This window comes from Ligilactobacillus salitolerans, assembly GCF_003864415.1.
Classification (GTDB): Bacteria; Bacillota; Bacilli; order Lactobacillales; family Lactobacillaceae; genus Ligilactobacillus; species Ligilactobacillus salitolerans.
Window position 1 is genome coordinate 1 of the sequence record NZ_BFFP01000011.1, and the last position, 57,671, is coordinate 57,671.

The 57,671-nt window shown below is 45.3% G+C and carries 55 protein-coding genes (1 of these 55 running past the window's edge); 32 read left to right on the plus strand and 23 right to left on the minus strand.

All coding sequences use genetic code 11. The annotated features are described in order from the left end of the window. Positions 1-124: 124 nt before the first annotated feature. The 3 genes from LFYK43_RS04305 to trpX are packed head-to-tail and all read right to left on the minus strand — an operon-like array spanning position 125 to position 2,797. A complete protein-coding gene (locus LFYK43_RS04305; protein WP_124975797.1) occupies positions 125-904 on the minus strand; it encodes an ABC transporter ATP-binding protein in 780 nt (259 codons plus the stop codon). Further along, positions 894-1,796: an ABC transporter permease gene (locus LFYK43_RS04310; RefSeq protein ID WP_124975799.1), complete on the minus strand. Its 903-nt coding sequence runs from the start codon at positions 1,794-1,796 to the stop codon at positions 894-896. Before LFYK43_RS04310 ends, LFYK43_RS04305 begins: the two co-directional genes overlap by 11 nt. Next, on the minus strand, positions 1,793-2,797 hold the full coding sequence (gene trpX, locus LFYK43_RS04315) for a tryptophan ABC transporter substrate-binding protein (RefSeq protein WP_124975801.1): 1,005 nt from the start codon (positions 2,795-2,797) through the stop codon (positions 1,793-1,795). Before trpX ends, LFYK43_RS04310 begins: the two co-directional genes overlap by 4 nt. A gap of 465 nt (positions 2,798-3,262) precedes the next feature. Between trpX and LFYK43_RS04320 the strand changes: the two genes are divergently transcribed. Together LFYK43_RS04320 and LFYK43_RS04325 are read left to right on the plus strand one after the other, a co-directional pair. After that, positions 3,263-4,204: an aldo/keto reductase gene (locus tag LFYK43_RS04320; RefSeq protein WP_124975803.1), complete on the plus strand. Its 942-nt coding sequence runs from the start codon at positions 3,263-3,265 to the stop codon at positions 4,202-4,204. Between the two features lie 161 nt (positions 4,205-4,365). Further along, on the plus strand, positions 4,366-4,644 hold the full coding sequence (locus LFYK43_RS04325; protein WP_124975806.1) for a hypothetical protein: 279 nt from the start codon (positions 4,366-4,368) through the stop codon (positions 4,642-4,644). Between the two features lie 74 nt (positions 4,645-4,718). Here the strand turns inward: LFYK43_RS04325 and LFYK43_RS04330 are convergent, their stop codons facing one another. Then, positions 4,719-5,522 carry an AraC family transcriptional regulator gene (locus tag LFYK43_RS04330; RefSeq protein ID WP_124975808.1) on the minus strand — a complete coding sequence of 268 codons (804 nt, stop codon included), beginning with the start codon at positions 5,520-5,522 and terminating at the stop codon, positions 4,719-4,721. 182 nt (positions 5,523-5,704) lie between these two features. Here LFYK43_RS04330 and LFYK43_RS04335 point away from each other — a divergent pair, with 182 nt between their 5' ends. The 5 genes from LFYK43_RS04335 (at position 5,705) to LFYK43_RS04355 (ending at position 12,217) form a co-directional block, all read left to right on the plus strand. After that, the gene (locus LFYK43_RS04335; RefSeq protein ID WP_124975810.1) at positions 5,705-7,594 is read left to right on the plus strand and encodes a glycoside hydrolase family 2 TIM barrel-domain containing protein; all 1,890 of its coding nucleotides are present in this window, start codon (positions 5,705-5,707) and stop codon (positions 7,592-7,594) included. Continuing rightward, positions 7,584-8,546 carry a beta-galactosidase small subunit gene (locus LFYK43_RS04340; RefSeq protein ID WP_124975901.1) on the plus strand — a complete coding sequence of 321 codons (963 nt, stop codon included), beginning with the start codon at positions 7,584-7,586 and terminating at the stop codon, positions 8,544-8,546. Before LFYK43_RS04335 ends, LFYK43_RS04340 begins: the two co-directional genes overlap by 11 nt. 55 nt (positions 8,547-8,601) lie before the next feature. Further along, positions 8,602-10,527, plus strand: a complete 1,926-nt coding sequence (locus LFYK43_RS04345; RefSeq protein ID WP_124975812.1) for a sugar MFS transporter — start codon at positions 8,602-8,604, stop codon at positions 10,525-10,527. Positions 10,528-10,540: 13 nt separating this feature from the next. After that, positions 10,541-11,149, plus strand: coding sequence for a sugar O-acetyltransferase (locus LFYK43_RS04350; RefSeq protein ID WP_124975814.1), 609 nt, complete (start codon positions 10,541-10,543; stop codon positions 11,147-11,149). A gap of 207 nt (positions 11,150-11,356) precedes the next feature. Further along, positions 11,357-12,217, plus strand: a complete 861-nt coding sequence (locus tag LFYK43_RS04355) for an alpha/beta fold hydrolase (RefSeq protein WP_124975816.1) — start codon at positions 11,357-11,359, stop codon at positions 12,215-12,217. A gap of 194 nt (positions 12,218-12,411) precedes the next feature. On the opposite strand, the gene LFYK43_RS04360 is transcribed toward LFYK43_RS04355, so the two are convergent. Next, a complete protein-coding gene (locus tag LFYK43_RS04360; protein ID WP_124975818.1) occupies positions 12,412-13,050 on the minus strand; it encodes an SdpI family protein in 639 nt (212 codons plus the stop codon). Positions 13,051-13,391: 341 nt separating this feature from the next. Continuing rightward, on the minus strand, positions 13,392-13,841 hold the full coding sequence (locus tag LFYK43_RS04365; protein WP_124975820.1) for a universal stress protein: 450 nt from the start codon (positions 13,839-13,841) through the stop codon (positions 13,392-13,394). A 398-nt stretch (positions 13,842-14,239) separates the two neighbouring features. Here LFYK43_RS04365 and LFYK43_RS04370 point away from each other — a divergent pair, with 398 nt between their 5' ends. From LFYK43_RS04370 to LFYK43_RS04380, 3 genes are read left to right on the plus strand one after another with little or no spacing between them, the layout of a single operon-like run. Continuing rightward, positions 14,240-15,778: a UDP-N-acetylmuramoyl-L-alanyl-D-glutamate--2,6-diaminopimelate ligase gene (locus tag LFYK43_RS04370; RefSeq protein WP_124975822.1), complete on the plus strand. Its 1,539-nt coding sequence runs from the start codon at positions 14,240-14,242 to the stop codon at positions 15,776-15,778. A gap of 2 nt (positions 15,779-15,780) precedes the next feature. Then, a complete protein-coding gene (locus LFYK43_RS04375) occupies positions 15,781-17,040 on the plus strand; it encodes a carboxylate--amine ligase (protein WP_124975824.1) in 1,260 nt (419 codons plus the stop codon). A gap of 5 nt (positions 17,041-17,045) precedes the next feature. Next, on the plus strand, positions 17,046-17,765 hold the full coding sequence (locus LFYK43_RS04380) for an aspartate/glutamate racemase family protein (protein WP_124975826.1): 720 nt from the start codon (positions 17,046-17,048) through the stop codon (positions 17,763-17,765). Positions 17,766-18,453: 688 nt separating this feature from the next. Here LFYK43_RS04380 and LFYK43_RS04385 read toward each other — a convergent pair. Both LFYK43_RS04385 and thiD read right to left on the minus strand, forming a co-directional pair. Further along, on the minus strand, positions 18,454-20,523 hold the full coding sequence (locus LFYK43_RS04385) for a peptidoglycan D,D-transpeptidase FtsI family protein (RefSeq protein WP_124975828.1): 2,070 nt from the start codon (positions 20,521-20,523) through the stop codon (positions 18,454-18,456). A gap of 228 nt (positions 20,524-20,751) precedes the next feature. Next, entirely contained in the window at positions 20,752-21,561 is an 810-nt protein-coding gene (thiD, locus tag LFYK43_RS04390) for a bifunctional hydroxymethylpyrimidine kinase/phosphomethylpyrimidine kinase (RefSeq protein ID WP_124975830.1), read from the minus strand. Between the two features lie 220 nt (positions 21,562-21,781). On the opposite strand from thiD, the gene LFYK43_RS04395 reads away from it, so the two are divergent. Next, on the plus strand, positions 21,782-23,047 hold the full coding sequence (locus LFYK43_RS04395; RefSeq protein WP_124975832.1) for a methionine gamma-lyase family protein: 1,266 nt from the start codon (positions 21,782-21,784) through the stop codon (positions 23,045-23,047). A gap of 56 nt (positions 23,048-23,103) precedes the next feature. On the opposite strand, the gene LFYK43_RS04400 is transcribed toward LFYK43_RS04395, so the two are convergent. Beyond that, positions 23,104-23,346 carry a hypothetical protein gene (locus LFYK43_RS04400; protein ID WP_158609181.1) on the minus strand — a complete coding sequence of 81 codons (243 nt, stop codon included), beginning with the start codon at positions 23,344-23,346 and terminating at the stop codon, positions 23,104-23,106. Positions 23,347-23,885: 539 nt separating this feature from the next. Between LFYK43_RS04400 and LFYK43_RS04405 the strand changes: the two genes are divergently transcribed. Then, on the plus strand, positions 23,886-25,019 hold the full coding sequence (locus LFYK43_RS04405; protein WP_124975836.1) for a 5-methyltetrahydropteroyltriglutamate--homocysteine S-methyltransferase: 1,134 nt from the start codon (positions 23,886-23,888) through the stop codon (positions 25,017-25,019). Between the two features lie 53 nt (positions 25,020-25,072). Here LFYK43_RS04405 and LFYK43_RS04410 read toward each other — a convergent pair whose 3' ends face one another. After that, positions 25,073-26,410, minus strand: coding sequence for a dihydrolipoyl dehydrogenase family protein (locus LFYK43_RS04410; RefSeq protein ID WP_124975838.1), 1,338 nt, complete (start codon positions 26,408-26,410; stop codon positions 25,073-25,075). 243 nt (positions 26,411-26,653) lie between these two features. Here LFYK43_RS04410 and LFYK43_RS04415 point away from each other — a divergent pair, with 243 nt between their 5' ends. The 3 genes from LFYK43_RS04415 to LFYK43_RS04425 all read left to right on the plus strand — a co-directional run bounded on the left by LFYK43_RS04415 (position 26,654) and on the right by LFYK43_RS04425 (position 28,983). After that, positions 26,654-27,397 (plus strand): deoxynucleoside kinase, encoded by a 744-nt coding sequence (locus LFYK43_RS04415; RefSeq protein WP_124975840.1) that lies wholly within the window; start codon positions 26,654-26,656, stop codon positions 27,395-27,397. 114 nt (positions 27,398-27,511) lie between these two features. Beyond that, on the plus strand, positions 27,512-28,447 hold the full coding sequence (locus tag LFYK43_RS04420) for a CPBP family intramembrane glutamic endopeptidase (protein ID WP_124975842.1): 936 nt from the start codon (positions 27,512-27,514) through the stop codon (positions 28,445-28,447). 71 nt (positions 28,448-28,518) lie between these two features. Continuing rightward, on the plus strand, positions 28,519-28,983 hold the full coding sequence (locus LFYK43_RS04425) for a universal stress protein (RefSeq protein ID WP_124975844.1): 465 nt from the start codon (positions 28,519-28,521) through the stop codon (positions 28,981-28,983). Positions 28,984-29,239: 256 nt separating this feature from the next. Here the strand turns inward: LFYK43_RS04425 and LFYK43_RS04430 are convergent, their stop codons facing one another. The 4 genes from LFYK43_RS04430 to LFYK43_RS04445 form a co-directional block, all read right to left on the minus strand. Beyond that, positions 29,240-30,691, minus strand: coding sequence for an amino acid ABC transporter substrate-binding protein/permease (locus LFYK43_RS04430; protein WP_124975846.1), 1,452 nt, complete (start codon positions 30,689-30,691; stop codon positions 29,240-29,242). A 482-nt stretch (positions 30,692-31,173) separates the two neighbouring features. After that, positions 31,174-32,925: a thiamine pyrophosphate-dependent enzyme gene (locus tag LFYK43_RS04435; protein ID WP_124975848.1), complete on the minus strand. Its 1,752-nt coding sequence runs from the start codon at positions 32,923-32,925 to the stop codon at positions 31,174-31,176. A 208-nt stretch (positions 32,926-33,133) separates the two neighbouring features. Next, positions 33,134-33,430 carry a GNAT family N-acetyltransferase gene (locus LFYK43_RS04440; protein WP_124975850.1) on the minus strand — a complete coding sequence of 99 codons (297 nt, stop codon included), beginning with the start codon at positions 33,428-33,430 and terminating at the stop codon, positions 33,134-33,136. Between the two features lie 29 nt (positions 33,431-33,459). Beyond that, positions 33,460-33,822, minus strand: coding sequence for a DUF488 domain-containing protein (locus LFYK43_RS04445; RefSeq protein ID WP_229717950.1), 363 nt, complete (start codon positions 33,820-33,822; stop codon positions 33,460-33,462). A 469-nt stretch (positions 33,823-34,291) separates the two neighbouring features. On the opposite strand from LFYK43_RS04445, the gene LFYK43_RS04450 reads away from it, so the two are divergent. The 3 genes from LFYK43_RS04450 to msrA all read left to right on the plus strand — a co-directional run bounded on the left by LFYK43_RS04450 (position 34,292) and on the right by msrA (position 35,754). Beyond that, the gene (locus LFYK43_RS04450) at positions 34,292-34,771 is read left to right on the plus strand and encodes a glutathione peroxidase (RefSeq protein ID WP_124975854.1); all 480 of its coding nucleotides are present in this window, start codon (positions 34,292-34,294) and stop codon (positions 34,769-34,771) included. A gap of 60 nt (positions 34,772-34,831) precedes the next feature. Next, entirely contained in the window at positions 34,832-35,149 is a 318-nt protein-coding gene (gene trxA, locus LFYK43_RS04455) for a thioredoxin (protein ID WP_124975856.1), read from the plus strand. 89 nt (positions 35,150-35,238) lie between these two features. After that, positions 35,239-35,754: a peptide-methionine (S)-S-oxide reductase MsrA gene (gene msrA / locus LFYK43_RS04460; RefSeq protein WP_124975858.1), complete on the plus strand. Its 516-nt coding sequence runs from the start codon at positions 35,239-35,241 to the stop codon at positions 35,752-35,754. Positions 35,755-35,987: 233 nt separating this feature from the next. On the opposite strand, the gene LFYK43_RS04465 is transcribed toward msrA, so the two are convergent. From LFYK43_RS04465 to LFYK43_RS04490, 6 genes are all read right to left on the minus strand, one after another. Further along, on the minus strand, positions 35,988-36,224 hold the full coding sequence (locus LFYK43_RS04465) for a hypothetical protein (protein ID WP_124975860.1): 237 nt from the start codon (positions 36,222-36,224) through the stop codon (positions 35,988-35,990). A gap of 95 nt (positions 36,225-36,319) precedes the next feature. Next, positions 36,320-37,498 carry a GNAT family N-acetyltransferase gene (locus LFYK43_RS04470; protein ID WP_124975862.1) on the minus strand — a complete coding sequence of 393 codons (1,179 nt, stop codon included), beginning with the start codon at positions 37,496-37,498 and terminating at the stop codon, positions 36,320-36,322. Positions 37,499-37,560: 62 nt separating this feature from the next. Then, the gene (locus LFYK43_RS04475; protein WP_124975864.1) at positions 37,561-38,799 is read right to left on the minus strand and encodes a PTS sugar transporter subunit IIC; all 1,239 of its coding nucleotides are present in this window, start codon (positions 38,797-38,799) and stop codon (positions 37,561-37,563) included. A 140-nt stretch (positions 38,800-38,939) separates the two neighbouring features. Continuing rightward, positions 38,940-41,375, minus strand: a complete 2,436-nt coding sequence (locus LFYK43_RS04480; RefSeq protein ID WP_124975866.1) for a Xaa-Pro dipeptidyl-peptidase — start codon at positions 41,373-41,375, stop codon at positions 38,940-38,942. A gap of 145 nt (positions 41,376-41,520) precedes the next feature. After that, the gene (locus LFYK43_RS04485) at positions 41,521-41,862 is read right to left on the minus strand and encodes a hypothetical protein (RefSeq protein WP_124975868.1); all 342 of its coding nucleotides are present in this window, start codon (positions 41,860-41,862) and stop codon (positions 41,521-41,523) included. Between the two features lie 719 nt (positions 41,863-42,581). Then, complete coding sequence (locus LFYK43_RS04490; RefSeq protein ID WP_124975870.1) at positions 42,582-43,232, minus strand: NAD(P)H-binding protein; 651 nt, start codon at positions 43,230-43,232, stop codon at positions 42,582-42,584. A 169-nt stretch (positions 43,233-43,401) separates the two neighbouring features. Between LFYK43_RS04490 and LFYK43_RS04495 the strand changes: the two genes are divergently transcribed. The 5 genes from LFYK43_RS04495 to LFYK43_RS04510 all read left to right on the plus strand — a co-directional run bounded on the left by LFYK43_RS04495 (position 43,402) and on the right by LFYK43_RS04510 (position 47,794). Further along, positions 43,402-44,166: an NUDIX hydrolase gene (locus LFYK43_RS04495; protein ID WP_124975872.1), complete on the plus strand. Its 765-nt coding sequence runs from the start codon at positions 43,402-43,404 to the stop codon at positions 44,164-44,166. 141 nt (positions 44,167-44,307) lie between these two features. Next, positions 44,308-45,759: a nicotinate phosphoribosyltransferase gene (locus tag LFYK43_RS04500; RefSeq protein WP_124975874.1), complete on the plus strand. Its 1,452-nt coding sequence runs from the start codon at positions 44,308-44,310 to the stop codon at positions 45,757-45,759. 393 nt (positions 45,760-46,152) lie between these two features. After that, the gene (gene yidA / locus LFYK43_RS04505) at positions 46,153-46,974 is read left to right on the plus strand and encodes a sugar-phosphatase (protein ID WP_124975875.1); all 822 of its coding nucleotides are present in this window, start codon (positions 46,153-46,155) and stop codon (positions 46,972-46,974) included. Between the two features lie 102 nt (positions 46,975-47,076). Then, positions 47,077-47,226: a hypothetical protein gene (locus LFYK43_RS12495; protein ID WP_158609182.1), complete on the plus strand. Its 150-nt coding sequence runs from the start codon at positions 47,077-47,079 to the stop codon at positions 47,224-47,226. Positions 47,227-47,506: 280 nt separating this feature from the next. Further along, positions 47,507-47,794 (plus strand): hypothetical protein, encoded by a 288-nt coding sequence (locus LFYK43_RS04510; protein WP_124975877.1) that lies wholly within the window; start codon positions 47,507-47,509, stop codon positions 47,792-47,794. 44 nt (positions 47,795-47,838) lie between these two features. On the opposite strand, the gene sstT is transcribed toward LFYK43_RS04510, so the two are convergent. Further along, positions 47,839-49,098 (minus strand): serine/threonine transporter SstT, encoded by a 1,260-nt coding sequence (gene sstT, locus LFYK43_RS04515; protein ID WP_124975879.1) that lies wholly within the window; start codon positions 49,096-49,098, stop codon positions 47,839-47,841. Positions 49,099-49,385: 287 nt separating this feature from the next. Here sstT and LFYK43_RS04520 point away from each other — a divergent pair, with 287 nt between their 5' ends. The 7 genes from LFYK43_RS04520 to LFYK43_RS04550 all read left to right on the plus strand — a co-directional run bounded on the left by LFYK43_RS04520 (position 49,386) and on the right by LFYK43_RS04550 (position 54,837). Then, positions 49,386-49,883 carry a hypothetical protein gene (locus tag LFYK43_RS04520; protein WP_124975881.1) on the plus strand — a complete coding sequence of 166 codons (498 nt, stop codon included), beginning with the start codon at positions 49,386-49,388 and terminating at the stop codon, positions 49,881-49,883. A 19-nt stretch (positions 49,884-49,902) separates the two neighbouring features. Continuing rightward, positions 49,903-50,121 (plus strand): hypothetical protein, encoded by a 219-nt coding sequence (locus tag LFYK43_RS04525; protein ID WP_124975883.1) that lies wholly within the window; start codon positions 49,903-49,905, stop codon positions 50,119-50,121. Between the two features lie 253 nt (positions 50,122-50,374). Further along, complete coding sequence (locus tag LFYK43_RS04530; protein ID WP_124975885.1) at positions 50,375-50,692, plus strand: helix-turn-helix domain-containing protein; 318 nt, start codon at positions 50,375-50,377, stop codon at positions 50,690-50,692. Between the two features lie 9 nt (positions 50,693-50,701). After that, on the plus strand, positions 50,702-51,235 hold the full coding sequence (locus LFYK43_RS04535; protein WP_124975887.1) for a hypothetical protein: 534 nt from the start codon (positions 50,702-50,704) through the stop codon (positions 51,233-51,235). Between the two features lie 29 nt (positions 51,236-51,264). After that, a complete protein-coding gene (locus LFYK43_RS04540; protein WP_124975889.1) occupies positions 51,265-52,341 on the plus strand; it encodes a YdcF family protein in 1,077 nt (358 codons plus the stop codon). Between the two features lie 291 nt (positions 52,342-52,632). Further along, positions 52,633-53,787, plus strand: coding sequence for a cation:proton antiporter (locus tag LFYK43_RS04545; protein WP_124975903.1), 1,155 nt, complete (start codon positions 52,633-52,635; stop codon positions 53,785-53,787). Positions 53,788-53,835: 48 nt separating this feature from the next. Then, positions 53,836-54,837, plus strand: a complete 1,002-nt coding sequence (locus LFYK43_RS04550) for a nuclease-related domain-containing protein (RefSeq protein WP_124975891.1) — start codon at positions 53,836-53,838, stop codon at positions 54,835-54,837. A 572-nt stretch (positions 54,838-55,409) separates the two neighbouring features. Here LFYK43_RS04550 and LFYK43_RS04555 read toward each other — a convergent pair. Beyond that, positions 55,410-55,802: a DUF1694 domain-containing protein gene (locus LFYK43_RS04555; protein WP_124975893.1), complete on the minus strand. Its 393-nt coding sequence runs from the start codon at positions 55,800-55,802 to the stop codon at positions 55,410-55,412. A 118-nt stretch (positions 55,803-55,920) separates the two neighbouring features. Between LFYK43_RS04555 and LFYK43_RS04560 the strand changes: the two genes are divergently transcribed. Both LFYK43_RS04560 and LFYK43_RS04565 read left to right on the plus strand, forming a co-directional pair. Continuing rightward, complete coding sequence (locus LFYK43_RS04560) at positions 55,921-56,238, plus strand: hypothetical protein (RefSeq protein ID WP_124975895.1); 318 nt, start codon at positions 55,921-55,923, stop codon at positions 56,236-56,238. Positions 56,239-56,450: 212 nt separating this feature from the next. Next, the gene (locus tag LFYK43_RS04565) at positions 56,451-56,657 is read left to right on the plus strand and encodes a CsbD family protein (protein ID WP_124975897.1); all 207 of its coding nucleotides are present in this window, start codon (positions 56,451-56,453) and stop codon (positions 56,655-56,657) included. A gap of 64 nt (positions 56,658-56,721) precedes the next feature. Here LFYK43_RS04565 and LFYK43_RS04570 read toward each other — a convergent pair whose 3' ends face one another. Then, positions 56,722-57,671: the 3' portion of a homoserine dehydrogenase gene (locus tag LFYK43_RS04570; protein WP_124975899.1), read on the minus strand. It continues 328 nt past the right edge of the window; only the last 950 of its 1,278 coding nucleotides appear in the window; its start codon lies beyond the right edge, outside the window; the stop codon is at positions 56,722-56,724.

A 57,671-nucleotide genomic window follows, 5' to 3' on the forward strand; every position in this document is an offset into this window, starting at 1 on the left:
TGTCTCTTTTTTTATAATAATACAAAAAACAAAAAAACTGGTACAGATAGTAAAATTTCTCTATCAGTACCAGATATTATAGAACCGAAAAACTTGAGTATGGTTAGCATGATCGTTCTTCGAGTTAGTCGACAAACATTTGCATGACTTGTTCTTGAGTCAGCTTGTCTTTTTCTTCTCCTCTAACATCAAGTGTGATCTGGCCGGCGTGCAAGACGATCAGACGGTTGCCGTACCGCAAGGCATCTTCCATATGATGAGTGATCATCAGACAGGTTAAGTTTTGCTGGGTCACAGTTTCAGCAGTTAATTGCATTAAGGAAGCACTGGTCTTAGGATCTAGGGCGGCGGTGTGTTCATCTAGCAATAAGATATCCGGCCGGTTTAAGGTCGCCATCAAAAAGCTGAGTGTTTGCCGCTGACCGCCAGACAGGTTCTCTGTTGGAGTGTCCAAACGTTGTGCTAATCCGTTTCCCATCGAGTCAGCGAGTTGGGCAAAGCGTTCCTTATTGGCACGTAATTTACGAAAACGCAATCCCCGTTTTTGCCCGCGTTTAGCTGCCAAAAGCAAGTTTTCAGCCACGGTCATTCGTGGGGCGGTCCCCATTTTGGGATCTTGGAAAACCCGGCTGAGAAATTTAGTTCTTTTTTCTACGGATTCGTGACCGATGTCAGCACCGTTATGCAGGATCTGACCCTGGTCAGGGAAAATCGAGCCGGCGATGGTGTTAAACAGAGTGGATTTACCTGCCCCGTTGGAACCGATGACCGTGATGAAGTCGCCAGGATGGATCTTTAGGTTGAGTCCCCGCAAGATTTTGGCTTCATTCGGGGTTTTACGGTTCACAACAGTTGAAACATCCCGCAGTTCCAAGACTGGCTGAGTTGCTGTTTTAGTTGTCATTTAAGCCCACTCCTTTCTTCAAAGCACTGGTCAGGTTCAACGAAGTCCGCAAGTTTGGCAGCATCATGCAGAGTGCGAGGATGATGGCCGAAATCAGGTTCAAGTCATTAGTAGAGAACCCAAGCTGTAAGACCAGCAACAAGACAAAGCGGTAGATGATACTGCCCAAGGTCACAGCGATCAGGCGTTGGTTTAGCGTTAGTTCGCCAAAGACGACTTCACCGATGATGATCGAAGCTAATGCGACCACAATGATCCCGATCCCCATGTTTGCATCGGCATAGCCGTTACTCTGGGAGATCAGTGCTCCACAGAGTCCGACTAGGCCATTGGAGATGGTCAATCCCAGGATCGTCATCGCATCGGTGTTGATCCCCTGGGAACGAGCCATCATTTTATTGTCACCAGTAACGATAAAGGCTTGGCCTAATTCTGTTTCCAAGAACAAGGCAACGAGTGCGGTGACAACAATGATTGTCCCGCCGCCGATCAGAACACTGTCAAAGTATTTCGGCAAAGTTTGAAAGAAGGCGGCCGAGAAAAATGTTTTTTGCCCCAGCAAGGAAACATTGGAACCGCCCATGACCCGTAAATTAATGGACAGGCAAGCTGTCATGACTAAGATCCCAGCTAGCAGGATCGGGATCTTTCCTTTAGTGTAAAGCAAGCCGGTGATCAGTCCGCCCAAGGCGCCGGCTAAAACTCCGGCACAAGTCGCAAGCAAGGGTGAAGCACCGTGAGTGATCGCTGCCACAGTGACCGCGGCTCCCAAAGGAAATGTTCCTTCAACGGTCATGTCAGGAAAGTCTAAGATCCGGAAGTTTAAGAAGAGGGCAAGCCCTAAGATAGCCCATAATAATCCCTGTCCGATGCCTGATGTAATTAAACTCATTTGACCACCTTCCCATTTTTTTGTGCCTGTTCCATGATTTTCTCAGGAATCTGGAGATGCAGCTTTTTAACTTGTGCTTGATTGATCACGTATTTGCCTTTCACAACGAACTCAACCGGATAGTTGGCAGGTTTTTTGCCTTGCAAAACTTTGGCTGCCATATGACCGGCTAAGCGGCCTAAATCGTGCTGGTCGATCGCATATGCCGCGGTCCCGCCGTCTTTGACCATCGTGTCAGCGGCCGGGAAGACCGGCTTGTTAGCCTGGTTGGCGTTGTTGACCAAAGTCTTCATAGCCGAAGCAACTCCGTTGTCTTGCGGAGCATAGATCGCATCAACTTGTCCCGCCATTCGCTGACTGATCTGCTGCATATCATTGGTGTTAGAGATCGTGTACATCTTCGGCTCTAGAACGGCTTTTTCGACGAGCCTTTTAAACTTCCGGGCGTTGCTTTGGCCGCCAGCATCAGATGAGGTGTAAATGATCCCGATCTTCTTGGCGTGGGGCATGATCTCTTGGATCACCTTGAGTTGTTTGGACAAAGGCGAGTCGCCGGAAGAGCCGGTGACGTTTCCGCCAGGGTGTTTTTCTGACTTGACCAGACCGCTGCTGGCAGGGTCGGTGATCCCGGCTAGCATGACTGGTGTCGACTTGTCGGCGGCGTTGACTAAAGCCTGGGCCGCTGGGGTCGCGATCCCAAATAAGATGTCATCATGATCGGCTAACTGTTGGGCCATTGTTTTCAAATTGCTTTGGTCGCCCTGGGCATTTTGAAATTCAACTTTGATGTTCTTGCCGTTACGGTAGCCTTCTTCTTTCAGGCCGGTCAAAATTCCTTGGTGGATCTGGTCTAAAGCCGGATGGCTCATGATCTGCAAGATCCCGACTTTGATCACTTTTTGAGAGGCGAGGTTTTTATCGGCATTTTGAGCCGGCTGGGTAAAGAAAACGACTCCGAGAAAAATAATTAAGGCGCTGATAAACGCGGTGATTCGTTTCATATGGTGTTCACTCCTTGACTTGTCTGCAAATTTTTCCAAAAAAATAAGGGCAAACCAGCAGTTTCTGGTTTGCCCTAAAGCAATTTAACCGAAGCCTGCTGTGTTGAGACCATGCAGACTTCTACAAACGAAAAAGCAGTCGGCACGGATACAAACTGTTTGCCAGATCGTATCCGTTAGTGAGGATCACGACCTTACGTGCCGGCTTTGCCAAGCCATATTCAAAGTGTGGTTAATTGACTTTCGCATGCTTTTTCATCCCTTCGTTTAATAATTGACCTAAGTATAGAAAACCAGTCTGTCGATGTCAACCCCCAAATTACAGGCTTTCTCCAAAAAGGTTAGGCCGCTAGCAGATTTTTCATATGCAAGTGCAGCCAAAAACACTTGAGTTCACGGTAAAAATTGCTCTATACTTAGACTAACTACAACAGCTTTGTTTGGAAAAAAGGAGGAGCTCTAGAAATGAAAGACATTAAAATCGGTGGAACAGATTTCACAGGTTCAGCCATTGTTTTGGGGATCATGCGGATGGACGCTTTAAGCGTCGATGATGCAGCTAAATTGCTTGAAACTGCTCATAGTGTTGGGATCAACTATATTGATTCGGCAGATATCTACGGGGCAGGCAAGGCAGAAGAGGTCTTTGGACAAGCACTTAAACGTTCTTCTTTAAGTGCAGCAGATTTTAAGATTCAATCCAAGGGCGGGATTTATCGGAACCCTGAGCAAGGACAAAAAATTACCCGCTACGATTTTTCTAAGCAGCACATTTTAGATTCAGTTGATGGGATCTTGCAGCGGATGGGAGTTGACCACCTAGATAGTTTCTTGCTTCATCGTCCGGATGCCTTGATGGATCCAGCAGAGGTCGCTTCAGCTTTTGACCAGCTGCAAAGTGCAGGTAAAGTACGTCACTTTGGGGTCTCCAACATGAACCCGGGACAAGTCGAATTGCTGCAAGCATCACTCAGCCAGAAACTGCTGGTCAACCAGCTGCAGTTTGGTGTCATGCATACCGGTCCGGTTGACTTTGGGATCCATACTAATATGACAGATGCACGCAGCCTCGACCATGACGGCGGGATCTTGGAGTATTCCCAGCTGCACCACATGACGATCCAAGCTTGGTCGCCATTCCAATACGGTCAGATCGAAGGGACCTTCATTGACAAACCTGAATTTCCAGAAGTTAATGCAGCTTTGCAACAATTAGCTGATAAATACGGTGTTTCTAAAAATGCGATCGGTGCAGCTTGGATCTTGCGCCATCCGGCTAAGATCCAAGTGATTGCCGGTACCATGAACCCGGATCATTTAATTGATACAGCCGCAGGGACTGCTGTTGATTTGACGGCTCAGGAATGGTATGACGTTTATTTAGCCGCCGGCAATGATTTGCCTTAGTGAAACAACCCGACACATTGGTGGATGAGCTTTTCGATTCAGAATAGGTGATTGCCTTTCCTTGAACCTTTCTGTCAGCCATGCTACACTAAATTACGTAAGAAAGAGTAAATGGTTGTTTTCGAAAACGTGATTGTTTTCGGTGGAAGGGAGAGAAGACTATGAACACGTATGCACAGATCGTTAATGGCAGTCAGTCTTATTTTGGTTTCTTGAACTTCAATTTTCAAGATGGGCAGATGAAAATCAGTGTTGCTCGCGGTGTTAAACCGGCTACGAAATGGACGGTTGATTTGGATGAAATTAGTGAGTTAAGTACTGATGAATACCTAGGAGCTAAGCGGATCGTCTTTTTTGTGGGCAACACAGAATATATTTTCTTGGCCACTGGGGTCGGTGTGACGGAATTCTTGGAAGATAACTTGTACGAGCAAGCATAAAAATTAAATAACAAACAACTAATAAGCAGCACGTAATTTCCTGATTGAAGGGTAATTGCGTGCTGCTTTTTTATCTATTCATGACGATTTTTAAACCCATAGGGGGTCACTTTATTAGCCTGGCGAAAAATTTTGATAAAGTAGGAAACATCTTTAAAGCCGGTCAAGGCAGCGACATCTTGCACCTGTAATTCTGGAGCTTCGATCAATAACTCTTTTGCCTTGCGCAAACGAAAGTCAGTCAGGTATTGCTGCGGTGTTAAGCCGAAATATTCTTTGAAGATCTTAGTACCATATGAAACCGAAAAATTGGTGACTCTCTCTAAATCCTTGTTGGTGATGGTTTCAGAATAGTGGTGAGTGATGAATTCAGTGATTGGATAGATAACTTCCGTTTTAGAATACTGGCTGCTTTTAGTTGCTGTTTTATTGTTGAGCAGCATCAAGAATTGATAGATCAAACCTGATTGTTTCAATGTTGCCGTGTAATCATCAGTCAGAAATGAATCTGCATTGTCTGGGATAAAATTATTGAGGGAAGCAGACATTTCAGGTACCCAGACATATTGGGAGGCAAAGATAAAGTGAACTATTTCATCTGCCAAAGGTGCTCCAAATGTCAAAAAGGAAGTTTTCCATTCTTTAGTTCCAACTGGATAATATTTATGTGCTACACCCGGAGACAATAAGAAACCTGCACCTTTTTTGAGTTTAAAGGTTTCATGTCCAACTTCAATGATCCCTTGGCCTTCCTGTGTCTGCAGCCAGTGGAAAAAAGGGTAGCCGTTGGGGCGGGATATTTCTGGTTGCGTCCAATCATAACCAATTGTTTCAGCTGACAAAGGTAAATCTTGATTAATTCGTGTGATGATCCGCATAAATGACACTCCTATTTACGGGCAATTTTCAGGCTGATCTGTCTTTGATAGTTTCATTATGCCTCTCTTAATAGGCACAAGAAAAGGATAAACTGTCATATTTCTAAATCAAATTCTTATACTTTTGTGTATGCGCTTTAATTATACTAAAAGCGGAAGTAAATTTGAAAGGGGAAAATATTGTGAAAGCAGAACTTAAATGGCTGGATGATCCAACAGTTTTTCGTGTGGGACAGCTGCCAGCACATAGCGACCATGTTGCATATTTAAACGAAAACGAAGTACAGAAACAACAAAGCAGCTTGTACCAATCTTTGAATGGGGAGTGGAAGTTTCATTTTGCTAAGGATCCGACTGCCAGAGCAATTGGATTTTATCAAAAAGACTGCGATATTAGCGGTTTTGACTCCATTCAAGTCCCTGGGCATATTGAGTTGGCTGACTATAGCCGGCTCCACTATATCAATACATTTTATCCTTGGGAAGGTCAAGAATACCGCCGACCGCCATATACTTTAGGCAAAGGACAGCAGCCGGGAATTTTTAGTGCCGGTCAAGACAATAGCGTCGGCGCCTATGTCAGAAACTTCACGTTAGGACCGCAATTACACGGCAAAAAAATCAGAGTCCGCTTTGATGGAGTTGAGCAGGCAATGTATGTCTGGTTGAACGGCCATTTTGTGGGCTATGCCGAGGATAGCTTCACCCCGTCTGAATTTGATTTGACCCCTTACATTGAAAACGGATTGAATAAGTTGGCAGTCGAAGTTTTTAGGTATAGCACAGCCGCCTACCTTGAAGACCAAGATTTTTTCCGTTTTTCCGGTATCTTTCGTGCTGTGACTTTAATTGCTCAGCCTGCTGTTCACGTCGAAGATCTGGCAATTAAACCGGTCTTAAGCGCTGATTTCAAAAGCGGCAGTGTCAGTCTAGCTTTAAAACTTCAACAAGACCAACTGCCGGCTAAAGTTCAAATTAAGATCGCCGACCTGAGTGGCGAACAGTTAATTCACACTGAGCAAAAGGCGGTGTCTGAGTTAGAGTTTAAGGATCTTGAAATTCCCAATGTCCATTTATGGAGTACTAAGGATCCATATCTTTATCAGCTTGAAATTACAGTCATCCAGGCTGATAGCGAGCAAGTTTTGGAAGTCGTGCCTTATCAATTCGGTTTTAGGAAAATTGAAATCAAAAACAAGGTGATCTTGTTTAACGGCCAGCGTTTGGTGATCAACGGAGTCAACCGGCATGAATGGGATGCCCATACGGGTCGTGCCGTGACGCAAGCAGACATGCAGCAGGATATTGCAACGATGGAGAGTAATAATATCAACGCTGTCAGAACATGTCATTATCCGGACCAGACATTATGGTACAAGCTCTGTGATGAACACGGTCTTTATGTAATGGCAGAAAACAACCTGGAATCACATGGAACCTGGCAAAAGGAAGGAGGGATCGAGCCTTCCTACAATGTTCCCGGTTCCATGCCGGAATGGAAGGATGTCGTGATTGATCGAGCTCGCAGCAATTACGAGCTGCTCAAAAATCACCCGAGCATTATTTTCTGGTCGCTAGGAAATGAATCTTATGCCGGCGATAATATCGCAGCGATGCAAGCTTACTACAAGAGTGTGGACGACTCGCGGCTCGTCCACTATGAAGGTGTAGTCCATGAACGCAAATACGAAGACCGGATCTCGGATGTAGAAAGCCGAATGTATGCTTCTCCTGCAGATATTAGGGAATATTTGGAAAACGACCCGCAAAAACCATTCTTGTTATGTGAGTATATGCATAGTATGGGGAATTCTGTCGGCGGTTTAAAATCTTATATTGATCTTTTAGAGGAATTTGAGATGTATCAAGGCGGCTTCATCTGGGATTTTATCGATCAGGCTTTATTTGTCAAAGACGAGGTCAGTGGAAAAGAAGTTCTGCGTTACGGCGGGGATTTCGATGACAGAGTTTCTGATTATGAGTTTTCTGGGGATGGGCTGCTCTTCGCGGACCGGACACCTAAACCAGCTTTGCAGGAGGTTAAGTATTATTATGGCAACGATGAAAAATGAGCAGTTAAAAATAATTTTCGGCGATGGGACCTTGGGACTTGCTGGTGATGATTTCCATTATATTTTTAATTATTCACGCGGCGGACTTGAGTCTTTAGTAGCTGGCGGAAAGGAGTGGCTTTACCGGGAGCCGTTGCCGACTTTTTGGCGGGCGACTACTGATAATGACCGCGGAAATGGCTTTTCCAAAAAATCCGTGCAGTGGTTAGGTGCAGATCAGTTCATTGACCTAGAAAAAATTGCATTGAGTGTCGATGGGAAAAGGCTGGCACTGCCGCTAGCACCAGAAAATAACCAGTATTCTGACCATGAATTTGCGCGGGAAGTTAAGATTACATTTCACTATCAGACTTTAACGATCCCAGCAACAGAAGTGACAGTTGCTTATACCGTTGATGCAGCTGGCAAGATCTCGGTGACCGTCCATTATCAGGGCAGAAAGGATTTGCCGGAATTGCCGGTCTTTGGTTTACGATTGGTACTTCCGACTTTAGCTGCAGGTTATGAATATACTGGGCTTTCGGGTGAAACTTATCCGGACCGCATGGCGGGAGCTCACAAAGGGACCTATCAAGTTCAAGGCTTACCAGTCACGCCTTACCTTGTCCCGCAGGATTGTGGCGTACACATGCAGACCAAACAGGTCACGATTGCAAGAAAGACAGTTAAAAACAACGCTGACCAGTCGGATGAACTATTTTATTTAACCGTGAGATCCAATGGAACGCCCTTTGCCTTCAGTTGCCTGCCTTATACCGCTGAGGAATTAGAAAATGCTACGCACCAGGAAGAATTGCCGCTTCCAAGAAGGACGGTCTTGTCAATACTGGGAGCTGTGCGCGGAGTTGGCGGGATCGATAGCTGGGGCAGTGAGGTGGAACCGGCTTATCATATTTCCGCAGAAGAAGACCATGAATTTTCCTTTGATATTAGCGCATGTTCAGCAAAATAGAGCAGGTAAGAGAATGATTTGTTGTTAGTGAATTTTACGAGGGAGATGTTTTATTTTGGAAAAAATAAATAAAGCCCAAAAAAGAAGCTTTTGGTCGATTTTTAACTTTGGCGTTGGTAATATTGGCGGTTCGGCAGTCTATATGACCTTTGGCACGTACTTGATGGTTTATGTGACTTCCGCAATGTTTACCGGAGTTGCCAAATCCGAGTCCGCCAAGTTGATTTCGATGATTACAACTTTGATCTTTGTGATCCGGATCGTCGAAATTTTCATTGACCCAGTGATCGGCAGTATTGTTGATAATACTAATACTCGCTGGGGAAAATTTAAGCCGTGGCTGATTGGAGCAGGCTTAATTTCCAGCCTGTTGCTGATAGTTCTTTTTACTGGAATCTTTGGCTTATCCAGGGTCAATTCAACTTGGTTTGCGCTTTTATTTATTCCTACCTTCATCTTGTTCGATATTTTCTATTCTTTTCGAGATGTTGCATACTGGGGCATGATCCCTGCTTTAACGGAAGATAGTCACAAACGTTCAATTTACACGGCTGCCGGGAATTTCAGCGGCTTCGGGCAAAATCTTGTGACTGTGATCATCGTCCCTGTTGTGACATACTTTACTTTTTTATCAACTGGCAAGCACAATGAAGGACAGCCTGGCTGGACGGTATTTGCTGTGATGATCGCAGTCGTTGCCGTTATCTGCTCCTTTGCCGTTGGCTTCGGGACGCATGAAAAACAGAGCGTTTTGCGTCAAGGAGCGAAGAAAAAAGTCAGCCTCAAGGAAATGTTTTCTGCCTTGTTTCACAATGACCAGATGTTGTGGACGGCGATCCCATATTTAGTTTATGGTTTTGGAAATGCTGCTACAGCAGGATTAATGTTTTACATGTTCAAATATGTCATCGATCGTCCGGGTTTATTCTGGATCACTGGAGTCATTCCGATCGTGTCGGGCTTTATCACTAATCCTACCTATCCGCTCATCAACAAATGGTTTACCAGAAAGACAATTTATTCAGTCAGTATGGTTGCAATGATCATTGCTTATTTAATACTGATCTTCTCACCAGACAACTTATTTATGCTGATTACTGCAATGATCTTATATTACGGGCCCCAAGGTTATATTTTTATGGCTGTGCTTTTGACTTTAGAGGATTCAGTTGAATACGGCCAGTTGAAAAATGGTGTCAGAAATGAGACGGTTACGCTGTCGATCAGACCGATGTTAGACAAGCTTTCGAGTGCGCTTTCGAATGGGATCGTCGGTTGGGTTGCAGTTGCTGCCGGTATGACTGGTGGCGCAACTGCCGAATCGATCACACCGCATGGAATTGCGATCTTTAAATTGTGGGCTTTCTGGGCAGGGCTGCTTTTACACGTTCTTGCACTAGTCATCTATTTGTTTAAAGTTAAAATCTCAGAAAAACGGCATGCTGAGATCGTAGATGAACTGCAGCATAAAATCGCTGCTGAAGGCTTGGAAGAAACTGAGGATATTCGGCCCACGGAAAATGCTTCAATCGTTGCTGCTCCAACTAGTGGTAAAATAATCAATTTGGAGCAAGTTGTTGACGAGAAGGGCAACCAAGGCCTTCAAGGTCAAGGGTTAGCAATCGAGCCATTTGTAGGAGAGTTATATGCTCCATTTGACGGTGAGGTCTCGTTTGTTTTCACAACCAAGCATGTCTTTGGCCTTCGTTCAGCAGATGGCTTGGCACTATTGGTCCACGTTGGGCTTGGCACTGCAAATATGCATGGCGCTAGTTTTGTGCCCCACGTTGAATCTGGACAAAAATTCAAACAAGGACAATTGCTGCTCGATTTTAACCGAGATGAGATCAGGCGGCAAGGCTATAAAGATACAGTGGTCGTTTTGCTGGTTCAAGGAGACAGGCTGCAAGACGTGCAGTTGACAGATGATAAAGAAATCAAATTGGGTGATGAACTGTTGAGAGTTAATTTGAAAAAATAAAGGGGTATTCCTTATGGACAATTACAAAAGAAAGAAACAGTCGTTACCCTATCATTACGATGATCCTTCACTAATGGGCAGGCAACAAGATTACCTGGAACTGCTTTATGACTTTAACCAAACCAGACCGCACGAACAACAAAAAAAGAATGATTTACAGCAGCAGATGTCTGCTCAGATTGGCGAAAATTGCCATATTGAAACTCCACTGCATGCCAACTGGGGGTGTCATAACGTTCATTTTGGCAAAGGAATCTACGTTAATTTCAACCTTTGCTTGGTCGATGATGCCGATATTTATGTTGGCGACCATTGTATGCTGGGACCTAACGTTGTTATTGCGACCTCTGGGCACCCGCTCCTTCCAATCCTGCGTGAGCATAATTATGTCTACAATTTTCCGGTTCATATTGGCAGAAATGTCTGGATCGGTTCGAGTGTCCAGATCCTGCCGGGGGTCACAATTGGCGATAATTCAGTGATCGGTGCCGGCAGTGTTGTCACGCATGATATTAAGGCTAACATGGTTGCCTATGGTTCGCCGTGCGAAGAGGTGCGCCAGATCGGTGAAAAGGACCGCAAGTATTATTACAAGGACCATGAGTTAGATGTGTCTGAATAAAATCTCATTCACTGATCCTGAATGAAACAGTATAACATTTTTGGTTGGCAAAAATGTTATGACTGTGGAGTTGCGACAGCTAGTTTGATTCAAATAGCCCGTGATTTACCGATTAGGGTGAATTGCGGCTATTTTTGCAGGCAATCGTTTTGCAAATCGCCGGCGTTGAACTAAACTGGAAACAAATTTGGAAACTAGGTGATCAGAATGGATGAACAGTTCGTTACAACAGACGATGGGATCAAATGGCACATGTACGAGACTGGACCTGCTAACAAGACAACTATTGTACTTTTTGCCGGTTTTCCCGAGAGTGCTTATGCTTGGCGCAAGGTTTGGCCAATGCTGGCACAACACTATCATGTTTTAGCGATAGATTTACCGGGGCAGGGATACTCAAGCGTTCCTCAAGCAGGATATGACACAAAAACAACTGCAAAGCGGATCCACGGGCTGCTTGAACAATTAAACTTGCAGAAAATAGTTTACGTTGGGCATGACATTGGCAGCTGGGTCGGTTTTACCTATGCACATCTTTTTCCTGCTGACTTACTGGGTATGGTCCTAGTAGATGCAAATATCCCAGGAGTGACTCTTTCTCAGCAAATCGAATTAAATACAGAAAGCTGGCGCAGTTGGCATTTTTTGTTTAACGCATTGCCTGATTTGCCAGAAGAATTGTTAGCGGGAAAGGAGCAGGTCTTGCTCGAATGGTTCTTTTCTCATAAAGCGCAGAACTGGCGTGAGGCTTTTACGCAGGCGGATATTGACGAATATGATCATGAATATCAGCAGCTGGGAGTATTACGAGGAATGCTCGGATATTATCGTGCAGTTTTGCAGGATTTTGAGATTAATGCACAGTTATCTGGTCAGCAAGTGGATCTCCCCTTGCTGGCTGTGAGCGGAGAACTGGGTTCGTCACGAGATTTGAATGATAAATTAAAGTCAATGGGATATCAAGTGAAAGGTGCAGTGATCGCAGAGTCAGGGCATTACATTCCAGAGGAAAAACCGGCAAAATTGGTTGAACAGATCGGCAGATTCACTGAGAAGTTCAATAAATAATGGCCTAGGTGATAGCGACAATGAAAATGGCATGCAGCTAGCCATAAAAACTGCGGTGTCATTGAATTAGGGGTTCTGTAATATCTGGTACTGATAGAGAAATTTCACTATTTGTACCAGCTTTTTTCTTCTTTTGTTAATATAAAAAGACAGGGTGTTGACCCCTGTCTGGTCAAGCTATACCAAATTGTTGACTAAATACCTTTTTGAAAGAGCGTAAATGAGTACCCAATTGGAATAATAACTATGATGGCAATTACTGCGTAAATGAGCCAATCGACCTGGAGGAGTGCATTAACTAGAAAAACAGCTCCGCTCAGAATCAACAGCCACCCGGCTAAACGATTAGTCCTCCGCCAATTTTCTTTACTGTTCAGTGTCCAAGATATACGAATGCCAATTGTGTAATTTTGTTTAACAACAAGTAATAAAATCCCAATAACAACAAAAACTAAGCCCAACAAAGCATTAGTGGTCACCTCAGAATTTAAAAGCGAATACCCCATGGCAACGCCGTAAATGCCTAACATACTAATAAAAGTGATAAACGGGACTAGCCAATAAATAATTTTGAGCAGCCACGGAGAATTGTTGCGATTTTTGGGGTCAAAATGAACCATAAAAACAACAAATAATTGGATTGCTAAAAATATCAACGGCAGGATAAAAACAGTGAATCCTTTACCGTCCCACCCGTCAGCCCGTCCACTAGTCCCAAAATGAGTCGCAATGTTATTAGGCAGCTTATTCCACAAAAAAATACCAACCAGCATGGGTAACAGCGTAGACAAAGATGACCAGATCATCGTATTTCTATTTGTAATATTTTTCATAACTGACACGCTTCCTTAGCTCCATAGTTGTTAATTTTGTCGACCCTATTATACTCCCAAAAAGATTGAAGGTATTCTAATCAGACTGATATTGAGTAAAATTTTTATCACTAGCTTGATATAAGCATAGCAAGCGAATGTCTTGGTTTCCATTAATGCATAATCAGTCCAGTGTTGTCTCATAAACAGATCTTTAAAATTTTGCACTTTGCTGGTCTTATAGTTAGCAGCACTCTTTTTTAGTCTAGTGCGTTGTAGTGAGCAAAAGCAGCATACGATTTCCCGCTTGAAGGGCGATCGTATGCTGCTTTTTAGTTGGCATTTAAAAAGACACTTATGAACTATTCTTCTTTGGTTTCCTCTTCGTCATTATTGACGACTAAGATCTTAACGTTGCTCTTGCGGACAACATAACTGGTCGTTGAACCGATCAGCAACCGGTCGAAGGCATCCACCCCGGATTTGCCGATAACGATCAAATCGATATCATGTTTTTGAGGAAATTCTGTGGCAATGATCTGTTTTGGAATGCCGCGTTCAACAAAGGCTTCGACTTCAACGCCGCGATCTGCAGCCTGCTTTTTGCCACGCTCGACAATATCTTCTGCATTACTCTTGAGTCCACTTAAAATCATATCTGGTGAACCTGTAGTGAAAATCATATTGCTTTCGTTGACGACCGAGAGAATTGAAATGTGCGAGCCAAACTTTTCGGATAAGTTAATTGCTTCATCCAAGGCACGTTTGGAGTTGCCGCTTCCGTCTAAGGGGACCAAAATATTCTGATACATAAACCTCATCCTCCTATCTAAATCGTTAAGCAAATTCATTAGTTTAACTCAGTAACTAAGCTTTACCTGCTATTCCACCTATATTGTAACTATTTTCAAACAAATAGCATAGTAAAAGCCTCGAAATTTCGCAAAGAGAAATTATTTTCAAGAGTGTGAAGGCACCGCTGGATCAGTACACAAGCAAAGCCGAAATTATTGGGTGAATCAGCCTTCTTAAAGCACTCTTAGCAAAATCAAAGGTCATTCTATGGTACAATGGCAATAGCTGAAATTGCTGGCATAATCCAGCTTCACAGTCATTCGACAAGCAGTTCTTGAGTAGTACATATCGTCTGGCGAATTTTAAAGAAATTAAATTATTGAAACTAATCTGGTAAAAGGAGATTTTTCTAAGTATGGCACTTACGATGGTTCAAATTTTGACATTACTGTCAGAGCATAACTTATTAATTGAAAAGCATCCCGGAAAAATCACCCCGGAAAAATTTACACACGTGACTTATGATTCGCGCCAAGTTCAGCCTGAGACATTATTTTTTTGCAAGGGCAACTTTAAGCCCAGCTACCTGCAACAAGCCAAGGCCAAAGGAGCTGCAGCCTATGTCGCTGAGACAGCATACGCTGAAGGTGCAGAATTGACAGGGCTGATCGTGACTAACGTTCAGCAGGCGATGTCCTTACTGGGCGCGGCTTACTATGATTTTCCGCAAAATAAATTGTTTATTACAGGTATCACTGGAACAAAGGGCAAGACAACGACGGCTTATTTTGCTCACAGCATTGAAGACGCGGTTACCACGGGTAAAACAGCGCTGTTTTCGACGATCGATCGAATTGTGGGACCCAAGCCGGAGCAGCGGTTTAAGTCTGATCTGACGACCCCAGAATCTTTGGATCTTTTTCATGACATGGCAGCAGCTGTCGCTAACGGAATGACACATTTGGTGATGGAAGTTTCCTCGCAGGCGTTTAAGAAGGATCGGGTTTACGGGTTGAAATATGACTTGGGGATCTTCTTGAATATTTCGCCGGACCACATTGGGCGTAATGAACACCCGACATTTGCCGACTACTTATATTGCAAAGAGCAGCTTTTGCGGAATTCCAAGCAAGTGATCATCAACGCAGAAAGCCAACATTTTGCAGAAATTTATGCGGCAGCCAAGGGGTCTCTATTGGATGACCAGATTTACTTATACGCGCGCAAAAATTTGCTGATCTCATTTGAGACCCAAGTTGATTTTGAATTTGAAGAAACTAAACAGGACTTGAAGGAAAGTGCGATCGCAATTAACACTTACTCGCAAAAAGGCGAGCGCTTGGAATTAGATGGCGGCTATCAACTGGGCATCCCAGGTGATTATAACCAAGAAAATGCGGTCGCAGCTGTCATTGCTAGCGCTCTGGCTGGTGCGGATGCGGCGCAGATCAAAGAATATTTGCCAGCTGTCCGAGTACCTGGCCGGATGGAAGTTTTTCCGACTAAAGAGCACGGCACGATTTACGTTGATTATGCGCATAATTATGCCAGCCTCAAATCGCTGCTGAAATTCTTGCGTGAACAGACTCAAGATGAACGCTTGATCGTCTTGACCGGCAGCACTGGTGACAAAGGGATCTCAAGACGCAGCGGCTTAGGCCAGGCCATTTCGGAAGAAGCCGATGTGGCAATTTTGACGACAGATGATCCAGCCACGGAAGATCCGTTGCAGATCGCACAAGAAATTGCTGAACATATTGATCAAAAGCGCATCGAAGTTCAAATTATTTTAGACAGAAAAACAGCTGTTAAAAAAGCGATCATGATGAGTAAACCAAACGAGATCGTGGTCCTGGCCGGCAAAGGCCGCGATGCAACACAAAAAGTTAATGGAAAGCTGCTTTCCTATGAAACAGATGCTAAACTAGCAGCGGATATCAGCAAGGAGATTTAATGATGACAGAAAACAAAGTTGAATTTACACCAATATTATTGGGCAGCGACTTTAACGTTTATGGGATGGCACGCTCTTTTTATCAGAAATATCATCGTCCCGTTAAAGCCTATGCTGCGGCTCAGTTAGCCCCGACCCGTTTTACTAAGATCGTTGACTTAACGATCGTTGACGGCTTTGATAAAGATCCAGTCTGGATCGAAACCATGCAGAAATTAAAGGAAAAGTACCGTGACCATGAAGAACCGGTGATTTTGATCGGTTGCGGTGACGGTTATGCTGAACTGATTTCTGAACACAAGGATGAACTGACCGATGTTTTCGTCTGCCCTTATATTGATTTCAAACTGCTAAAGACCTTAAATAACAAGGAAGGTTTTTATGAGATCTGTGAAAAATATGATCTTCCATATCCAAAAACACAGATTATCACTAAAGAGCAGTGGGAAGCAGGGCCAACCGAAGTTCCACAGCCGTTTAATTATCCAGTTGCATTAAAGGCAGCAAATAGTGTCGAATGGCTCGATGTCCATTTTGAAGGACGGAAAAAGGCTTTCCGGATCCAAAGTCGGGAAGAGTTTGACCGGATCTTGCGTTTATCCTACGAAAACGGTTATGAATCAGATTTTATTCTCCAAGATTTCATTCCTGGTGATGACAGTAATATGCGTGTCTTGAATGCATATGTTGACCAGAATCACCAAGTTAAGATGATGTGTTTAGGCCATCCGTTACTGGAAGATCCTGCTCCGGCAGCGATCGGAAATTACGTGGCGATTTTGCCGGAATATAACGAAGAGATCTATGCGACGATCAAGAAGTTTTTGGAAGCTGTCCAATTTACAGGCTATGCCAACTTCGATATGAAATATGATGTGCGCGACCAGAAGTACAAGTTGTTCGAGATCAACTTGCGTCAAGGCCGCAGCAGCTTCTTTGTTACTCTAAACGGCTATAACTTGGCTGATTACGTGGTCCAAGACTATGTTACAGGACAACTCGCAAATCAGCCGGTCGTTTACGGGAATAATGATACGACGAAACATCATTTGTGGTTGGGTGTACCAGTTTCGATCTTTAAGAAATACGCCCGGAATAACTTGGATAAACAGGCAGCTTTGCAACTGATCAAGACCAAGCGGGTCGGGACGACCTATGAGTATGGGGAAGACATGAATCCGAAGCGCTGGGCTTTGATCAAATGGATGAACCATAACTACGTTAAAAATTTTGCAGAGTACTTTAAGCAAAATAAGGGGTAAGAGCGATGGAGCACTTCTTTACGATTATCGGCGGTATGGGGACATTGGCAACTGAAACCTATATCCACCAGCTGAATTTGCGGACTCCGGCGCATAGTGACCAGGAATACTTGAACTATATTTTGGTCAATCATGCGACTGTACCGGATCGGACAAATTATATTCTCGACCACAGCCAGCCCAGCCCGTTGCAGCCGCTTTTGGCGGACTTTCGGCAACAGGCCAGCTTGGGACCGGACTTTTTTACGCTGCCTTGTAATACTGCTCATTATTTTTACGAGCAGTTAAAACAAGTGACTGATATCCCGATCCTGCACATGCCGCGTGAAGCTGTTGCGTGGATCGGAGATAACCTCAAAGCGGTCAAGCGTGTTGGCCTGATCTCAACAGAAGGGACACGTGCCGACCATATCTATGATGACGAGATCATGGCCGCGGGCTATGATCTGATTTTGCCGGACGAAAAAATTCAAGAACAGACTAACCAGCTGATCTATGCTGGAGTGAAGGAAAAGAATCACGTAGATCGGCAGTTGTATCATGAAATTTTACGCCAGATGTTCGAGGAGAAGGGCTGTGAAGCGGTGGTTTTGGGTTGTACCGAACTGTCATTAGCCCAAGACCGCGAACCGTATTTAGAGCATCCTGTGGTTGACTCGCAGTCGATCTTAGTCGATAAAACTATCGACTTAGCTTTAAGAGCACGTGCTGGAGAAAAAATATAAACTAATAAAGTGAGCAAGGACAAGACGTTCTTGGCTTCAACAAAATACCGCCAAATTTTCGTTTTCTCCGTCAAGTGGTTGGTATTTAAATTTAGAATCTAAAGGTTGCAAGTTAATAAGGAACCAGACCGGATCAGTCTGGCTCCAAGTCGGTCAAAGAAGGCACCAAACCGGTTTAGTCTGGTTCCAAGTCAGTCAAAGAAGGCACCAAACTGGTTCAGTCTGGCTCCAAGTCGGTCAAAGAAGGCACCAGACTGGTTTAGTCTGGTTCCAAGTTGAACTAAATGGGAGCCGGTTGGCTGTATGTTTTCAAACTAACTACCAAGACACCATCAAAGTTGGTCTCCTCGACAATAAAAGATCTGAGTCTTCCAACTTAACTTTCAACCTTTAGTTAGAATAAATTGGTAGAGCTTAGTCAAGCTGCCTGTTCCTGAATGGAACGGGCAGCTTTTTTGAATGCTTGTTGGCTCTGCCGCTACTTTGCAGAGCTCCCTGTCTCTGTCATTACTTTTTACGTAACCTCGATCTAATCAATTGCAATTTAATCCGATAAAAGCTAGGAAAATAACCAGGAGAACATAGGAGTAAGGGCGTCTGGATAAATGAAATTTCCAAAACATATACAGATAATTTTGGTCAAAAAAAAACAGGGAGAATTCCCTGTTCCACTATGCTAGTCTAGTCGTTAATTTAGGCCGTCACTGGATTTAACATCCTTCCAAAAAGCCTGGTAGATCGATTTGACAGATTCCATGTTGAAACCTTCGTTAGTTGAACCAGAACCTGGGTAGGCAACAGCAATCACGATTTGCGGGTTAGTCGTTGGTGCATAGCTGGCCGCACTGAGTGTTGTTGTTGACGAGCCGTTGGTTGTAGTTTCGGCGGTACCAGACTTGGCAGCGACCGCCGGCTTGAGACTGGCCAAACGCGCGCCGGTCCGCCACTGGTTAGAGCCATGGACAACCTGCCATAGTCCTTGGTGGACAACTTTCCATTGGGCAGCGGTACCTTCGACAACGTTTAAGATCTTCGGTTGGAATTCATATTTAACAGCACCAAGCTTGTCGTCAGTACCATGCCCTCGGATCGACTGTAAGACATGAGGCTGCATCCGATAGCCGCCGTTAGCGATCGTTGACATATACTGGGCCACTTGGATTGTTGTGTAAGCATCGTAGTTACCAAAAGACAAGTTCAAAGCTTTCCCTATTTCAGCTTGGGAAGAACCGCCTTTAAAGCCGGGAGCTTCTCCAGGAATGTCGATCCCGGTTTTGACACCTAAACCATACTGGTTAAAGTTGGAACGCAACTTGTCAAAAATAGAAGTTGGCATGTTCAGAGCAGCACCAGAGGTGTAATTAAAACCGGCCTCTTTCATTGTCAGCTGCATCATGTAGGAGTTAGAAGAAACCTCCAGTGCATCAGCCGCAGACAAGGTCATATTATTGTTCCCTGTCTTGTTGAAAATCGAGGCTATTGTTGCGGTCCCGGCTAGTTTGATCGGTGTATCAGTCAAGGTGTTGTTCGTTGGGGTGATCACACCGCTGCGTAAGCCGCCCATGACCTGCGCACCTTTGACGACAGAACCCATAACCATTGTTTGGTTGATCGGACCTAAGGAGTCAGTCGTGATTTTGCCAGTCTTATTATCCCGATCAACTCCGGCTAAAGCGTAGATCCCGCCGGTTTGCGGATTCATTGCGACAGCATAGCCGCCGGTCATTAGCGGGTTGCCATTGGCGGAACCAGTTTTGACAGCATTCTCCACGATTTTTTGTACGTCATTTTGGAACTTAGAGTTGATCGTTAATTGGACGTTGTCGCCGACCTTACCACCATATTGTTTGACTCGTTTGGTGATTTTGCCGTTTTGGGTCTCAACGTTGATTGCTTTCTTGGTTCCCTTTAAAACATCCTCATACTGGGATTCGATATAGCTTGAACCCACACTGTCATCACGCTCATAGCCCTCTGCAAGCAGTTCATTGATCCGTTCGCTAGGCAAACCTTGTTTTTGCGAAGTCAATGTTCCGGCGACGTTTTTGATCGAGTTGCCATTCGGATAAGTCCGGGTCCAGTCAGTTGTGATCTTGATCCCAGGCAAATCCGACTGATGCTCGCCGACTTGCGACATTTCCTGGTCGCTGACGTTTTTGGTCTTAAGATAAATTGTCGAGAGTGCATAGGCATTGTTCATCTTGGTAAAGACAACAACGGCTTTCTTTTGTGCGGCAGTCATGCCGTCTGTCAAACCATGATCGTTAACATATTTGATTTCGAGTTGGGTCAGTTTTTTGACATCGGTGATCTTGGATGACCCGGGGATCTTCTTTTTAACAGCATCCTCATTTTTGGCTAAGTAGTAGTTGGCACGCATGGTCTTAGTCGTTGGTTCAGAATCAATGTCAACGTACTTGACTAAATCATTGGCGACTGAATACATCGTTTTCGGATAGACATTAAGCGGCTTGGAATAACTGATCGCCCGAGATGAGTTATTGGCTACTAAGGGCTTGCCGGCAGAATCGTAAATCATTCCGCGTTGAACATTCCTTGTTTCCGTTTTGATGTCGCCGCTGTCGATCTCGCTTTGAAAATGGTTGCCTTGGATGATCTGTAACTGAACCAGGCGGCCGATCAGCAGTGCAAACAAAAGAAACGCAACAAAAAAGAGCACATTCAACCGGTTGGGTATCCGGGATTTATTAATTTTTGGCGTTTCTTCATTTGAATTTGATGGCTTAAAAAATTTCACAGTACATACTCCCATCTGGTGTTTATCCAGCTAAAATGTCACTAGTTCTTTTATCTTAAAGGGTCTGGTTTAAAAAGCCAATAGTTTACGGGACATAATAAGAAAAAAGTAAAAATTATTATGGCAAATTTAGCGGCCGTTGAACTGACCTTTAACCGTCTAATTATATCATTTCACGCTCCATTAAAAAAGCTGACCCTTTTACTGGCCAGCTGAGAAAGTTATTAATTAAAATTTGAAATCGACTAAATGATTGACCGGGCCAAATTTATGACCGACATCTATTTGATTGGCAATTGCGGCCGTGACAAATTTTTTGGCAATTTTGAATGCGTCGGTCAGGGCTTTTCCCTGTGCGATCTGTGCGACGATGCATGACGAGAGGAGGTCGCCAGTACCGTTAATGTGCGTGGTATCGACATAAGCCTCGCTTAAAGAAAAGGAAGTTCCGTCTGCCAGCAAAGCTACATCGGTCACTTCTTCTTGCTTATCATCGGCATGTTGGCCTTTGACGTAAACATTTTTGGCGCCCATTTCTTGCAAAATATGCGCGGCCTTTAGGGCATCAGCTGGTGTTTTGATCTCAACACCAGTCAGCTTAACGGCTTCATAATAGTTGGGAGTTAGGACATCTGCGAGCGGGATCAGATCAGATTTTAGTGTCTCATAGGCCTGCTCTTCTAGGAGCATGTCGCCATGCTTGGTGATGATCACGGGATCCAGCACTAAGGGACCAAAATCGTATTTTTGGTAGTTTTTAGCAACCGTTTTGATCGTTTGCGCATCAGTCAGCATCCCGGTTTTGCAAGCCTTGATCTCAAAATCGTCTGCTAAAACCGAGAATTGTTTGTCAATAAAGGCGGTGGGCATGGGCTGGCTGGCGAAAATACCATATGAATTGCCAGCAACGGCGGCTGTTAAAACGCTCATACCGTAAACGCCGCAACGCTGGAAAGTATTCATATCTGCCTGCATCCCAGCACTGCCGTCACAATCGGAACCTGCGATCGTTAAAACTTGGGGAAATTGATTGACCATTTTATTTGCCTTCTTTTTTTAGTAGTGCTTCTAGGATAGCATACGTTTGCCCAACATAGTTAAAATCAGGTAAATCTTTTAGTTAAATTTTCATTTGCTGCCGCTAGATCAACCCCGCCTGAAGTTCAGTTGAACCGCTCGTGCAAAAAAGCTAAAATTGAAAAGGAAAGCATATTGCCCGAAACAATGTGTATTTGAGTCAGCAAAGGAAGGTAGAAGAATGAAGCATTCTTGGCAGGAACATTTACCACAAGAATTACAACAAAAAATTACGGAAGTTGAGGAGCAGATCGCGCCGCGTTTGCGTGAGATCGATGAACAAGTCTTATATAACCAGCAGCGGGTCTTGCAGTTATTTGCAGAAAACCACGTTTCAGAGGCAGACTTGGTGGGTTCGACTGGGTATGGCTATGATGATGCTGGGCGTGACAAATTAGAAAAGGTCTATGCGGGGTATTTCAAGACAGAGGATGCTTTGGTGCGTCCGCAACTAACTTCTGGTACCCATGCGATCACAACCGCACTTTTCTCCCAGCTCTATCAAGGCGACACCCTGTACTATATGACGGGCGAGCCTTATGACACGATCCAAGAGGTGATCGGGTTGGCAGGGGATAAGCCGGGTTCAATGATGAAACGCGGGATCAAGTTTAAGTCAACTGCACTGCTCGCTAATGGCGAGGTTGATTATGACCAGGTAGAAAAGGACCTTGCAGGTGATCCGACGATCAAAGTCGTAGCGATCCAGCGTTCTTTAGGCTACGCACCGCGCGCCAGTTTCACTTTGGATAAGATCAAAAAAATGGTGGCGACTGCCAAAAGACTGGCACCGCAGGCTGTGATCTTCATCGATAATTGCTACGGTGAATTTGCAGAAACCGAAGAAGCAACCTTTTTTGGCGCTGACTTAATGGCAGGTTCACTCTATAAAAATGCTGGGGCCGGGATCGCTAAATCAGGGGCTTATATTGTCGGACGCAAAGATTTGATCGAGGAATGCGGTTCTGAGATGATCGTCCCTGGCGCCGGCAAATACGCGGGAGCAACCTATGCTTATCTGCGCGATTTTTACCAAGGTTTCTTCATGGCACCGCATACGACAGGGGAAGCATTGAAAGGAATGGTTTTCACGGCTGCCTTGTTGGAAAAATTTGGGATGGATACGGCACCAAAATGGGATGATCCGCGGACGGACATCGTGCAAAAAATCACCTTTGGCAAACCAGAGCCGATGATCAGCTTCTGTGCGGCGATCCAGCATTATTCGCCAATGAATGCTTTCGTGGATCCGGAGCCAAGCTATCAGGAAGGCTATGAGGACCAGATCATCATGGCCTCCGGCAGTTTTATCGAGGGCTCGACCATCGAGCTTTCTTCGGACGGACCGTTGCGTGATCCATATACTTTGTATGTGCAGGGCGGTTTATCTTTCCAGCATGTCAAAATTGCGATTGCCAACGCCGTCAATGATACGTTTTTCAAATAGAAGAGGAAATCTGTGGGAAACTGCAGATTTTTTATTTTGCCGGATGGATTAGTTGTTCAAAATTTGGTGCCAGGCAAGTAGGCGTCACAAGCGAAGACGTTTGGAACAAAGATCAAGAAAGTTTGTTCCAAGGGGAAGAAGTTTGGAACAAAGATCAAGAAAGTTTGTTCCAAAGGGAAGAAGTTTGGAACAAAGATCAAGAAAGTTTGTTCCAAGGGGAAGACGTTTGGAACAAAGATCAAGAAAGTTTGTTCCAAAGGGAAGAGGTTTGGAACAAAGATCAAGAAAGTTTGTTCCAAAGAGAAAGGTTTGGAACAAAGATCGGGAAAGTTTGTTCCAAAGGGAAAAGGTTTGGAACAAAGATCGGGAAAGTTTGTTCCAAAAGAATTTTACAGGGAGTGCCCTTAAGTTAAAGTGCTGGTAGTTCCGGTCAGTTGTACGCGGCTCAAAAAAATTCCAGAACATTCTTGACAATGCATTAAAATTGCATTATGATACAAACAATTTAATGAATGTTTGCTAAGAAAAGATGAGTAATTAATTGGATACCTTGAACAGAGAGCCGCGACAGCTGAAAAGCGGCAGGTGGATATTAATGAAGATGGTCTTGGAGTGCAAACGAACAGTGAGCTTTACGCAAGCTGTTCGCGGGTCCGCCTGTTAGCGCGGAAGAGTATAGCTAGTATTGTGTACTCTGTGAGAGCATTATCTGTAAAGATAGCGCTAAAGACGGGTGGCACCGCGTGGATAAGTCGATTATTACACGTCCCTAGGAGATAACTAAGGTTATTTTTTAGGGACGTTTTTTGTATTCTAAATTAAAAAGGAGCGTTTATTTATGGCAAATCAAACAGCAACTAAATTACATTACGATATTGTAGGAAGTTTCCTGCGCCCAGCAGCGTTAAAACAAGCTCGCAGTGATCATGAGGCAGGTAAGATCGACTCGCAGCAGTTGCGTCAAGTAGAGAACGAAGAGATCCGTGATTTAGTCGAAAAAGAAATCAAGGCTGGCCTCAAAGTGGTGACTGATGGCGAATTTCGGCGTAGCTACTGGCACCTAGACACATTCTGGGGCTTTTCCGGTGTGAAGCATACGATCCCGGAACACGGCTACTTTTTCCATGACGAAGAGACCCGCGCGGATTCAGCCCAGGTTGTTGGTAAGATCGCCTTTGATCCTGAGCACCCGGACTTGAAAGCTTACCAATTCCTCTATGACTTGGTCAAAGACGAACCAGGAGTGATCGCTCGCCAAAGTATTCCTTCACCAGCCCAATTCTATGCAGAATTGGCTCGTGGTGCCGAAAATGAAGCAGCACTTAAGCAGATTTATCCAGATCAAGAAGAACTAGTTCATGATATTGGTGAGGCTTATCGCGATTTGATCCTTGCTCTTTATGACTTGGGCTGTCGTGATGTCAAACTGGATGATTGTACTTGGGGCATGGTCGTTGATTCCGACTTTTGGAAAGAAATGACTAACGGCGACTTCAACCGTGAGCAGCTATCCGATTTATACGTTTCTTTAAACAACGCTGCTTTGCATGACCTGCCGGAAGATCTGCGAGTTAGCACCCATGTCTGTCGTGGCAACTACCATTCAACTTGGGCAGCACAAGGCGGTTATGCTCCGGTGGCAGATTACTTGTTAGCACGTGAAAATGTTAATGCCTTCTACCTGGAATTTGACGATGATCGTTCTGGCGATTTCGCACCGTTAGCTAAAGTTCCTGCCGGCAAACAAGTTGTCTTAGGCTTAGTCACTAGTAAGAAACCTGAATTGGAGGCTAAGGAAACGCTGCTCAAGCGGATCAACGAAGCTGCTGAATACGTGCCTTTAGAGGACTTGGAACTCAGTACCCAGTGCGGTTTTGCTTCCACTGAAGAAGGCAACAAGCTGACCGAGCAGCAGCAATGGGATAAAATCAAGTTGGTAGTTGAAACTGCTCAAGAAGTCTGGGGCAAATAGGATCCACGAAAAAAAAAGTTCGCACCGGTAAAAAGCCAGTGCGAACTTATTTTTTATCGGATCTTGTGCCAGGCTGAAGCACCGACGGAAGGGAAAATATGAGCGAATTCCCACATTTCCGTCCCACTCGAGCCGTAAATTAACGCTGGCAAATAGGTGTTCACAGCATCTTCGGCCTTGTCGCTGACTTCAGTGACACCGACCAGCTGCTGGTTTTGGTTGAAGACTAAAGCACGGTCGCCCATCGTTTCCGAGTCGATCTGGCGGTACCAATCGTCGGGAATATGATTTTCGATGACCTTCAGTTTTGTGCCCTCGGTTTGGCTTGGGGATACACCGACCTGGGCGATCCGCGGCGAAGTATAAACTGTCGTCGGGATCGGCGGGTAGACTAATGGGTCTGTGGTTTGCCCGCTAAAAAGCCGGTAGAGGTAGTAGGATTCATAGGTGGCAGTTGGAGTCAGCTTAGGCTGAACTTTATCTACGACATCCCCAGCTGCATAAACGTTGGGGATAGAAGTTTGCAAATGGTCGTCAACTTGGATCCCATGCTTAGTGTATTTGACACCTAGTTCAGCTAAACCTAAATCTTCAACGTTCGGGACCCGACCCGTGGCATCTAAGACCCACTCGACCGTGGCACTTTGATCGTCGCCATAAAAAACACGATAACCGTTGCCAGCTCGTTTCAGTGCGCTGACCGCAGCATTCGGGATGAAAGTCACACCGCGCTTGGTCAGGTCAGCTGTGACTTGCTTGACATAAGGCTGGTAGAAATTGCGCAGCCCCTGGTCGCCGTGCATAAAGACTGTGACCTTGGCACCAACAGCATTTGCAATCGTGGCAAATTCATAACTGATGTAGCCGGCACCAAGGATCGCAATACTTTGCGGCATAGCTGTCAGGTCCATGAATTCACTGCTGTCATGGGCTAGTTCATCACCCGGGATCGCCAAGCGATTGGGACGCTGGCCGGTCGCCACAACAATTTTGGCTGCGGAATAAATGGTGCCGTCCGCGACCTGAACTCGTTGCGGATCAAGCAGCTTCGCGCGCTGTTTGATGATGGTGACACCTGCTGATTTCAGCTTGTTTTCAGTTGCTTGGGGCAGGTCTTTGATGATGGCTTGCTTGTGAGCAACGACTGCCGGCCAGTCGATTTGGACTTCGCCTTGCAGCTGGCCGTGTATCCGCTCGACCATGCGTTTGACCGCAACCGGCTCATCTAAAGCGATTTTTGCGTTGCAGCCGCGGTTGGTGCAAGTCCCGCCCAGTTTGTCATCGGTGACCAGCGCGACTTTTTTGCCGCTGGCAGCTAAGGGTCCCGCTCCGTCAAAGGCGGCATGGCCCCCGCCGATAAAAAGGACATCGTAATCATACTGTTCAGTCATTTTATTCCTCCTCGTTTTATTTGGCTTTAAAATCTCACAAAAAAAGCAAAATAGCAAGTAAAGCGTCATCGCTTCGAGAGTACATGTAGTAGTTTGACCCAGATAAAAGACCACAACTTGTGGATTTTGACTTTATTTTTAGAGCGAACCCGCGTATGATTGTTAAGGTAACACGAAAGAGAGAAATAAGATGAGGAGTCTTCCTTGTCTTTTGAGTTTAAGGGAAAGGATGCTTCAATCATTTTGATTACATTATCTGGGATCATCGGGTCGGGAAAGTCTAGCTTAACTGATATACTTTCAAAGGAACTCGGGACAAAAGCTTATTACGAACCAGTACAGGATAACCCTGTCTTGCCAATTTTTTATAAGGGAAACGAAATAGCCGCGCAAAAACGGGCTGCGGGCGATAAAGAAGCCACCAACCCTTATGCGTACTTACTACAGACTTTCTTCTTGAATCGGCGTTTTTCAATGATCAAAGCCGCAATGCAAGAAGATAACAATATTTTGGACCGTTCGATCTATGAAGACGAGATCTTTATGAAGATCAATACCGAAATGGGCAACGCCACTAAAGTTGAGTATGATATCTACCGCAGTTTGTTAGATAACATGATGGAAGAACTGCCATTTGCTTCGCATAAGAAATCACCAGACTTGATGATCACGATCAAGGTCTCTTACGAAACGATGCTCAAGCGGATCGAAAAACGCGGCCGTGATTATGAGCTGATCGAAAAAGATCCATCGCTGGTTGATTATTATAAGCGTTTATTGGCTTGCTACGATACGTGGATGGATGAATACAAGGCTTCACCGTTATTGATCATTGACGGCGACCAGTATGATTTTGTCGACAATATGGCAGACCGGGTCGCAGTCTTTGACCTGATTGAAAATCGCTTGCATGAATTAGGCAACTTGGACGACCTTCAATTTGATCGTTTGCAAGCCCAGCACCAAGATTTGTTAAAAGCAGAATAAATTTGTCTGACTGGCGGCTGTTTCGAGACCTCGAAGCGGGCGCCTTTTTTTACGAAAAATTACGAGTATGGTAGGATAGAAAGCAATTAGTATTTACAAGAGGGGCGTGGTGAAGTGCAATTTATTGGAAGTGATGAACAGCAGACTTATCGTCGTTTAGTGCGTAAAGTCTTGCTTGTCACCAGTGCTTATGCTCTTGTTTTTCAAGTCGTAGCAGTCCTTGCTTCGATGGTAATGATCATCCGAGATGATAGTTTAATGGCGGGCGATCGGTTGGAACAAAGCGGACTGCCTTATTTTTTTGCCGTGGCAGTCGGTCTATTTATTATTTATAGTGCTTCTTCACCGCGCTTACGCCAGACCTTCTTTAAGGCGGGTCCGGCTTCGATGAATTGGCTGGTCTTTAGCTTGGTGGTCAGCTTGTTGTTGCTTGCGCAGCTGATATTTACGGGGTATTCCAATGGTCTGGAGAGCTTGCTCAACCACTGGGGGTTGACTGCGATGGAGGAATTAAAATCCGCCAGCAACAGTAGTCAGACTTGGTCGATGTTTGTTTACGGCAATATCTTGGCTCCAGTGACAGAAGAGATCGTTTTTCGCGGTTATGTTTTGCGGACCTTACGCCCAGCCGGGACCAGTGTCGCCATTCTTTTTTCAGCGTTTCTTTTTGGACTATATCATTTAAATATCATGCAGTCCCCATTTGCCTTTTTAATGGGACTAGTCCTGGGCTTTGTTGCGGTCAATTATGGGATCACCTGGTCGATTCTCGTCCATGCTTTCAATAACCTGGTCTTAGGTGACGGCTTAGGAAAATTGGCGGACATTGTTGGCGGACACACAGCCGATGTTATTTCAACGGTGATCATCGTTGGCGGCGGTCTGGCTGGCTTGTGGGTTTTATGGGTCAAAAGAAATGTGTTCGAGGAGTGGTACTCTGAGCATCGCTTCAGAAAGCATGAGCTGAAATTAGTCTTCTTGAACTGGCTCAGTATTTTGATCACAGTAATTTCGTTGGCGGCGATGCTGATCAGTATCACACGAAAATAATGCAATAGCTTTCAGCGGCAAAAAAGAGTATGATAAAAAGATAATTTGTTTAGTCAGGGGTTGATGACATAATGCTAATTGATTATCGGCGGATCCTCGTGGCAGTCAATCACTCGGATGAGGCTCACCAGGCTTTAGCCAGAGCCGTTGCAATTGCCAAACGCAACCATGCCCGCTTAGACATTTTACGTGTGCTTGATATTAATTCTTTGCAATATAAGGCCGGCGGGCAAACTGCGATCGATGGCGAGGAAGTTTATGACATCGAACAGGAAGCAGAACAGGATCTAATAAAACTGCGAGAAAAACTGCTGCAAGAAGAGGGCTTAACTGAAGATCAAGTTTTTGTTCACTTGCGCTTCGGTAGTCCGCGGACGGTGATCGTTGCTGATTTTCCAGCGGAGTATCGGAACGATCTCTTGGTACTCGGGCAGACAGGAATGAATGCACTGCGCCGCGTGACTGCAGGCTCGGTCGCTTCCTATGTTACGCATGCTGCTTCATGTGATGTTTTGATTGTAAAAAATAAACAGTAAGGGTAGAAAAATTTTCTAACTTTGCTGTTTTTTTAGTCGGGTTCCTCAAACCAGTCACCTCCGCTTATCCAGCCTCGTCGGCACGACGCTAAAAAACGCATCATAATGCCGAAGCTCGATAATGCTCAGTGACTACCGGTTTGCTGCACCCTTTTTTGAATTTGGTTGAAAAAGTGAGTTCCCGCCCAAATTTTGAGCAAGCAAATAGGCTGGTGATGGCAGAAATTGCACATCATCAGCCTATTCAATTACTCTATTAGTTATTCATTTTCTTTTCCACGTATTTCGACAGCCAGGTCAGCAACGTGATGATGATCAGGTACATTAACGCAACGATGCCCCAGACTTTGAAGCCTTCCAGGTTCCGGGCGATAATGATCTTCCCAGTTTGTGTTAATTCCAGGATGCCGATGATCGACAGGATCGACGTATCCTTTAAGGTGATGATGAACTGGTTGATAAACGATGGGATCATGATCTTGATCCCCTGCGGCAAGATGACCTTACTCATCGCTTTACCAAATGGCAATCCTAGACTGCGGGCTGCTTCCATCTGTCCAGCATCAACGGCTTCGATCCCGCCTTTAACAAAGGCAGCGGTGTATGCACCTTCGTTGAGCATCAGCGTGATCGTCCCGGCGATAAAGGCAGGAATTTTGCTCCCGGTCAAACTCGGGATCCCATTATAAATGAACAGCGCTAGAACCAGCAGCGGTAAGCCACGGAAGATATAAATGACTGTAGTCGAGAAGCCGCGGGCAAATTTGTTTGGCAACACGCCTAACAAACCAATGATAACACCGAAGATCGTGGCTGCGATGATCCCAACGACTGTCAGATACAGCGTTTGGCCTAAACCTTTGAGCAAGACACCAGAGTTTTGCTTAAGCAAGCCAAAGACAGAATGTTCATTGCCTTTTTTAGTATTAGCTTCTTTTTGAGATTTGACGGTATCAGTACTGAGATAACGATCCGTGATCTTCTTATACTCGCCGTTTTTCTTCAAGGTTTTTAAACCGTGGTTGAATTTCTGGACCAGGTCTTTGTTATGTCCCTTAAGAACGGCGAAACCATAGTAGCCGCTATTGGCCGGTTTGGTCACAATTTTTAGCTTTGTCCCAGTCTTGATAGCATATTGCATGACGGGAATATCCTCGAAACATGCAACTGAGTTGCCATTCACGACATCGTTATACATGTTATCTGAATCATCAAATGTGACTGTTTTAAAGCCGTATTTCTTTTGCTGCGACTGTGCGTAGTCAGCAGCAGCAGTCCCAGTTTTCAAGGCGACCCGCTTGCCGCGCAGATCGCTTAAGCCTTTGATCTTACTGTTCTTGGCAACAGCCATGACCACGCCGGTCTTGTAGTAAGGATCTGAGAAATCGAATTTCTGCTTCCGTTCCGGAGTGATCGACATTCCGGCAATAACACCATCGATCTGGTTGGATTGCAAAGATTGGACGGCAGCATTAAAACCAAGTGCCTTGATATTGACCTTAAAGCCTTCTTCTTTGGCGATGGCTTTCATTAGGTCCATATCGATCCCAACGTATTTATTGTTTTTATTGGCAAATTCAAATGGCGGGTATGTAACATCCGTTCCGATCGTATATGTCTTTTCAGCATGGACTTTTGGTGAAAATGATAAAAACAAAAGCGTTGAGAATACTAGCGCGAAAAATGCCGCTAACCTTTTTTTGGACATCAGTTCCAGCTCCTTACTTATCTAAATTTAATAATAACATTTCTAGGATACCACTTTTAGCCTAAAAGTGGTATGGCTAATGTCATTAAATCTAACAAAAAGATGAGTATCGGTCACTGGCGCCAGAAAATTTTCTCATTCAAACAAGCTGAGCGTCAGACTTGCTTCACTTTTTAAAAACGCTTACAATAAGGGCGTAGAGAATGGACAGCTCATAATTTATCTCTGATAAGTTAGGCGGTTGTTTCATCTAGTAACCCACAGGAAAAGAGGTCTCGAGCTTGTGAAATTCTCTATTGGGTAATGGTCAGACTCGGCTGCAGCTTGACAAAGGTCTAGGTATCGTAAGAGAGCGAACCCTTTTCAACCACTGTCATAGTTGTTAGCTAGCATGCATCGGTTTTTAGTCTGCCATTACTCTTTGTTTTGACATAAAAAACGCCTCCTAACCGCTGATTGGTTAGGAGGCGTTCATCAATTAATTATTCAAAACTTTTCAAGATCTCGCTAAAGGCTGGCTGTTCATCTGCCGGCAGATCATAGGTCTCACGGTAATTTTTGACCATTTCTTCGCCAAAGACTGCGGTCTCCAATGGAACAAAACTGGTATCGATCGGGTCGATATCTTGGATCTTAGCGTCTAAGACGATCGGTAAATCGTTGCCGTTTGCTTGCAGTTCATTGATCTTAGCCATCGCTTCCTTCAATTCTTGCAGGTTCGTGACCGTGAAGCCGATCGCACCCATGTTGTCAGCAATTTTGCCCCAGTTTGCGCCGATCAGGTCGATCCCATAAGGAGCCTGGTTAGCCTGGATCTTTTCGTGACCAATGTAGCCAAAGGATTTGTTTTCCAAGACAACGTTGATGACTGGGAGATGATATTTGACCTCGGTCAAAAGATCGGGCATCACCATCGCATAGCCGCCATCACCGGAAATGCTCCAGACTTGACGGTCTGGGTATGATAATTTGCCGGCCAGACCTGCTGGTAAAGCGAAGCCCATCGTGCCATACCACGGTGACATTGCGTACTGCTGCTCCTTATTAAACGGCAGCTGACGCAAGGACCATTCGGTGTTGTTGCCGACATCAAGGCCAAAGACTGCGTCATCTGCTGCATTTTCCTTGATAGCTTGGATCACACCTTCTGCGCGCAAACCGTTCTGATCATCAGCTGCCAGTTTTTCCAGCCACTGCATCCATAAAGCGCGGTCCTTTTGGGCTGCCTTTAAAAAGGCGGTCGGCTCAGCCTGGTAGTTCACTTGAGCTAAGCTAGTCAGAAATTCACGTGCATCAGCCAGGGCTGTGATGTCTGCGTCGTATTGTTTGCCCAGATCAGCCAGGTTGTTATTGACCTGGATGATCGTCTTGTCAGCGGGCATGAAGCGGGCAAACGGATAGTTAGTTCCGACGAACAAAATCAAGTCGCTAGCTTGTGAAACTTCAAAGGAAGCCTTGGTCCCCATCCGTCCGCGGGCACCCATGTAGTTGGGATGATCGCTTGGGAAGACGTTAGCGGCCGGGGCAGTTGTCAGAACAGGCAAGCCAAATTTCTCCGCAACTTTGACTGCGGCTTCTTTGGCACCGCGAGCACCTTGACCGAGCCACATGATCGGGCGGTCAGCTTTTTTAATTGCAGCAACTACTGCGTCGACATCATCCGCAGCAGCTGGCAGTTTTGGTGCGATCGTCTTAACTGGTTTTGTTTTTGGCTGCGTATATTCGATTTCTTGGCCTGAAAGATCATCCGGCAAGATCACAACTGAAACTGATTTGGTGGCGTAAGCGGAGCGGATCGCTTCGTCCACGACCTTAGGGATCTGTTCAGCGTTAACAACTTGTTTATGGAATTGTGCAACATCAGCGAAAATTGGATCCTGATTCATTTCTTGGAAGAAGTTAGTGTTCATCACACCAGTGGCCGACTGTCCAACCAGGGCCAAAACAGGAGTGTGATCCATTTTTGCTTCGTACAGGCCGTTTAACATGTGGACTGAACCAGGGCCGGCGGAACCGAAGGCCACACCGATGGTGCCAGTTAATTTGGCATCAGCCGCTGCAGCAAGCGCACCGATCTCTTCATGCCGCACCTGAATGTATTTGATATTTTCTTTTTCTTGGTATAAGCCATCGACTGTATTATTGATCGAATCAGCGGTAATACCGTAAACGTGATCAACATCCCATTTCTCCAATACTTTTGCGATTGCTTGTCCTGCCATCATTTTAGTCATAGTAAATCTCTCCTTCTCTAGCAAACTTATTTTTTACTTAAAACTGGAAGTGATATCTCCCGTTGTCTAGCAACGGAACATTTTCTAGTTTATCACTTACTTTTAGTAAGTCAACTGTTTTAAACAATATTTTTCAATAAAGTTTGCAGACAGCAAAAAACCGCAAGTCTTCTAGGCTTGCGGTTGAAGTTGATTTTAAAGAGCTTAACTATTTGAGTACATCTGCATAATCTGACTGATGTTTGTCGAAATAATTGACAGCGTAAGGACAGACATTGATCAATTGATAGCTGTTTTGCCGGGCATGGGTGGCCATTTTTTGCATCAAAGAGCCGGCGATTCCTTGACCACGCAAAGATGGATCGACGACTGTTGAATCGATGGTGTAGGTCTGTGCGTTTTTATCTGGAGTGAAGTCAACCTCGGCGTCGACTTGACCAGAAACGGCATAATGGACAAAACGGTCTTTATTAGGCTGATAGTTTTCTTCTAAAGTAAAATCCATGGGAAGATCCTCCTTAAATTTGAGTAGAGTTATGCTACTTTTTCTTGGAGATAAGCGAGTAAGACGACTGCTTGGTTATGTTCTTCATCTTTGGCAGCGTAAAGCAAGGTTACATCGCCTTGAGCTAACTGAGTTTGGACCTGATCGATAAAAGCAGGTGTATCGGGATTTTCCGTAAGCTCCTGCAGGTAGCGCGAGCGAAATTCTTCAAACTTCGATGGGTCATGAGCGAACCATTTGCGCAATTCAGGGGAAGGGGCAATGGTTTTGGCCCAATCATCTAGCTGAGCTTGAGCTTTAGAAATTCCGCGCGGCCACAGCCGGTCGACTAAAATACGGTAACCGGACGGTGGATTTTGGCGGATAGAATAGATTCTTTGAATGCTAAGCAAAAGATCACCTCGACTAAAAACAGAGTGGAGCAGCGCGTTTAAAAGGCGAGCATTATCGGACTCCAAGTTTATGGTGCGGTTCTGGCACCATAAACTTGGAGTTGGATAAGCGGGGGCTTTTGCGCTGCGGAGCTCGACTAAAAAACAGAGTGGAGCAAGAAAGACACATACCATCAAAAGTAACCTCCAGATGAGCAGGATGTGGAGGTACATCGGTCAAAGTAACCTCCAGACGAGCAAGATGTGGAGGTACATCGGCCAAAGTAACCTCCAGATCTCGACTAAAAGATTACCCGATGTTCATGTTCATTGTAACCCAAGAACCAGCTGGACTAAAAGCAAACTGATTATTGAAATGCTATCTTTTTGTAAGCAAATCTGTTGAAGGCTGATTAAATTCGTGGTACTCTTGCTTAAGAAATTGGCAGTAGGGTCAAAAGCTGTCCAATTTAGAAGAGAGGGAATGCCTATGACGTCAATTTATGATTTTGAAAAAGAAGAGATTGGTGGTCAGAAGATCTCATTTGCTGACTATAAAGGGCAAGTCTTACTGCTAGTGAATACTGCCAGCAAATGCGGCTTAGCCCCGCAGCTTGAACAGTTGGAAAGCTTGTTCCAAAAATATCAGGATCAAGGTTTTCAGGTGCTCGGTCTTCCTTCTAACCAATTTCAACAAGAACTAGCTTCTGATCAGGAAGCACAGGAGTATTGCAAAGTTCATTTCGGAGTGACCTTTCCTATGACCAAAAGAGTCACGGTCAATGGAGAAGATGAAGATCCGCTCTACACTTACTTGAAACAACAAACTGACGGACAAGATATTGCTTGGAACTATACTAAGTTTCTGATAGATCGCACCGGGACAGTGATCGGACGCTATGGACCGAAAACTACCCCGGAAGAATTTGCCGATCAGATCACGAAGGCAGTGCAAAAAACCGCTCAATGAGTTATCATTTTAAGTAAGATAGATTGAACACGATATAAATAGATCCAGGAGGGATAATCGATGGCAGTTAAAGAAATTACTGATAAAGATTTTGAGGAAGTTACTGGTCAAGGTGTGACCTTAACTGATTTTTGGGCAACTTGGTGCGGTCCGTGCCGGATGCAGTCGCCTGTTGTAGAACAATTATCTGAGGAAATGGGTGATAAGGTCGGCTTCTCTAAGATGGATGTTGATCAAAACCCTGAGACACCAGCACATTTTGGGATCATGAGTATTCCAACTTTGCTAGTTAAAAAAGATGGTGAAGTCGTTGATACAGTTGTCGGCTATCATCCAAAGGATAAATTGAAAGAAATTTTGGAACAATATACTGACTAAGCGTAGAGCCTAGTTTAGAATAAGCTTTGGGGGCATGGAGGTGATCCGTGCTCTTTTCGTATAGAAATTGAATAACGGGAGTGTGGGAAATGGAGAAAACAGCAATTTTTGCAGGCGGATGTTTTTGGTGTATGGTCAAACCTTTCGATGAACAGCCGGGGATCAACAGTGTGATTTCAGGGTATACGGGCGGACATGTGCCGAATCCGACCTATGAGCAAGTCTGCAGTCATACAACGGGGCATACCGAGGCTGTTGAGATCCATTATGACCCAGAGATCGTTTCTTACAAGGACTTGGTCGAAGTTTATTGGCGGCAAACTGATCCAACGGATGCGATGGGGCAATTCCAGGATCGCGGCGACAATTATCGGCCGGTGATCTTCGTACAAAACGAGGAAGAAAGAGCAATTGCCGAGCAGTCCAAAAAAGACCTGGAAGAAAGCGGGCGCTTTGACGAGCCAATCGTGACTCAGATCGAAGACGCTCAGCCTTTTTATCCAGCAGAAGAGTACCATCAAGAATTTTACAAGAAAGATCCTCTGCGCTTCCAAATGGAGGAACAAGGCGGCCGCGAGAAGTTTACGCAAGAAAAATGGCAGTAAGATCAGATAAAACGGCAATTCCTTTTTTTAGAAATTTCACCCAAACAGTGTTAGGGTGAAGGTGGAAACAAAAGGAAGTGATCTGCATGGCAACATGGGCATTGTGGCTGTCGATCATTGCGATCCTGTTATCTGCTTATGCGATCTACGCCGTCAATAAACAGCGGTGATTTGTATTAAAAATACGTCCTGACAGTTATGAAAAACTGTGAGGACGTATTTTTTTGCAAAGTTCACTTCTTACTCCTGTGATTTTGAGCAGCACGTGAATGCCGCCAGGAGAGTATGCAGACGACAGCTGTTGAGCAAGCAGCGCTAATGACGATAAAATCCGCAACTACAAGCAAGACAATGAGCATGATGTTGGGACGATCAAACCATGCAAGAAAGCTCAGCCCAATGAAAAGCAGCAGTAAAAGCCAAACGATACCTGTGATCAAGAACAATTGATGTTTTTGTTTTATACCCACTTGCGCAGCCTCTTTTCAAATTGATTTTACTGAATATAGCGCAATAAAAAATAAAAAGCAAATGAGCAGATTCTGCCCATTTGCTAGTTCGTAATTTAGAAATAATCCACCATTTGCGGTGGTTCATTGACGATAATTTTGCTTAAGTCCGCAACGGTTTTAGCTGCGAGCTGCACTTGCCCGGTTTTGACCAGTAGTTGAGGTGAGCTTGTGCCAAACAAGATTTTAGTCAGCTGTTGGATCGTGAGACTTGCAGTCGAAGTACTCAAAAGTTCGGTGCGGTCGACTTGGACCTGGCCCTTAGCAGCTGAAATTTGCCACAGCCCCGTATTTTGCGGTAAATTTTGGTCAAAAACCGGCAGGGTGATCGGTGTAAATCCTTTTTGCCGGTAAGGGTAACGTTGTAAAAAGTCCTTCAAGTTGACGATCCGCGCCATCATGTAAGGCACGACTTGGCTGGTCAGACTGTAGGGGTCAGCCAGTAAGTCTCCGTGGTAAGTCGGATCTGGGCAGTCGAAATTGATTTGCAAGACGGAATTTTTGTGGTTGAAAATAAAACTTGTCAGTTCCTGCAAGGCACTGGTTGTTGTTGCTAAGATCTCTTTGACCGTTAAAAGGGTCTGTGATAGTTCATAGATCACGTAGCCTTGAAGTTGATCTTGCTGGTCATAAGCCAGGCCAATTTGCCAGTTGTTTTTGAGCGGCAAATAGTTCCACCACCAATCGTCCCGCACTAAGCCGCCTTTCAGACCGGCATCAGCTTGCTGAACATAAAATTCAGCGGCTTCTGTCACGCCGTCTTTAAGCGAGCGTCGGGTAACTTGAACTCCAGTTTTGCGGCGGTGCACCGGAACGTCCTTACTTGCCAGTGAATACTGCATGTGTGAGAAGACCTGCTCGTAACCGAATTTTCGGTAGTAGGCAAAGGAAAACGGTGCTAAATAAGAGAGCGTGACTTGGTTGTTCCACATCTCATCTAAGGCAGCTTGCAGCAGAGTTCCCGCTCCACCAGTACCGGCATGTTCTGGGGCGGTGGCAACATCTCCGATCCCGTTCATGGAAAAACGCTGACCGTAAAAATCAACTGTAAAAGGGATACTGTACAGACCGCTGCTAACGTGACCAGAACTCTTAATGCCATAAATCAAGGCGTGCTTGCAGCGCTCAAAGAAATATTTGCGACGGCGCGGCTCATCGGCAGTATTAAAAGCATATAAATAAAGTTGGTAAAATTGTTCTAAATCGCTGTGGGAAGTTAAACGATAGTCAGACAAGAAAAAACCTCCTAAAAATACAGGTTGCTATTGATAATCAGCATACCAGAATTTACACCAAATTACTCGGCGGGTTCGACTTCTTTTGCCAGCATTTGTTTTTCAGCAGCTTTGAAGAATGGATAGTACATCGCACCAGCAATCACCAGCTCACACGCTGACCAGACTGCGGCGCGCCAGTCCCAGCCGGTTGCCATTAGGGGACCAATGATTGGCGGCATCGTCCATGGGACCATCGCAGAAGGGGCAGAAACCCAGCCGATGGTGATCAAAATATGTGACAAAGTCGCTAAAACTAAGGGAACAAGGATGAAAGGGATCATTGTGATCGGGTTCATGACGATCGGAAACCCGAAAATAACTGGTTCATTGATCTCAAAGAGAGCACTAGGAAAGGCTACTCTTCCCAGGTCGCGGTAGGTTTTACTTTTGCTGAAAAGCATTAAGAGGACCAAAGTGATCGTTGCTCCAGTCCCGCCAACATTGACAAAAAGGCTGGAAAAGCCGGACGCTGTGACATACGGCAACGGCTGGTGGTTGGCATAAGCTGTTCCGTTGGCAGCTAGAAATTGTAAGAAGATCGGATCAGCGATACCTTCCAAGGTCATGTCGCCATGGATCCCGCAGACCCAGAGAATGCTGACCAGCAAGGTGTAGATCAAGATCCCCGGCAATGAGTTTAAGGCAAAGAGCAGCGGGTGGAAAATGGCTTGGATCACTTGGTTAACATCGATCCCTAATGGGATCCGAATGGTCCAAAATAAAATCAAGATGACAAATCCCGGCAGTAAAGCCACAAAGGAATTGGACACGGCACTAGGCACCCCGGATGGTAATTTGATAACAATATTCTTGTGGAGAAACCAGCGGAAAATTGAAACCGAAATGTTCGCGGTGATGATTGCCGTGAAGAGGCCCGAGGATGAGAAGTTATTGACGTCTAGTGTAAATTTGTTGTTGAAAGACAGGATCACGAAGGCCATCGTAGATAGACTCGCCCCGGAGATGGGATCGACCTTCAATTCTTTGGCCAGCTCGTAACCGATCCCCATGACTGCGATCAGTGAGATGATCCCAAAAGAACCATTGACGGCGACGTTGATCCAGTCGTTATATGGTTTGATCAATTTCAGCCAGGGGTCGATCGGAATATTGCCCAGGATCAAAAAGATACTCCCGCTGATGATTGCTGGCAGGGTGACCACCAGCCCGTTTCTGATGGCGACCAGGTATGTATTATTGCCAACTTTTGCCATCGGGGGGATCAGATACTTTTGCAGCCACTCCATAAATTTTTCCATAATTTACCTCCAAACATTTGTGAAAGGTCTAGTTAAATACAAGGAGATTATACCGCTTTCAATTTACGATTAGCAAGAATTTCTCTTTATTGGTCTATATCAAAAAAGTACTCCGGTCTAAGGAGTACTTAATGGTGGAGCTAATCTGCAAAATCATCCTCAGCTGCCAGGACCGGCAGGCTCAAACTTGATTTGGCCAAATCGATGGTGTAGGTGATCTCTTGGTTGCCGCGAATGGTGTAGTCCATGTCAGTCGCGTAGATCACGAGCCCCAGCTGGTGGCCGGCCAGCAGACGCCAAAAAGTCGGTTGGAAATCTAAGGTCAAGTTGTAAAATTCGCCCGGCTTTAATTCGTTGACACGGTACGCGTTCTCCCGATTCTGCATGTTCACGTGAGCATCAGTGAATTTTTTATAAGGAGAAACCTGTTTTTCAAAGGTGAATTCTTTTAGATCATCTTTTTGCCAGTTGTAACCGGTCAAAATTTTTTGTCTAGCTAAAATTTGCGGAGTCGCGGTCAGCCGTTTGGCTTTGCCATAATCGACTAAAGCAGCACTCAGCATGCCGACATCTAGACTGCTGGAAGTTCGCAGAGTCAGCTGCGGTCGGCCGTCAACGACGAGATCTTTTTTGAGCGGGGTAAAGACGAGCTGAATGGCATGCTGGTCCATGGCGGAATGTTCTCTCGTTAACAGTGCCTGCTGCCATTTGGAAGTGTCAGCAAGATAGGCTTGAAATAAGTCTGGTTCCAAATGATCGCTAAAGGACTTATTGCCGTTGATATTGGTCAAAAGGCGATCGTTTAAACGGTAATGCTTGACGGGCCCATCTCCCCAGTCCAAGTAGCTGTGCCAGGTTTCTTCTGCCGAGTTATCTTGCACTAAGACTTCTTGCAAAGCATCATTGGCATGGTTTTGAACACCATATAACTTATTGGACAGCCAGAGATTCACTTGGTCGGTATAATCAATTGAACGGAAGTTATTCAGGTACTCATGCTGGCCCTGGTGGAGGATCAATTTTTGCGTGATCGGTTCTTGCTTGAGGCGCTCGCGTAAATTCCAGACCTGGGATAATTTAACGTTCCAATCGTTCAAACCGTGCACAAGTAAAAGGTCGCACTTAATATTGACGTTATTCAGCAGATTTCTGGCATCCCAGAAGGTATTGTAATCTCCGTTTTTTCGGTCCTGACCGGCAGTTAAGCTCGCCAGGTGGTTTTCCCAGGTCTCCTTGATGCGGGCATGATCAGCAGCAGATTGTTCGCGGCTAAAGGTTAATTCCGCCAGCACATCCGCGTCTTCGCCCTGGAAGCCGCCAGGAGCAACGACCAGGCCGTTTTCACGGTAATAGTCATAGTAGCTGGACAGACCTGCTTCAACGACGGCTGTCTTCAGACCGGCGACCCCGCTGAGCGCGGCGGCAGTCGAGAGGGTTCCAAGGTAGGAACGGCCGGTCATGCCAACATTACCGTTACACCACCAGGCTTTGATCGCGATTTGGCTGGTCCGGTTGGTAAAGGCTTTACGGGTCCCGTGAAGCCATTCGATCACGGCAGTCGCTGAGAGAGTTTCGTCTCGAGTCCCAGTCGTTCTTAACCCATCAGAATCTTTGGTACCGACCCCTGCCGAATAGACGACTGCAAAGCCGCGAGCTAGAAAGTAGTCGTTGAGTTTGTAGGTCCAATGTTTGGCAAAAGTCTCTTCGCCAACGGTGGCAGTTCCTTTAACTTCCCGCGGGGCTGGTAATTTAGGCCCAATATTTTCAGCTTTAATATCTGCAGCTGACAAATCATTGGGTTGTTTGTGCTGCAAAGGCTGGTTGACATCGTGGGTCAAATTGTCAGCGGCCTGGTCGTTGGTCCCTTGTTCATAGGGGCTGGCGGTGAAAATCGTTGGGACTTTTAAGCCAGTCACGGTTTCAGCCGGACGAATGATCTCGGCTTTTAACAGATCGCGTTGGCCGTCATGGTCGCTGTCCAAAGAAGCTTCAACGTAGACTACTTCACGGATCAGGCGGCTGGTGTCAAAGACTGCTTGTGCTTTACCGTTAAAAAATAACGGGCGGGGCAGCTGCGGGTCGTCAGCGAATTGAGCATAATAACCTTTTCCAGCCAGTTCGTCGATCAAGGTCTGGCCAAATTTGGTGTGGGTGTTCAAAAGACGGTACCAGGCATCGAGCAATTGGGAACTCGAGAGTTGCTCACTTTGCGCCATAGTTGAGATTTTAAGAGCATCTAAGGCTTTTTCTGGCTGGTCGATCTCGAAATCTAAGCCGGCTTGAAAGCCTAACAGCTGCAAGGCAATGTTATGAAAAACTGTTTGACTGACTTCGCTTTGGCTCGTGGTGTATTCAACAGCATTCAGAGTTTGCGTGGCCATTAGATCGGCCATTTTTTGCAGGCGGACAGTTTGACTTTGCTTTTTTTCTAAGAAAAATTTCAGAAGCAAGGCATGGTAAAGTTTCGCCGGCTCGCTGATCTCTTGCATTTGAGCGGTTAAAAAACGGATAGCGGTCAGTTCCTGGACGATTTGTGCATGGGGTGTGTAGATATTAGCGTATTGATTGATTTGCAAGAAAAAACCTCCAGTTCAAAATGTAATTAGCCACATTGTACCTTTATTTAGGCAAAGAAACAGCCCGAAGATCCAAAAAGCGGAAATTCGGGCTGCATAGACTATTCGATCGTTTAATATCCAGGACCACTTGATGACCTAGCGACTATTCCTGGCGAAGCATAACAGAAATTTGTTTGGCAAGGTTGCGCCAAAAAAGGATCGAGTTGTTTTTGAAATCGGCAGAGAAGGTTTCAAAATCGGGACGTGGAGTCAGGGTACCGATTTGAGCCTTTAAAGGGCCAGCGACTAGCAGAACTTGATCTTTTGTTTGCCAGTGGACGTCATAGTAAGGTCCTTCGAGGGCTTCATTGATCAAGTCTTGAGCACCGTCTTTAGCGGTGGCAAGCAAGATATCCTGTTCGGTAATTTCAGGTTGACCGTTTTCATGTAAGAAAGCGAGTTTTTGAGCGACTTCAGCTAAGTCGTTGGGAATTAAATTAAACATAAGGACCTCCAAAAATAAGAGAGCGAAGCAACGTGCTTAAAAGGTGAGCATTATCGGACTCTAAGTTTATGGTGCGTTCTTGGCACCATGGGCTTGGAGTTGGATAAGCGGAAGCTTTTGCGTTGCGGAGCTCGACTAAAATAACAGAGCGCAGCGATTCGGGAGCTTCTGAGCATTAACGGAGACCGGTGCCATAGCGCGTTTTTAAGCGGAGGAAGCTGAATCGAGAAGCTCGACTAAAAAAACAGATTGGAAACAAGCGGGAGAAAGTGAGCACTAGCAAGCTGCGACATTAGAGTGCGGGTTAGGCACTATGATGTCACAGCAGGCTAGGTGGAGCTTTCTGCTTGGTGGAACTCGACTAAAAAAACAGAGCGGAGTATGAAAGACACGTGCCCAAAAGTAACCTCCAGATGAGCAAGATGTGGAGGCACATCGGTCAAAGTAACCTCCAGACGAGCAGGATGTGGAGGTACATCGTGCAAAGTAACCTCCAGATGAGAAGGATGTGGAGGTACATCGGCCAGAGTAACCTCCAGACGAGTAGGATGTGGAGGTACATCAGTCAAAGTAACCTCCACATCGGTTTTTGCCTCGAGGAGCACTGCTAAGGTTTTTTTTTAAAAATGTTTCACCCAATGATTATACCAAAAATTTAAAATTTCAGGCGCAAAAAAAGATCCCAAGCTGTATTTGAGCAGGGGATCTTGAAATTGCTATTAGCCGTTGGCAACGGTGAATCTTTCTTGTTTATGAGCTGGTTCAGTAATTTCTTTAACGATTGCTTGTGCCATTGTACCGGCTGTCGTTTCGGATTTGCCGTCAGCATCGCTGAGCAGTTCGTCTTTACCATATAGGATCTTGTCAGCTGCTGCACCTGGGACAAATGAGTTGCCTGGGGAGATCCCAACCCAATCGACATTGGTAACATCGCGTAAAAAGTTGAGTTCGGCCAGCTGGTTAACTGGAATGCCCACCCATGCTTCTGAGCCTGGAAGTTTCTTAATGTCTTCCACTACCAAGTGTTGGTCAGCGCCGGTATGGAGACTGCCTGCACCGAGGATGAAGAGTAAACGGGGCTGGTCTTTTTCACGGAATAAAGAAACGAGCTTGGCAGCCAGGTCAACGTGTAAGTAAGCTTTCTCGGGAGCTGTAGCGAAAGCATCTACGACTACGTCAAAGCCGGCTAAATCTTCTGCAGTCAACGCAAAGGCATCTTTTTCGATGAGCTGGATCGACTCGCCGAGTTCCTTTCTAGCTTTTTGGGCATTCCGTACGATTGCTGTTACATCTAAGCCGGAATTTTGTGCCTCTTTAAACGCTGCAGAACCAGCCATACCGGTTGCGCCAATAATACCTACTTTAGTCATTACAAAATCCTCCTTGTATTCCTTTTCTTTTATCTATACTTACATTTTATAAGCAAAAATTCAAAAATACAAGCACAAACAACTATTCTTAAAAAAGCAGCACTCAAGGTTATGTGCAAACCCTGTTAGTCAGTTATAATGGAAATAACAAATTATGGGGGTAGGACTAATGCAAGATGAAGAACGTTTGACACAAGTACAGATCAATATCGTCAATTTGATTTGGAGTTTTGACCGGGCAGAAAATCAGGTCAACCTTTTACTGGTCAAACGTGCTGAAGAACCCGCGCAGGGAATGTGGTCTTTGCCAGAGACTTTTTTGGGCGAAGACGAAAGTGCAGACCAAGGCGCTTTGCGTTTAGTCCGAGATAAGATCGGTTTGAAATTAGCTGCATTTCACACCGAACAATTAGAAACCTTTACCGCTCCCCGCCGGGTTCGTGCCGGTCAACGGGTCCTGTCTTTGGCCTACATGACTTTTTTGCCGGAAATGCCGCCGCTTGATCCTGGCTATGGAGCGAGTGACGCGCGCTGGTTTTCACTGCAAGTTCTGGAAGATGAGTATTGCTTTAGCAATGGTTCAGCTAAGTTTAGAGTAGCAGCTGCGCAAAATCAGCGTGACTATTACCAGGCGCTGGGCGAGTATGCCGCAACACGACCGGAGAGTTTAGCTTTTGATCACGAGTGGATCATTAAGATCGCCTGTTTGCGGATCAAGAATAAGCTGGATTATCAGCCCAACATCTTGCTGACCCTAGGGCAGACTTTTACCCTGAAAGAGGCACGCTGCGTTTATGCGCCATTTTTGAAGACCACGATGGAACACATTGACAACTCCAACTTTAAAAAGACACACGGCAAGCTTTTTGAAGAAACGGGGACAGTTGAGTCCAGACACCGGGGCCGCCCGGCAAATCTTTATCGACTGCGGTGAGCTGCTTGTCGGGTCGGCTTTCTTTTGGGTTGCAATTCTTGGGTAAGAAGAGTAGTATCAAAAAGATAAATTGATGAGGATGTTTTTTTACACTTTATTAAAAGTAAAAAATACTTTTAACTGTTCTAGGAGGAACGATCGATGATCGAGCAAGGGAACTTGGCGTTACTGACGGATTTATACGAATACACAATGGCGAACGGCTTTCAACATGAAATGGAAGAAGAGCGCGGCTCTTTTGATATTTTCTTTCGCAAATTGCCAGACAATGGCAGATTCGTGGTTTTAGCAGGGATCGGGACTGCGATCGAGGAACTGCAAAAATTCCATTTTGATGAAGAAGACCTGGATTATTTGCGTGGTTTAGAGATCTTTTCAGATAAATTTCTGGATTATTTACGCAACTTCAAATTTGCCTGCAAAGTTTCTGCGATCACGGAAGGTACACCGGTCTTCCCACGCGAACCAGTTGTTACGGTTGAAGGGCCGTTGATCCAAGCTCAGCTGTTTGAAACCCTATTGTTAAATATTATTAACCACCAGACGCTGATCGCTACCAAAGCCCGGCGGATCGTGGCGGCTGCTAAGGGCCGCACGGTCATGGAATTTGGCGCACGCCGCGCCCAAGGGCCAGCGAGTGCAGTTTATGGCGCTCGTGCAGCTGTGATTGGTGGTTGTACCAGCACATCGAACATGTTAGCTGGACAAAAATTTGGTATTCCGGTCGCCGGCACGATGGCCCACAGTTGGATCGAAGCTTTTGACGATGAACTTTCTGCCTTTGAAGCCTGGGGGCGGATCTACCCGAATAATTGTTCATTACTGGTTGATACCTATGATGTTTTAGGCTCAGGTGTACCGAATGCGATCAAAGTTTTTGACCAGCTTTCTAAGCAAGGTTATGAGAATTTTGGCATCCGGATCGATTCTGGCGACATCACCCAATTGTCCACGCAGGCCAGAGAAATGTTGGATCTTGCCGGTTATAACAAGGCAACGATCACTGCTTCTAATGCTTTGGATGAGGAAATCATCCAGTCACTGATGAGTGAGGGGGCTGCGATCGACAACTTTGGTGTCGGTGAAAATTTGATCACAAGTGCAAGTTCGCCAGTTTTGAGCGGGGTCTACAAGTTAGGTGCCGTGCAAAAAGCCGATGGACGCTGGGTACCAAAGGTCAAGGTCAGCGCAAGTATTGGTAAACTAACTTTGCCAGGGAGAAAGCAGGTCTACCGCCTGTATGATCCGCGGACAGGTTCTCCAATTGCTGACCTAGTTACGTTGCGTTCCGATGATATTCCTGAAAATATTGAAGAGATGAAGGTCCTGAGTGCTGATCCAGAAGCAACGAAGAGGTTCCAGACATTGAAGAACGTTACAGCAGTTACTTTGCAAAAAGAATTTTTGAATGAAAAAGGCGAGCTGCAAACTGAACTTCCAAATGTCTTTGAAGTACAAAAATACAGTAAGGCAAAATTAGCCGAGTTGCCATCGGCAAAGAAACGTTTACTCTACCCGGATGAGTATCCGGTTTATATCACAGAATCCCTGTATGATCAGCAACAGGAATTGATTGAAAATAATAGCCTTTAATCTGAATGTAACAGGCATCGTTGATTTTTTGCTGAAGATCAACGATGCCTGTTTGTGTTTCGTGATGCAAATAAGTTAAAATTAAAAGGAAAGTAAGTTAAAGTTTGTGGGCTGTTGGAGTAGTATCCAGATGAGACGGCTGTGGATATAAGTCGGGCAAAGTAGTATCCACATCCCAGCTATGCCAAAAGCGCATCATAGTGTCGATACCCGATAATGCTCGAGTCTTCCCGGTTTGCTGCGCCCTGTTATCTTAGTCGAGTTCCGTGAGGCAGAAGACTGCGCCTAACCAACTTCGACCAACCATGCTGAAAACCGCATTCTTGGCCGAAGTCCGTTAGTGCTCATCTTCTAAGCGCCTCACTCCGCTCTGTTTTCCTTGGAGGTTTTCTTATGTCTCTTAAAATGATCACTACCGATATCGACGGGACCTTAGTCAATAATAATAAAAAAATAACTGCGCGAACGATCGCTACCTTACGTGCCGCTCGTTCTCGTGGGATCTACGTTGTTCTTTGCACCGGTCGGCCGCTTGTTGGTATCCGTGAATACCTGCAAGAGCTGCACCTGGATGCCCTGGATGATTTTGTGATCACCTACAATGGTGCTCAGGTCTTGCGTGCTGCCAGTCAAGAAGTTGTTGTTTCTAATTTATTGACTGGTTCCGACTACTATCAACTTGAGCAGCTTACTCAGTCTTTAGGGGTCAAAAGTCAGGCAGTCACACCCGATGGCAATCTCTACGTGACTTCTGCCGATATCAGTCCAGTTTCCGTCATGGATTCCTACTTTACTAAAATGCCGCTGCATTATCGCCCGCAAGTTGAGCTTGACCATGCGCCGTCGCTTGCCAAATACATGTGGGCTGATCAGCCGGCAATTCTGGACGCTGCCAGTCTGAAACTGCCGCAGTCATTTAAGGATCGTTACTACTGTGTCCATAGCGAGGAGTGGTTCTTTGAATTTATGGCGCGCCAAGCAACCAAGGGACAGGCAATGCTGTCACTGGCTGAGAGGTTGGGGATCAAGCCTGCTGAGATCATGGCGATCGGGGATCAAGATAATGATTTGACGATGATCACCGCTGCCGGAATGGGAGTTGCGATGGGCAATGCCAATCAGCGGGTCAAACAAGCAGCTAAGTTTGTGACCTCAGATAATGAACATGATGGTTTAGCTGTAGCTGTAGAAAAGTTTAGCCGTTACTCAGAATAGAATAAGACTAATTTTAACCGGATTAGAACAAAAAGCGTTATGATTAAAACAGAGTTCGCAGATATTTGTGCGGGGGAGTATAGACAAAGGGGCGAATTAGCGATGTCACAACGTGAAGAAATGCGGGTCAGGACACATCAGATCATCAGTTATTTGGATCAGACCTATGGCGATAATTGGGCGCAAAACCCACAAGTAGCCGATGATCCCAAACTTAAAGCGCATTTGCAATGGATCAAGGCGTGCAAATGAAGAGTGAACGGCTGAGCGGCTGTTTGCTTTTTTTGTTTCAATAAAAAAGTTAAAAAATTTAATCAAATAAAGCTGCGGTTCGGCTCTTGTGAAGACAAAAATCGGCTAATTCAGGGGATAAAGTTGATGGATTCAATGCTAAAAATGGACGTGCACTACTCACTTCACGAAATTGAATTTGCTCATTTAGCAGTGTAATATTTAGATATAATTTGTTACATAGAGCGAAAAACTAAAGGAGCGAAGTGAATTAAGTCTTAATCACAGACAAGTTGAGCTTTTGAAGAAAGTTGATGCCGGCCAGATCTCAGTAAGCGAGGTCAAAAAAAACGAGGTCCTCAATGACCTGATTTTTAATGATAAGTTTGTTGAGTACACGCTGAATTCGAATCGCAGGACCGGACGTTATTTCATTAAAGACTTGTACCTGACTGAAAAAGGCAAGGTCGAGCTGACCTTGGCTTTAGAGTTACAACGTGCCACGGATAAGAGTAATCTAAAAATTATGTTGCTTATTACTGGGATCTTAATTGGTCTGTTTATCGGCAAACTTGCGCTGAACTTCTAAAAAATAGAGCCTCAACTGATTTAATCAGCTGGGACTCTATTTTTTTAGAAATATTTAGCCGCATTCGCTTTTTTAACTGCTTCTTTAATATTAATTGGTTTGCCTGCCTTGCGGAGGTCGCCGTATTCGGCAGCCGCAGTGAAGAGCAGATCGGAAGCCGAGTTGACGGCTGTTTCGACGGAATCTTGGATCACACCGATCACGAAGCCGATCCCGACGATCTCCATGGCAATATCATTACTGATACCAAATAAGTTGCAGGCCATCGGGATCAGCAGCAGCGAACCGCCGGCGATCCCAGATGCCCCTGTGGCCGAAATTGCTGTTAAGAAGCAAAGCAGCAAGGCCAGCAAGAATGAAAATTGAATCCCTAAGGTATGAGCAGCAGCCAGCGTCATAACCGAAATCGTGATCGCTGCCCCGCCAGAATTGGCAGAACCGCCCAGTGGGATCGAAACACCGTAGCTTTTTTCGTTTAAACCTAGATCTTTGCAGGCTTCCAAGTTGATTGGAATGTTAACTGCACTGCTGCGGGTGAAGAAAGCTGGGATCCCGGAAACCTTTAAGGTCCAAAAGACCAGAGGGAAGGGATTTTGCCGAGTCACAAACCAGACCATGATCGCGTAGACGACTAGATAAACGAAAACCATTGTGCCGACTAGCAATAAGATCAATTGACCATAACGGACCAAGCCTTTAAGACCGGCTGAAACCAGGGATTCGTGGATCAGCCCGATGATCCCGAATGGTGCTAATTGAATGATCCAACCAGCGACTTTGCCGATCATCCCGGATAAGTCATTGACCACGGTCCGGGTCGTTTTGCTGACAGCTTGCAATGCGACCCCTAATAAGACTGCCCAGAATAAGATAGCAAGATAATCACCATTTATAATTGCATGAACTGGGTTGGAAACGGCAGTCGTTAAGAGGTCGGAAATGATCTGACCGAGACTTTCTGGGGCACCGGAAGACTGTGCAGCAGTCCCTTTAGTCAAGACTAATTTGATCGGGAAAAGGTACGAGGCCCCAACTGCAGCTACGGCAGACAGAAAGGTCGCGCTGAGATACAAAACAATGATCGTGCCAAAATGATTTTCGGCTCCTTTTTCGTAACCAGAAATTGCCGCCATGATCACAAGGAAAACAAGGACTGGTGCAATTCCTTTTAGGGCGCCGATAAATAATTTGCCTAGGACGTCGATCCAGGTCCAAGAAGGAAAAATGATCCCTAAAAGCGCGCCGATAACAATGCCGATCAGGATCCTAGCAATTAGCGGGATCTGAGTATATTTCTTAAACATCTGATCTCCTTCCACGAATAATGAGGTTACTGATAGTGTAACCAGAACAACATTCGTTTTATGTAATTAAATTTTAATAATATTAGAAAGTTTAAGGGTAAAAGCGAAGAATGTCAATCCTAATATTAAAAAATAGGTCATCATGCAGTGAAAAGTTTGTCTTTTGGAAAATTAACTTGCCTTGAGAGCATCTCTTTGGGTGAAGAATGATTTGGGTTTAAAATAAAAGCGAAACAAGGTAGATTTGGAAGATTAGAATTTTAGCGGCAAATAAAGGGGTGAAAAAAATGGTCGTAAGTTATTTAGAACAGGTCCTAACTAATATTGTTGCTCTTTCTGGCAAACGTAAAGTTGTTTACCATGATGATTTAGCGATCAGCACCAGGCTTTATGGCTATCCGGACGGAACTGAGATCTCACGCCGGGACTTGGAACGCTTTGCGCAGTTGGCGATGGCTTATCAGACTGAGCTGGAAGAAGTACCGGATTTAAAAAGCTTGATCAAACGAGATAACGTTACTTTGCGCTTTGAAAAAAACTTTGATCCTGAAGACCAGACTCTGCTTTACCAAGTCATTTTAGGAAATTCAGTCGGTTTTTTGACCTATCGTCCAGAAGCAAAACAGCAAAACGTGCAATATGGCGTCTTATACTTCGATGGGCACAGTGATCAGGCACGAGATGAGGAAAATTGGCAGGAATTTCATGCATCAGTTTTGGAGTTATTGGAAAACCTTCAGGATAATTTTTACGATCCGCAAGTCACTTTTTACGATCGCGAATAAAGCACACGGGGGTAACAAAATGTACGACGGCGGCAATTTCTTTGAGTCTTTTCTAAAAGATAAGGAAGCTAAACAGAAAGTCCAGAAAATTTTACAGCAGGCACAGATTCAAGGGCAGATCGTTGATTTTTCGGTCCAACGAGAATTCGGGAACGCTTTTTACTATGTGACTATCAAAGACCATGCTGGAAACCTGAGTCGTTATCGAGTTGACCTGGATCAAGAAGAACTCTCATAATTGGTCTAGACGTTACATGCAAATCAGCAAAGCAAAACGAGCGTGCGTACTTTGTGAAAGTGTGCACGCTTTTGCTGAACAGATAAAAATTATTTGTGCACATGCAAAGCCTTGCTACCAGGCTTACAGCTTGCAGACTCTGTTTTCCCCTAAAAATACGCTGGTTGAAAAAATTGGTATAGTGTATAATTAGTGAGGTTATTAAACAGAACCAATGCTTCAAACAAAACTTTTAGTGGGATGAACGAAAATTATGATCAATGGTGAACTAATTCGTAAAAGAAGAAAAGAATTAAAAATGTCTCAGGGCGAACTCGCCCGCGGGATCACAAGTCAAGGGATGATCAGTCAAATCGAGACACAAACGGCCACTCCCTCGGCTAAAACACTGGAAAAAATTATTACTCGCTTGCACCTGGATTTTGCCGAAACTGTTAAAACTAAAGAATATGTCAACTGCGAAGAAGTTCTGACTGACGCCGGGATCAGCTTGATCAACCGGCAGTACACCCAAGCAACAGAAATGCTCAAAAGTTTAGGGAAAAAATTGACCCATGAACAGACGATGTAGCGTGAATTTATGCTGGCCTGGCTGGCAGCGCGTCAAGGCGCTCAGCGCTCGGATACAATTTTTACCTACAATAGGATCTTGCAAGAAGATGATAGTCTTGGGATCTTGTGGCCGATCACAGCCAGCGAACTTGCAATCGAATACCTTTTGGATGATCGGCTTGAAGCTGCCGCTTATTACGCGCAGGCAGCCATGGAGCACATAGAAGGATTTGTTCCGCGGCGCTCTGGCAGTACAAGCGCCTATTTAGTGATCTTGACTAACGCAGCGTATTTCTACCGCAAGTCCCAAAATTACCAGTCCGCCTGCAAATTGGCGCAAGAAGGGATCGATTTATCGCGGCAGAAATATATCATTGGACTAATAGACAAGCTCTACATCAACTTAGCCTATGCCTTGGCGGGGACTGAGCGTCGTTGGAATGGCGAAGCGATCAAGGCTTTGCATATGGCTTATGCCTTTGCCTCACACATTAATAATCAAGAGATCTGTCAGGAAGCTGAGACTGAGTTGCGCAAACAAGGCTGGCTGCAGTATTCATAATGCTTCTTAGGCGATACGGAGGTTGATCAATGTTAAATAGCAATAGTTTAGTCCTGATCACAGGCGGTTTGATAATTACGGTATTGAGCTTGGTCTTGTTGGCCTTTAGTTTGCGCCAAAATAAGTTTCGTCTTTTGAACGGGGTCCTTGGCAACCTGGCACTTTTGAGCGGCCTGTTGACCTTGATCTTGGCGGTCGAAGCGACCCGGCTTCCCTGGCTGAATTCGGTCTTGCTAGTGCTGTTAACAGTGATCTCGGTGCCGTTATTACTGCTTTACTCGCTGTTGGGTGTTTTGCTCTTATGGAATGCCTGGACTGTGTGGCATAAGGAAAGCCATACTTTAGGCAACATGCTGACCTTGTTTTTAGGCTTGATTTTTGCAATCGTTTTGCCGCTTATACGGGTGCTTGATCGTGACCTGTTTCCTAAAAACTCGGTTACGGTCTACCAGACTTTTGTTTTGCCGGTTCTTTTCTATGCGGCCTTCTGGTTTTTGGCATTTATCACTTCGTTTCTGATCACACGCTTGTATCGCCCAGGTTATAACCAGGAGTACATTATTGTACTCGGAGCGGGATTGCTGAATGGTGACCAAGTGTCGCCGCTGTTGGGCGGTCGGATCCAGGTCGCTTTGAATTTTGCGGCAAAACAATTTGCCAAAAATAATACCTATCCCTTACTGGTTTTTTCAGGCGGACAGGGCGGTGACGAAACGATCCCGGAAGGCGTTGCGATGAAAAGGTATGCCCTTTTGCACGGAGCACCGGCTGACAAATGCCTGGCAGAAGACAAGTCGAAAAATACTTATGAGAATATGCAGTTTTCCAAACAGATTTTGCTTAAACAGGGTGTTGATCTGCAGCATGGGTTATTTGCAACCAGCGATTACCATACCTTCAGGGCTGCAGGTTATGCCCGCTTTGTCGGCTTGAAGATCGATGGTTTGGGCGCCAAAACTAGCAAGTTTTTCATTCCCAATGCCTTTATTCGGGAATACATTGCCTTGCTGGCCAATCATAAGAAGGTCCATGCCGTGCTTTTGGCATTGATCTTGCTGTTTTCGACCGTCAGTTTTATTGTTGGCAACGGGATCACCTTGTTTTAGCATTAAGATAAAAATATTTCAATTTACGACTTAACATTCGAATAAATATTTGGTACAATATATTCCAGTAACCAATAACCTCCCTATATTTATTGATTACTCTCAAAAAATAAAGTAATAACGCTTTGAACTCGCAGGTCTGAAATGGGCTTGCGGGTTTTTTATATTCTATGCTATGATGAATAGTATATTGATAAAACGGTTGGAGCTGCGGCTTTCAAGAATCGACCTTAGTTTGGGTTGCTAAGGACGCTTGGAGTCGCGCTTTTTTTGTGGAAAGGAACGGATGTTGTGGAGCAGTTTGGTACATTGAGTTTAATATTATTGGCAACAGCAATCGCGGGTCATTTTAGCGCGCGTGTCAATTTTCCGCCGGTCATTGGTCAATTGTTGGTCGGAGTTTTATTGGGCCCGGCAGTTTTAAATTGGATCCGGCCGGATGATTTCATCACGACTTTTTCCAATATTGGTGTCGTATTGCTGATGTTTATTGGAGGGCTGGAAAGTGATCTGGACCTATTGAAGAAATACCTCAAGCCTAGTTTGCTCGTGGCATTGGCAGGGATGATCCTGCCCATTGCGGGTTCATTTTTAGTGGGTGAGCTTTTCTCCTTTAATTTCGTGGAAAATATGTTTTTAGGCGTGATCTTCGCTGCGACCTCAGTTTCGATTTCGGTCGAGGTTCTCAAAAATATGCGCCAGCTGGATTCGCCGGAAGGAACGACAATTCTGGGGGCAGCCGTGGTTGATGATGTTTTGTCGATCATTGTCTTAAGCCTCTTGGTCAGCCTGGAAGGCGGCAAGGTCGAAGGCGCAAGCCAGACACCGTTATGGTTGAGCTTAATTTTACAGCTGCTCTTTTTTGTTGGACTCTTCGTGGTCAGCCGCTATGTTGTTTCATTTTTAATGAAATTGGGTGCACGCTGGCTGATCCCGGTCCCAGAAACAGTGATGGCACTAATTTTAGGTCTAGGCGCGGCGTATTTTGCAGAACTAGTCGGCTTAAGCGCTGCGATCGGGGCGTTCTTTGCTGGGATCGCGATCGGGCAGACACCTTATAGTCAACAGATCGACCGGAAAGTAGAACCGATCGGCTACGCTATGTTTATCCCCGTCTTTTTTGTCAGCGTTGGGCTAAATCTAACACTGACTGGCCTGGCAGAGGACTTCTGGCTCTTCTTGATCCTAACGGTCGTCAGTATTTTTTCCAAATGGGTCGGAGCTGGCGGCGGGGCGCTGCTGGCCAAATTCAACGGTAAGAGTGCAGCGATGATCGGAGCTGGGATGATTTCGCGGGGGGAGATGGCATTGATCATTGCTCAGTTGGGCTTCAACGCGCATTTGCTGTCACCTGCAAATTATTCTGCCGTAATTGGAGCAATTGTGGTCACAACGCTCTGTGCGCCGATCATTTTGCGCCAGCAGATCAAAAATTTGAAAAAATAAAACAGAATCGCCTTTATTTTGCGTATATAGAAATAGAGGTGATTTTTTATGCGGGAAAAAGCCGCTGAATTACAGTACCTAGATACGTTAAGGAATAGAGCGAAAATAACTGTGGAAGAACAGGCTAGTCTCACTGCTGCCTTGCAGGGATTTCGGGGTGAGTCAACGCTCGATCGGTATTGCCGGCAGGCTCTGGGCAAACGAGCGCAGGTTAGCGATGACCTTTACTTGTCATACCAGCAGCAGGTTTGTCAGCTTGATAAACTTGTCGGTGTGGGGCGGACATTGTATCTGATCGAGATCAAAAATTACCGGGGTTCTTATAGCTATGAGGATGGATTCTGGTATTGCAACGGCAAGGTATTGACACATAATATTTTTGAGCAGCTTAATCGAGCTGCCGGGATGCTGGCTCGGATCTTGAGTGATGAACATATGCCGCTGACCCTGAAAAGGGTGCTGGTATTCATTGACCCGCGAGCCAAAATAGAGATCGCCCAGGTTCCGGCAGGGATCATGGTCAAAACCCTAGGGGAAACGGTGGAATGGTTTGAGCAGCTCAAGTATGAGTGCACTTTGCCAGAAAATGACATTACATACCCATGGCAAGAAGTCTTGGCGCGCTACCAAGTCCCGCCGTACAGGGCACCGACAGATTTCAGTTCCGAGAGTGAGCGTTTGTTGAAAACGGGGATCCGTTGTCCAGGTTGCGGCGGTTTTGACTGGGAGCAAAGAAGATATGCATTGCGCTGTCGGCGTTGTTCTCTGGTTGAACCTAAGGAGCAGGCATTTGTCAGAACGATCTGCGATTATGGGGTGCTCCATTTCAAGAGTGATCTGCATCGTGGGGAACTGGCGCGATTTTTTGGGCCGGGGTATAGCGAAAATTATCTGAAGCGAATCCTGCGCTTGCATTTTCAACCCAAAGGGGTGGGCCACTCTAGTAACTTTTGCTACGAGAATAAAGGGGTAGAATTTCAGTATTGGTTCAGTGATAAGAGAGAATATTTTCATGGGTTGCAACGAAGAATTCATTGGGGAAAAGGTTGATTAAGCTTGAATGATGGATGTGGATACAAGTCGGGCAGAGTAGTATCCAGGAATCAGAGCCGTGGATACAAGTCGGGCAGAGTAGTATCCAGGAACCAGAACCGTGGATACAAGTCGGGCAGAGTAGTATCCAGGAATCAGAGTCGTGGATACAAGTCGGCCAGAGTAGTATCCAGGAACCAGAGCCGTGGATACAAGTCAGGCAGAGTAGTATCCAGGAACCAGAACCGTGGATACAAGTCAGGCAGAGTAGTATCCAGGAAACAGAGTCGTGGGTACAAGTCAGGCAAAGTAGTATCCACATCAACGATCAAGGAGTTGTGTCCTTATAATTGTGTAAAAAGAAAGATCATATCATTCTCATGATACAATGTAGTTTCTAAGACAAACATTGAACAGGAGAAAATGATATGATCCAACTTAATATTAGCTTAGATTTCGACGAATTAACAGAGGCAATTTCCAAAAGTTCTGCATTTTCAATGATTCTTTTGTGCTGATTTTTCAGTCTAGGATATTCCAAAAAGTAAAGCAGCTGTGATGCTAGTTAAATCCAACATCACAGCTGCTTTTTATTGTGGAAATCTTCTGGCGACGTCAACTTCATCCAGATGCAAGGCTGTACTTTCCGTACAAACAACGGCAGCCAGTGCTTCGCTTCCGTCCGGCGCTGTTTTACCTGCTAAGATCTTCGAGTGGTTAGAAACCTGCGCTGAAAGGTCAGTTAAATTATTAAAGGCCGTCTCAGAAGCGTTTCCGTTGATCAACAGGTGGTATTCTGGATGGTCATCCAGTTCCTTATGCAAAACATCAATGAACTGCGGCTGCTGCGCTTCCCCTTGGTCAAGCGTTAATGCAACGCGTTCTCGAAAGGTGCCCAGATACTTGTGCTGCTCGTCAGGATTGATTTTTGGCGTACCGTGCATACTTTGCGTCATGCGTTCGTTGATATTATCTTCGGACATTTTTTTTCCCCCATTTTTCTTACCTTTACAAATCCACCATAACACAACTTGCAGATAATAGAAATTTCCACTTGCAAATCAAACGTATGTTCGTATAATTAAAAGTGAGGTGGTGCAAGTGATTTCAGTAAAACAGCAAGTTGATGTGATGGAGGAACGGATCGAGCATTATTTTCAGCCGCATGTTCGGGCGCGTTATCAGATCCAGATCGTGAATAACACGTTTGATCGGACCTTTAACTTCTTTTTTCTCTACAAAAGAGGGGAGGAGAATACACACTCGATCCCGATCAAAGTGGTGCGCGAATATGATTGGGTGTATTTTGAACAGATCGTCCGTGAACTCCAGCATCGTGTTAACTTCACACTCCGGTTTACCGGCTTTAAAGACCAGATCTGGCAGTCAAATGGTGAGCGGATCCCGCGGTATTTATAATGAGGAAGGTGGGAGCAGATGACTTTTTCGATCAGTATTACGTTTCAAGTGGGGCTCTTTGTGCTCTTATGCATTGCAATTTACAATTGGACTAAGAGGAAATGAACTTAAAAAGCCTGATTTTATGAGCAATAAAATGGTTTCATGAACGAAAATTAGCTACAATAATGGTGTTGGCAACAGCAAATCAAATTAAAGGATGTGTTTAAGCGATGAGCGATTTTGAAGACAAGTTGAATCAGGCTAAAAGTAAGGGCAAGGAAGCTTTAGGTAAGGTTACTGGGGACAAAAAACAAGAAGCTGAAGGCAAGGCTGAAAATCAAGCCGATAAGGTCAAAGATAAAGCTGATGACGTTAAAGATGCTGCCAAAGGCGCCGCTGAAGGTCTCAAGAAGAGCTTCGGCAAAGATGATGAGTAAACAAGTAAACACACTAAAAAGAAGGCCTGCCATTTAAGGGGCCTTCTTTTTGTGGCTAAAAAACTTATTCTAAAACGGGGTAAGCTGCTGTCAGCGTGAGCTTACTTGATTTGGCAAACGCAGCCTTGAGTTGAGCCAACCGTGAAGCTGAGATCGGCTGGGTTTTGTAGCCCAATTCGGTTTGCGGCTGCGCGCTGGGTGCAAGCTGGGCGGCAAGATTCAACCCGTTTTGTGATAGCAGCTGGGTTATTGATGGTTCCGTCAGGCCGTCATCTGTGGCGGACAGCGCGAGAAAATATTTGCTGGTCCGTTCGGCTGGATCGGTCAGCTCAGCGGCACGGCTGAAAGTATTAAACTTGGCGCCAGTCGTGTGCAGCCTCAGATCTTTGACCGTCGCGATCACATCGCTCAAAATACTGTTGGCGGTCGGCAGTTCGCCTGCCCCAGCTCCGTAAAACATCACTTCTCCCACTGAGGAGCCGGTCACCAAGACGGCATTATTTTCATTTTTGATCGCGGCGAGCGGGTAGCCTTTGCGGACAAACATCGGCTCGACTGAAATCGAAAGCTTGTCGCCATTCGGCTGCGCTTGCCCGATCAGTTTGACCGAATAGCCCCATTTTTGAGCGCGGGTAATATCATCTTTGGTGATTTGTGTGATCCCAGCGACGGCAATTTTTTCTAAGGGGACGGTCACTCCAAATGCAAACTGGGTCAGGATCGCCATTTTGTAAGCCGCATCCTTTCCGCTGACGTCGTTAGTAGGGTTCGTTTCCGCTAACCCCAAAGCTTGAGCATCCTCCAGTGCCTGCTGATAGGTCAGGCCGTTTTCAGACATCTGGGTCAAAATATAGTTGCTGGTCCCGTTGACGATCCCGGCGACTGAGACGATCTGGTCGGCGGTAAAAGAGTTTGCAACCGTGCGCAAAATCGGGATCCCGCCGGCAACGCTTGCTTCATACAAAAGGTTAACGCCGTTTTGCTGCGCGCATTCGATCAATTCGGTCCCCTTGG

Excerpts from the sequence above, each read along its gene's own strand:
- LFYK43_RS04430 (WP_124975846.1), bottom strand. The coding sequence starts at position 30,691 with ATGTCCAAAAAAAGGTTAGCGGCATTTTTCGCGCTAGTATTCTCAACG.
- LFYK43_RS04310 (WP_124975799.1), bottom strand. The coding sequence starts at position 1,796 with ATGAGTTTAATTACATCAGGCATCGGACAGGGATTATTATGGGCTATC.
- LFYK43_RS04320 (WP_124975803.1), top strand. The coding sequence starts at position 3,263 with ATGAAAGACATTAAAATCGGTGGAACAGATTTCACAGGTTCAGCCATT.
- LFYK43_RS12495 (WP_158609182.1), top strand. The coding sequence starts at position 47,077 with ATGTCACAACGTGAAGAAATGCGGGTCAGGACACATCAGATCATCAGT.
- LFYK43_RS04530 (WP_124975885.1), top strand. The coding sequence starts at position 50,375 with ATGATCAATGGTGAACTAATTCGTAAAAGAAGAAAAGAATTAAAAATG.
- LFYK43_RS04360 (WP_124975818.1), bottom strand. The coding sequence starts at position 13,050 with ATGAAAAATATTACAAATAGAAATACGATGATCTGGTCATCTTTGTCT.
- thiD (WP_124975830.1), bottom strand. The coding sequence starts at position 21,561 with ATGGTCAATCAATTTCCCCAAGTTTTAACGATCGCAGGTTCCGATTGT.
- LFYK43_RS04435 (WP_124975848.1), bottom strand. The coding sequence starts at position 32,925 with ATGACTAAAATGATGGCAGGACAAGCAATCGCAAAAGTATTGGAGAAA.
- LFYK43_RS04375 (WP_124975824.1), top strand. The coding sequence starts at position 15,781 with ATGACAGAAAACAAAGTTGAATTTACACCAATATTATTGGGCAGCGAC.
- LFYK43_RS04325 (WP_124975806.1), top strand. The coding sequence starts at position 4,366 with ATGAACACGTATGCACAGATCGTTAATGGCAGTCAGTCTTATTTTGGT.
- LFYK43_RS04395 (WP_124975832.1), top strand. The coding sequence starts at position 21,782 with ATGAAGCATTCTTGGCAGGAACATTTACCACAAGAATTACAACAAAAA.
- trpX (WP_124975801.1), bottom strand. The coding sequence starts at position 2,797 with ATGAAACGAATCACCGCGTTTATCAGCGCCTTAATTATTTTTCTCGGA.
- yidA (WP_124975875.1), top strand. The coding sequence starts at position 46,153 with ATGTCTCTTAAAATGATCACTACCGATATCGACGGGACCTTAGTCAAT.
- LFYK43_RS04475 (WP_124975864.1), bottom strand. The coding sequence starts at position 38,799 with ATGGAAAAATTTATGGAGTGGCTGCAAAAGTATCTGATCCCCCCGATG.
- LFYK43_RS04365 (WP_124975820.1), bottom strand. The coding sequence starts at position 13,841 with ATGTATCAGAATATTTTGGTCCCCTTAGACGGAAGCGGCAACTCCAAA.
- msrA (WP_124975858.1), top strand. The coding sequence starts at position 35,239 with ATGGAGAAAACAGCAATTTTTGCAGGCGGATGTTTTTGGTGTATGGTC.
- LFYK43_RS04555 (WP_124975893.1), bottom strand. The coding sequence starts at position 55,802 with ATGTCCGAAGATAATATCAACGAACGCATGACGCAAAGTATGCACGGT.
- LFYK43_RS04370 (WP_124975822.1), top strand. The coding sequence starts at position 14,240 with ATGGCACTTACGATGGTTCAAATTTTGACATTACTGTCAGAGCATAAC.
- LFYK43_RS04495 (WP_124975872.1), top strand. The coding sequence starts at position 43,402 with ATGCAAGATGAAGAACGTTTGACACAAGTACAGATCAATATCGTCAAT.
- LFYK43_RS04500 (WP_124975874.1), top strand. The coding sequence starts at position 44,308 with ATGATCGAGCAAGGGAACTTGGCGTTACTGACGGATTTATACGAATAC.
- LFYK43_RS04450 (WP_124975854.1), top strand. The coding sequence starts at position 34,292 with ATGACGTCAATTTATGATTTTGAAAAAGAAGAGATTGGTGGTCAGAAG.
- sstT (WP_124975879.1), bottom strand. The coding sequence starts at position 49,098 with ATGTTTAAGAAATATACTCAGATCCCGCTAATTGCTAGGATCCTGATC.
- LFYK43_RS04355 (WP_124975816.1), top strand. The coding sequence starts at position 11,357 with ATGGATGAACAGTTCGTTACAACAGACGATGGGATCAAATGGCACATG.
- trxA (WP_124975856.1), top strand. The coding sequence starts at position 34,832 with ATGGCAGTTAAAGAAATTACTGATAAAGATTTTGAGGAAGTTACTGGT.
- LFYK43_RS04490 (WP_124975870.1), bottom strand. The coding sequence starts at position 43,232 with ATGACTAAAGTAGGTATTATTGGCGCAACCGGTATGGCTGGTTCTGCA.
- LFYK43_RS04520 (WP_124975881.1), top strand. The coding sequence starts at position 49,386 with ATGGTCGTAAGTTATTTAGAACAGGTCCTAACTAATATTGTTGCTCTT.
- LFYK43_RS04350 (WP_124975814.1), top strand. The coding sequence starts at position 10,541 with ATGGACAATTACAAAAGAAAGAAACAGTCGTTACCCTATCATTACGAT.
- LFYK43_RS04440 (WP_124975850.1), bottom strand. The coding sequence starts at position 33,430 with ATGGATTTTACTTTAGAAGAAAACTATCAGCCTAATAAAGACCGTTTT.
- LFYK43_RS04550 (WP_124975891.1), top strand. The coding sequence starts at position 53,836 with ATGCGGGAAAAAGCCGCTGAATTACAGTACCTAGATACGTTAAGGAAT.
- LFYK43_RS04525 (WP_124975883.1), top strand. The coding sequence starts at position 49,903 with ATGTACGACGGCGGCAATTTCTTTGAGTCTTTTCTAAAAGATAAGGAA.
- LFYK43_RS04380 (WP_124975826.1), top strand. The coding sequence starts at position 17,046 with ATGGAGCACTTCTTTACGATTATCGGCGGTATGGGGACATTGGCAACT.
- LFYK43_RS04340 (WP_124975901.1), top strand. The coding sequence starts at position 7,584 with ATGAAAAATGAGCAGTTAAAAATAATTTTCGGCGATGGGACCTTGGGA.
- LFYK43_RS04540 (WP_124975889.1), top strand. The coding sequence starts at position 51,265 with ATGTTAAATAGCAATAGTTTAGTCCTGATCACAGGCGGTTTGATAATT.
- LFYK43_RS04565 (WP_124975897.1), top strand. The coding sequence starts at position 56,451 with ATGAGCGATTTTGAAGACAAGTTGAATCAGGCTAAAAGTAAGGGCAAG.
- LFYK43_RS04425 (WP_124975844.1), top strand. The coding sequence starts at position 28,519 with ATGCTAATTGATTATCGGCGGATCCTCGTGGCAGTCAATCACTCGGAT.
- LFYK43_RS04405 (WP_124975836.1), top strand. The coding sequence starts at position 23,886 with ATGGCAAATCAAACAGCAACTAAATTACATTACGATATTGTAGGAAGT.
- LFYK43_RS04330 (WP_124975808.1), bottom strand. The coding sequence starts at position 5,522 with ATGCGGATCATCACACGAATTAATCAAGATTTACCTTTGTCAGCTGAA.
- LFYK43_RS04535 (WP_124975887.1), top strand. The coding sequence starts at position 50,702 with ATGCTGGCCTGGCTGGCAGCGCGTCAAGGCGCTCAGCGCTCGGATACA.
- LFYK43_RS04485 (WP_124975868.1), bottom strand. The coding sequence starts at position 41,862 with ATGTTTAATTTAATTCCCAACGACTTAGCTGAAGTCGCTCAAAAACTC.
- LFYK43_RS04410 (WP_124975838.1), bottom strand. The coding sequence starts at position 26,410 with ATGACTGAACAGTATGATTACGATGTCCTTTTTATCGGCGGGGGCCAT.
- LFYK43_RS04305 (WP_124975797.1), bottom strand. The coding sequence starts at position 904 with ATGACAACTAAAACAGCAACTCAGCCAGTCTTGGAACTGCGGGATGTT.